Annotated in this window: 41 protein-coding genes, 1 tRNA gene and 1 pseudogene (2 of these 43 running past the window's edge); 24 read left to right on the forward strand and 19 right to left on the reverse strand. The window is 60.2% G+C overall.

All coding sequences use genetic code 11. From position 1 onward, the window contains the following. A protein-coding gene (hisC, locus tag ACWUI2_RS07330) for a histidinol-phosphate transaminase (protein ID WP_486982204.1) crosses the window boundary here: on the forward strand, positions 1-817 show its 3' portion. The gene continues 278 nt to the left of window position 1, outside the view; the window shows 817 of its 1095 coding nt (coding positions 279-1095); its start codon lies off the left edge, out of view; it ends in the stop codon at positions 815-817. Next, complete coding sequence (gene hisB / locus ACWUI2_RS07335) at positions 799-1395, forward strand: imidazoleglycerol-phosphate dehydratase HisB (protein ID WP_486982205.1); 597 nt, start codon at positions 799-801, stop codon at positions 1393-1395. The genes hisC and hisB overlap by 19 nt, the downstream gene beginning before the upstream one ends. 188 nt (positions 1396-1583) lie before the next feature. Here hisB and ACWUI2_RS07340 read toward each other — a convergent pair whose 3' ends face one another. Then, the gene (locus ACWUI2_RS07340) at positions 1584-2876 is read right to left on the reverse strand and encodes an alkaline phosphatase family protein (RefSeq protein WP_486982206.1); all 1293 of its coding nucleotides are present in this window, start codon (positions 2874-2876) and stop codon (positions 1584-1586) included. Between the two features lie 625 nt (positions 2877-3501). Here ACWUI2_RS07340 and ACWUI2_RS07345 point away from each other — a divergent pair. From ACWUI2_RS07345 to ACWUI2_RS07355, 3 genes are all read left to right on the forward strand, one after another. Further along, positions 3502-4353 (forward strand): helix-turn-helix transcriptional regulator, encoded by an 852-nt coding sequence (locus ACWUI2_RS07345; protein WP_486982207.1) that lies wholly within the window; start codon positions 3502-3504, stop codon positions 4351-4353. Between the two features lie 401 nt (positions 4354-4754). After that, complete coding sequence (locus ACWUI2_RS07350) at positions 4755-10307, forward strand: delta-60 repeat domain-containing protein (protein WP_486982208.1); 5553 nt, start codon at positions 4755-4757, stop codon at positions 10305-10307. 77 nt (positions 10308-10384) lie between these two features. After that, positions 10385-14896 (forward strand): Kelch repeat-containing protein, encoded by a 4512-nt coding sequence (locus ACWUI2_RS07355; RefSeq protein ID WP_486982209.1) that lies wholly within the window; start codon positions 10385-10387, stop codon positions 14894-14896. Positions 14897-14996: 100 nt separating this feature from the next. On the opposite strand, the pseudogene ACWUI2_RS07360 reads toward ACWUI2_RS07355, so the two are convergent. From ACWUI2_RS07360 to ACWUI2_RS07375, 4 genes and pseudogenes are all read right to left on the reverse strand, one after another. After that, positions 14997-16964, reverse strand: a pseudogene (locus ACWUI2_RS07360) (DNA gyrase/topoisomerase IV subunit A); the annotation flags it as partial. Positions 16965-17013: 49 nt separating this feature from the next. After that, positions 17014-18948 (reverse strand): DNA topoisomerase IV subunit B, encoded by a 1935-nt coding sequence (locus tag ACWUI2_RS07365; protein ID WP_486982210.1) that lies wholly within the window; start codon positions 18946-18948, stop codon positions 17014-17016. Positions 18949-19258: 310 nt separating this feature from the next. Then, entirely contained in the window at positions 19259-19936 is a 678-nt protein-coding gene (gene rpe / locus ACWUI2_RS07370) for a ribulose-phosphate 3-epimerase (RefSeq protein WP_486982211.1), read from the reverse strand. Between the two features lie 76 nt (positions 19937-20012). Next, a tRNA-Gly gene (locus ACWUI2_RS07375) sits at positions 20013-20086 on the reverse strand. 147 nt (positions 20087-20233) lie between these two features. On the opposite strand from ACWUI2_RS07375, the gene ACWUI2_RS07380 reads away from it, so the two are divergent. The 4 genes from ACWUI2_RS07380 to purU all read left to right on the forward strand — a co-directional run bounded on the left by ACWUI2_RS07380 (position 20234) and on the right by purU (position 26939). Next, entirely contained in the window at positions 20234-21391 is a 1158-nt protein-coding gene (locus ACWUI2_RS07380) for a type II secretion system F family protein (protein ID WP_486982212.1), read from the forward strand. Positions 21392-21479: 88 nt separating this feature from the next. Next, positions 21480-22754 (forward strand): sigma-54-dependent transcriptional regulator, encoded by a 1275-nt coding sequence (locus tag ACWUI2_RS07385; protein WP_486982213.1) that lies wholly within the window; start codon positions 21480-21482, stop codon positions 22752-22754. A gap of 85 nt (positions 22755-22839) precedes the next feature. After that, on the forward strand, positions 22840-26082 hold the full coding sequence (gene carB / locus ACWUI2_RS07390) for a carbamoyl-phosphate synthase large subunit (protein ID WP_486982214.1): 3243 nt from the start codon (positions 22840-22842) through the stop codon (positions 26080-26082). After that, entirely contained in the window at positions 26079-26939 is an 861-nt protein-coding gene (gene purU, locus ACWUI2_RS07395; protein WP_486982215.1) for a formyltetrahydrofolate deformylase, read from the forward strand. Before carB ends, purU begins: the two co-directional genes overlap by 4 nt. A gap of 21 nt (positions 26940-26960) precedes the next feature. Here the strand turns inward: purU and ACWUI2_RS07400 are convergent, their stop codons facing one another. Continuing rightward, entirely contained in the window at positions 26961-27155 is a 195-nt protein-coding gene (locus ACWUI2_RS07400; protein ID WP_486982216.1) for a hypothetical protein, read from the reverse strand. Positions 27156-27364: 209 nt separating this feature from the next. On the opposite strand from ACWUI2_RS07400, the gene ACWUI2_RS07405 reads away from it, so the two are divergent. The 4 genes from ACWUI2_RS07405 to ACWUI2_RS07420 all read left to right on the forward strand — a co-directional run bounded on the left by ACWUI2_RS07405 (position 27365) and on the right by ACWUI2_RS07420 (position 32532). Then, entirely contained in the window at positions 27365-28051 is a 687-nt protein-coding gene (locus ACWUI2_RS07405) for a tetratricopeptide repeat protein (protein WP_486982217.1), read from the forward strand. Positions 28052-28146: 95 nt separating this feature from the next. Continuing rightward, positions 28147-29604, forward strand: a complete 1458-nt coding sequence (locus ACWUI2_RS07410) for a mechanosensitive ion channel family protein (protein ID WP_486982218.1) — start codon at positions 28147-28149, stop codon at positions 29602-29604. Between the two features lie 179 nt (positions 29605-29783). Further along, positions 29784-32255, forward strand: coding sequence for a PAS domain-containing hybrid sensor histidine kinase/response regulator (locus ACWUI2_RS07415; RefSeq protein WP_486982219.1), 2472 nt, complete (start codon positions 29784-29786; stop codon positions 32253-32255). Positions 32256-32268: 13 nt separating this feature from the next. Beyond that, a complete protein-coding gene (locus ACWUI2_RS07420) occupies positions 32269-32532 on the forward strand; it encodes a hypothetical protein (protein WP_486982220.1) in 264 nt (87 codons plus the stop codon). 10 nt (positions 32533-32542) lie between these two features. Here ACWUI2_RS07420 and ACWUI2_RS07425 read toward each other — a convergent pair whose 3' ends face one another. The 3 genes from ACWUI2_RS07425 to ACWUI2_RS07435 are packed head-to-tail and all read right to left on the reverse strand — an operon-like array spanning position 32543 to position 34084. Further along, positions 32543-33019: a hypothetical protein gene (locus ACWUI2_RS07425; protein ID WP_486982221.1), complete on the reverse strand. Its 477-nt coding sequence runs from the start codon at positions 33017-33019 to the stop codon at positions 32543-32545. Beyond that, positions 33016-33471, reverse strand: a complete 456-nt coding sequence (gene nrdR, locus ACWUI2_RS07430) for a transcriptional regulator NrdR (RefSeq protein ID WP_486982222.1) — start codon at positions 33469-33471, stop codon at positions 33016-33018. Before nrdR ends, ACWUI2_RS07425 begins: the two co-directional genes overlap by 4 nt. A gap of 49 nt (positions 33472-33520) precedes the next feature. Continuing rightward, complete coding sequence (locus tag ACWUI2_RS07435; protein ID WP_486982223.1) at positions 33521-34084, reverse strand: anthranilate synthase component II; 564 nt, start codon at positions 34082-34084, stop codon at positions 33521-33523. Between the two features lie 133 nt (positions 34085-34217). Between ACWUI2_RS07435 and tgt the strand changes: the two genes are divergently transcribed. After that, on the forward strand, positions 34218-35366 hold the full coding sequence (gene tgt, locus ACWUI2_RS07440; protein WP_486982224.1) for a tRNA guanosine(34) transglycosylase Tgt: 1149 nt from the start codon (positions 34218-34220) through the stop codon (positions 35364-35366). Positions 35367-35408: 42 nt separating this feature from the next. Then, the gene (locus ACWUI2_RS07445) at positions 35409-36902 is read left to right on the forward strand and encodes a carboxypeptidase M32 (RefSeq protein ID WP_486982225.1); all 1494 of its coding nucleotides are present in this window, start codon (positions 35409-35411) and stop codon (positions 36900-36902) included. Between the two features lie 342 nt (positions 36903-37244). Here the strand turns inward: ACWUI2_RS07445 and ACWUI2_RS07450 are convergent, their stop codons facing one another. The 6 genes from ACWUI2_RS07450 to bioA are packed head-to-tail and all read right to left on the reverse strand — an operon-like array spanning position 37245 to position 42872. Beyond that, on the reverse strand, positions 37245-37952 hold the full coding sequence (locus tag ACWUI2_RS07450; protein ID WP_486982226.1) for a methyltransferase domain-containing protein: 708 nt from the start codon (positions 37950-37952) through the stop codon (positions 37245-37247). Then, positions 37949-38554: a hypothetical protein gene (locus tag ACWUI2_RS07455; RefSeq protein ID WP_486982227.1), complete on the reverse strand. Its 606-nt coding sequence runs from the start codon at positions 38552-38554 to the stop codon at positions 37949-37951. Before ACWUI2_RS07455 ends, ACWUI2_RS07450 begins: the two co-directional genes overlap by 4 nt. Then, the gene (locus tag ACWUI2_RS07460; RefSeq protein ID WP_486982228.1) at positions 38551-39702 is read right to left on the reverse strand and encodes an aminotransferase class I/II-fold pyridoxal phosphate-dependent enzyme; all 1152 of its coding nucleotides are present in this window, start codon (positions 39700-39702) and stop codon (positions 38551-38553) included. The genes ACWUI2_RS07455 and ACWUI2_RS07460 overlap by 4 nt, the downstream gene beginning before the upstream one ends. A gap of 41 nt (positions 39703-39743) precedes the next feature. Beyond that, the gene (bioD, locus tag ACWUI2_RS07465) at positions 39744-40388 is read right to left on the reverse strand and encodes an ATP-dependent dethiobiotin synthetase BioD (protein WP_486982229.1); all 645 of its coding nucleotides are present in this window, start codon (positions 40386-40388) and stop codon (positions 39744-39746) included. Between the two features lie 48 nt (positions 40389-40436). Beyond that, on the reverse strand, positions 40437-41444 hold the full coding sequence (gene bioB, locus ACWUI2_RS07470) for a biotin synthase BioB (protein WP_486982230.1): 1008 nt from the start codon (positions 41442-41444) through the stop codon (positions 40437-40439). Positions 41445-41471: 27 nt separating this feature from the next. Then, the gene (gene bioA, locus ACWUI2_RS07475; protein ID WP_486982231.1) at positions 41472-42872 is read right to left on the reverse strand and encodes an adenosylmethionine--8-amino-7-oxononanoate transaminase; all 1401 of its coding nucleotides are present in this window, start codon (positions 42870-42872) and stop codon (positions 41472-41474) included. Between the two features lie 155 nt (positions 42873-43027). On the opposite strand from bioA, the gene ACWUI2_RS07480 reads away from it, so the two are divergent. From ACWUI2_RS07480 to ACWUI2_RS07490, 3 genes are all read left to right on the forward strand, one after another. Then, positions 43028-43333 (forward strand): gamma-butyrobetaine hydroxylase-like domain-containing protein, encoded by a 306-nt coding sequence (locus ACWUI2_RS07480; protein ID WP_486982232.1) that lies wholly within the window; start codon positions 43028-43030, stop codon positions 43331-43333. Between the two features lie 333 nt (positions 43334-43666). Further along, positions 43667-45085, forward strand: a complete 1419-nt coding sequence (gene glnA / locus ACWUI2_RS07485; protein WP_486982233.1) for a type I glutamate--ammonia ligase — start codon at positions 43667-43669, stop codon at positions 45083-45085. A 6-nt stretch (positions 45086-45091) separates the two neighbouring features. Next, positions 45092-46030 (forward strand): UDP-glucuronic acid decarboxylase family protein, encoded by a 939-nt coding sequence (locus ACWUI2_RS07490; protein ID WP_486982234.1) that lies wholly within the window; start codon positions 45092-45094, stop codon positions 46028-46030. A 416-nt stretch (positions 46031-46446) separates the two neighbouring features. On the opposite strand, the gene ACWUI2_RS07495 is transcribed toward ACWUI2_RS07490, so the two are convergent. Next, positions 46447-47325, reverse strand: coding sequence for a PP2C family protein-serine/threonine phosphatase (locus tag ACWUI2_RS07495; RefSeq protein WP_486982235.1), 879 nt, complete (start codon positions 47323-47325; stop codon positions 46447-46449). After that, on the reverse strand, positions 47312-47743 hold the full coding sequence (locus ACWUI2_RS07500) for a BUD32 family EKC/KEOPS complex subunit (protein ID WP_486982236.1): 432 nt from the start codon (positions 47741-47743) through the stop codon (positions 47312-47314). Before ACWUI2_RS07500 ends, ACWUI2_RS07495 begins: the two co-directional genes overlap by 14 nt. Positions 47744-47933: 190 nt before the next feature. Here ACWUI2_RS07500 and ACWUI2_RS07505 point away from each other — a divergent pair, with 190 nt between their 5' ends. Continuing rightward, complete coding sequence (locus ACWUI2_RS07505) at positions 47934-48950, forward strand: glutamine synthetase beta-grasp domain-containing protein (RefSeq protein WP_486982237.1); 1017 nt, start codon at positions 47934-47936, stop codon at positions 48948-48950. Positions 48951-49079: 129 nt separating this feature from the next. Next, positions 49080-49475, forward strand: coding sequence for a gamma-glutamylcyclotransferase family protein (locus ACWUI2_RS07510; protein ID WP_486982238.1), 396 nt, complete (start codon positions 49080-49082; stop codon positions 49473-49475). A 30-nt stretch (positions 49476-49505) separates the two neighbouring features. On the opposite strand, the gene ACWUI2_RS07515 is transcribed toward ACWUI2_RS07510, so the two are convergent. Together ACWUI2_RS07515 and ACWUI2_RS07520 are read right to left on the reverse strand one after the other, a co-directional pair. Beyond that, positions 49506-49928 carry a YlbF/YmcA family competence regulator gene (locus ACWUI2_RS07515; protein ID WP_486982239.1) on the reverse strand — a complete coding sequence of 141 codons (423 nt, stop codon included), beginning with the start codon at positions 49926-49928 and terminating at the stop codon, positions 49506-49508. A gap of 140 nt (positions 49929-50068) precedes the next feature. Continuing rightward, entirely contained in the window at positions 50069-52072 is a 2004-nt protein-coding gene (locus ACWUI2_RS07520) for a thioredoxin domain-containing protein (protein WP_486982240.1), read from the reverse strand. Positions 52073-52533: 461 nt separating this feature from the next. On the opposite strand from ACWUI2_RS07520, the gene mgtE reads away from it, so the two are divergent. The 4 genes from mgtE to ACWUI2_RS07540 form a co-directional block, all read left to right on the forward strand. Then, a complete protein-coding gene (mgtE, locus tag ACWUI2_RS07525) occupies positions 52534-53883 on the forward strand; it encodes a magnesium transporter (RefSeq protein WP_486982241.1) in 1350 nt (449 codons plus the stop codon). Positions 53884-53908: 25 nt separating this feature from the next. Continuing rightward, positions 53909-54673, forward strand: coding sequence for a transporter (locus ACWUI2_RS07530; RefSeq protein ID WP_486982242.1), 765 nt, complete (start codon positions 53909-53911; stop codon positions 54671-54673). A 112-nt stretch (positions 54674-54785) separates the two neighbouring features. Further along, entirely contained in the window at positions 54786-55649 is an 864-nt protein-coding gene (locus ACWUI2_RS07535; RefSeq protein ID WP_486982243.1) for an undecaprenyl-diphosphate phosphatase, read from the forward strand. 290 nt (positions 55650-55939) lie between these two features. Then, on the forward strand, positions 55940-57671 hold the 5' portion of the coding sequence (locus ACWUI2_RS07540) for a PKD domain-containing protein (protein ID WP_486982244.1). 719 nt of this gene lie beyond the right edge of the window; only the first 1732 of its 2451 coding nucleotides appear in the window; its start codon is at positions 55940-55942; its stop codon lies beyond the right edge, outside the window.

Consider the following 57671-nt stretch of genomic DNA (forward strand, 5'->3'; position numbering starts at 1 on the left):
TTTGCTCAACCTGTTGACCCGGGCCTTTTGCAGCCGGGAGAAAGCGGCGGCGTTCGCTTTTCCGAGCTATTCGCTCTATCCGGTGTTGGTGGCGATCCAGGACGGGCGGGCGGTCGAGGTTCCGTTCGACCGGAGCATGCGGCTCGATGTCGAAAAGCTCGCCGCGACCGGGGCCAACATCCTCTTTTTCACCTCGCCGAACGCTCCCACCGGGGTCGGTTTCGAGAACGAAGAAATCGAGCGGCTGTTGCAGGCGTTTTCCGGGTTGGTGGTGGTCGATGAAGCTTACGGCGATTTCGCGGAGGAGAACGCGGTGGAGTTGTTGGGGCGGTATCCGAATTTGTGTGTCACCCGGACCTTTTCGAAATCGTATGGGTTGGCGGGGTTGCGGGTCGGTTATCTGCTCGGCGATCCCGGCTTGATCGGGGTGGTCGACCGGATGCGGGACAGTTATAATGTCAACCGTCTGTCGCAGGCGGGGGCGTTGGCGGCGTTGCAGGACCAGGAGTATTTCCGGGCGGTGGTCGGGAAGATCAAATGGATCCGCGATTTTTATCGGAAGGAGCTCGAGGGGCGGGGATGGTTCACGTATCCGAGCCAGGCCAACTTTCTGTTCACCGAGCCGCGGGACCGCGATGGGAAAGCGGGGAAAGAAGTGGCGGACTCGCTCTATCGGTTTTTGGTGGAGCGGCGGGTGTTGGTGCGTTACTTCCCGAGTCATGACTTGACCTCCGGGTTCCTGCGAATCAGTGTGGGCAGCGAGCCGGAGATGTCGATCCTGGCCGAAACAATCGAGCAATGGCAGAAGGACGCATAGCAGAAACGCGGCGGGAAACCGCCGAAACCAAGATCGGGATGCGGTTGAATCTGGATGGCCGCGGGGAGGCGAATATCGCCACCGGCATTCCGTTTTTCGATCACATGCTGGTGTTGTTCGCGAAGCATGGCCTGTTCGATCTTGAGGTCGAGGCCGACGGGGACATCGAGGTCGATTATCATCACACGGTGGAGGACGTCGGCCTGGTTTTGGGACAGTTGTTCCGGGAAGCGGTCGGCGACAAAAAAGGGATCCGCCGATACGGATTTTTCATTTTGCCGATGGACGAATGTCTGTCGCGGATCGCCCTCGATTTCAGCAACCGTCCGGTGCTGGTCTATGACGTGGAAGCGCCGAATTTTCTGGTACGTGATTTCAATCTCCTGTTGGTGAAAGAGTTTTTCCGGGCCTTCACCAACGCGGCCGGGGTGAATTTGCATGTGAAACTTGAATACGGGGAGGAACCGCACCACATCGCGGAATGCCTCTTTAAGTGTTTCGCCAAGGCGTTGGACGTCGCCACCCAGTTCGAACCGCGCGCGGCGGATTTGTTGCCGTCGAGCAAAGGGGCGTTGTAGGTTTCGGGGTTCTCTTCGAGGGGGGAGGGGAACGGGAACACACCCCACCGCTCTGGCGAGCGGTCCCCCCCTCTCTAGAGGGGATCAGCGTACCCAAAGTTCCCCTCTTGAGAGGGGGGGACCGTGCGCGAGCATGGTGGGGTGTGTCGGCTCGTTCCGGGGAGGGAGGGAGGCAAATGGACGAGTTGTCAAAGAGCCGGGGTGGCTTGCCAAGTGGGGATCGGATCCGGACGCGCGGCGGGGGCGGGGGTGATTCCGAGGATTTCGCTGATGGTGGCGTGGAGTTGCAAGGCGTCGGCGGGGCCGAGGTCGTGGGGGGCGGTTGGTTCCGGGTGGCTGTAAATGAAGAGGGGGGTGAGCATCTCGGGATTTTCGTCCGGGTCGTAGCCGTGCATGCCAAGGGGGCCGCCGGATTCTTCGGGCGACTGTTCGATGCCGGAGGGACGGCGGGAGAAGGTGTGGCCGGTGTCGAGGACGAGGAGGAGGTCGCCGGTGCGGTGGGGGTGGCGGAGGCCCCATCTTTCGGGGATCTCTTCGCGGCGGTAGGCGGAGACGTAGTCGAATTCGGAAAGACGGGCCAAGGTCTGGTTGATGATCCGGTTGCGTTCGCGTGGGGTGCGGATTCGGTTGAGGTGGATGTGGGCGACGTTGGCGGTGGTCATGATCAGCACGTTTTCGCGCCCCTCGAGTCCGGTGAGATGGCCGGGGTGGACGAGGGTGTGGACGCGGCTCATGCCGTGGTCGGAGGAGAGGATGAGGAAAAGGCGGTCGTCCGGGGCGGGATTTTGCTTTTGCCAGATGGTTTCGGCGCGGGCGAAAGCGGAGGCGAGGATGCGGTCGGCCCGTTCGACGGCGGCGATTGTCTCGGGGGCGTCGGGGCCGTGGCGGTGGCCTGCGCTGTCGGGGGAGACGATGTATCCAAGAATGAATTGCAGTGGTTCGGGGTGGTCGTCGTTTTCCCAGAGGTCGAGGAGCCGGTTGAGCCGTTGTTCGTCGGAAATGCCGCGCTCGTAGTGGGGACCGAAATAGGCGGTGGTGACGGAGCCTTGTTGGTTGTGAGCGAGCGGCCAGTCGAGGACGGCGGTGCGGATTCCCTGGCGGGCGGCGGTGATCCAGATTGGTTCGGCTTCGAGGAGGGCGGAGTCGCCGGGGTAGCGGTGGAAACTTTCGTCGCGGTTGTCGTAGAAAGCGTTGCCGAGGATTCCGTGTTCTTCGGGTTTCACGCCGGTTGCTTTGGAGACGTGGGTGGTAAAGGTGACCGAGGGGAAGACTGGTTTAATCGCGTCGGAGAAGGCGCCGCCGGCGCGGAGCCGGTCAAAGAACGGGGTGTCGGCGCGGTCGAGGTAATCGGGGCGCAGGCCATCGACGCTGATCCAGAAGACGGTGTGTGCGGGCGGCCGGTCGGCCGCATAGGCGATAGCCGATAGACAATAGACGAGGGAGAGATAGACGACAGCGGAGAGGCGATAGACGAGGGGCATGGGGAGAGGTTTAGTTGATCGTTCTAGAAGGAGGATAGGAGGAAAAGAGGAAAACCGGCAAACCGATTTTTCGAAATTCGGTTTGCCGGGGGAATAGTTGGCCGACCAACAAGTGATTCCGCACCGGACCATCCAGAGCGGACCGGACTGAGCCGATCCCCACCCTATAGCCATCGCTTCTTGGAGGGATGACCTCCGAGTCGCCCCGTCACTTTCATGGGGGAAACATTATATTGACATGTAAATGGCGTCATCCATAAGCAATTTTGACTGCGGGTTCACCAGATCGGAAAAATCCTGTATCAGCATGAGTCGGGCGAGAAAGTATCTGTCAAGCGAGTCGCCGGTGAATTCAGGGAATGGGCGAATTAGGACTCCTGCTTTTGTTTCAACTTCTGGGTTCTCATCGCAGGCATTGCACGGAGCTGTTAATCCCGGGGAACTTTGGCAAGCGATTCAGTCGCTTTTGAATCTCGGCCCCTCCGACGCCTGCTGCCTGCTGCTTAATTTTGTCGGAGGACGACCGCTTTCCATTCATCGAACAGAAGGATTGTCGAGTGGGGAGGGAATGCGGATCGCGAAAAGCAGTCGCTCTCTTTTCGCGGGAATTGGGTCCCCGGAGATCATGTCGTTTGACTGTGTCAAAAACCGGTTTCCCAGTGCCGCGCTCGACGGGTTGATCCGGGAGGTGATGGAGCCGCGAGGTTGGAGGCGCATGTTGGCGGTCCGTTTCATGTGTAGTCGCCGGACCATAGGCTCTGTGATTGTTTTTCGGGAGGCGGGCGACGGGCCATTTACCGGTGCGGAAGTGAGACGGATCGAGCAGGCGAGGCCGTTTGTCGAAGCCGCCATTGGCCGGGTCACTGCCGCGCAAACGCAGCAGGCGGTTCAGTTGTTTTTGATCCAAATGTTTCGCGAGCTCTTGTTGCCGGGCGTGATTCTGAACTGGAACCTTCAGCCGCTTTATTGGAATGAAGCCGCTCAGAGATTCGCGGTTTTGTGGGAGGATCCGAACGCGGGAATGTTGAAGAAGAAACGGAGGGGGTTTCTACTTCCCGCTTCTGTCGCTGACGCGGTTAAGCGATTGCGGGGCGAGATTTTGGTGCGATTGCGCGATTACGAAGAGTTAAAGAACGGGCCGTTAATCGAGGTGAGGCATCCGCGAAACGAGATGCTCTTGGCTATTATTCGTCCTCTGCACCAGACAATAGCGGCAGCAATGCCATTGTTTTTCGTTCGCTTTGAAGAGGTAAGAAGTCCGGCGGCGGTCGTGCCGGCAGGGTGGGTGGTGATAACGGCCGGTCTCTCGCCTGCAGAAAAGGAGCTTGCGCTTTTGCTGGGCGACGGGCTCAGCAACCGGGAACTGGCGGCCCGCACGGGGAAAAGCCCGGAGACGGTCAAACGACAGCTCTCGTCAATTTACAAGAAAACCGGCGCGGCCGGTCGGGCTCGCCTTCTGGCACTGCTTCGCGCATGAACTGGCCGGGCCTGTTTTCCGCTGGTGTCCCACGTTCTCTGGATGATCCCGGAGATCGACGATTTTCATCTTGGTTGGAGCGACGACCGGTTTCGTGACCTGATGAAAAACGAGGAGGCGGCGCTTACAGCCTTCGGCTGCTTCCACTCCCGCCCAACGCGACCCAGACCCTTTTTTTATAAAAACGGCCCATTTTACACCCTTCGGGTCATAGACGGGGTGGTGGCTTCCTGCTATCATCGCGCCTGCTGGTTTACTTTTAATTTACACAAGGAGCCGCAGTGGGTGCTCTTACGCTCTCGTTATTCTTAAGGTCAAACACGGCAAGTGCCCTTCGATTCCATCCGCGCTCGCCGATGTAATATGACTCCCGGAATTCGCGTCGATCGGTTTGCAACCTCATGAAACCTCACCTTCCTCAACTCATCCAACAGTTCTCCTTTATCTGGCTTTTCACCGCCGTGTTTTTCTTCATCACGGTGCCGTGCCGGGGCGCCACGCTCGACGATTTCCGGATGGATGCGAACGGGTCGGTTTTCGCCCTCGTGGAGACCGATGACAACGGTGAGCGTTCATGGATCGTAGCCGGATCCTTTACGCTTCTCGGGGGGCATACACGCGAGCGCGTGGCGCGCCTCCGCGAGGATTTCAGCGTGGATCCGGATTTCAATTTCGCCGTGACCGGAGGATCCGTGTGGTGCGTCGCGACGGATGCCGCGGGCCGCATCCTCATCGGCGGCACTTTCACGCAGGTGGACGGGGTGACGCGCAATCGCCTGGCTCGGTTTGTGCGCAGCGGGAGCGAATGGTTGCTTGATGAATTCAACCCGGACTTCAGCGGCCCGGTGCGCGCGATCGTCATCGCACCCGACGGCACGCTCTACGTCTGTGGCAGCTTCATGGGCGTCGGTGGCGCGGCGCAGACACGTATCGCCAAACTCGATCCCATTACCGGAATGCACGATCCCGCTTTTGATCCGCGCCCATCGGCCGAGATCTATGCCATGGCCCTCCAACCCGACGGCAGGCTGGTCATCGCCGGAGAATTCACCAGCCTGCAACCGGGCGGGCCGGGTAATACTTCCTTTAACCGCAATCGGGTCGCTCGTCTGGAACCGGACGGCTCCGTCGATTCCGGATTCGACCCGAATGCCAGTAGCTGGGTTTCCAACGTGCTGGTGCAACCCGATGGGCGCATTCTCCTTGGCGGAGCCTTTACCTCTCTGCGCCCGAACGGTGCACTTGTACCCACAGCCCGGAGGCGCATTGCGCGGGTGCAGGCGAGCGGATTGATTGACTCGAGTTTCAATCCGGAAACGACCCTCAATAACGGAAATGTCGATACAATCGCGCTGGCCGCGAACGGCCACCTTTTGGTCGGGGGTAACTTTACGATTGCGGGAGGCTCGGCCCGCGACCGACTTGTCCTGTTGAACGGTTCAGGCGGGATTGTGGGCGATTTCAATCACAATCCAAACAGCACGGTTCGGACACTGCATTTCGCGGTGTCTCCGGAGGATGGCGCGGCGCGGGCCTGGGCAGGCGGGGAATTCACCGGGATCGACGGGACCAGTCGCAACCGCATCGCCCGGTTCGCCGATCTTGGCGGGGCGTTCAACACCGATATCGATCGAGTCCGCGTCGATGCGACTGATCCGCACAGCTTGATTTGGGAGCGCGGTGGATACGCTCCGGCCTTTACCACCGCGACCCTCGAACGATTCAATAACGCCGGTTGGGAACCGCCCGTTCATGGACTCCTCAACGGCGCCAACTGGCATTTTCCGAATCTCCCCGGAGGCAGTCTTGTGCGGCTGACCGGGCGCCCGGCCGGCGGCTTTCACAGTGCGAGTCCGGGACTGCACCGGCGCGTGACCCCATTCTATCTGAATGAGGGATTTGGTTATCCGGTTGGATCGGACCTTGCGAGTGGCGGGCACTGGCGCGAGGCCAGCGGGATGGGGCAGGGCGGTCGAACTGCCGTTTTGCTCGATACTGGATCGCTTGATTATCCGGCACTGCGGCAGGGAACCGGGAATCGCGTGCAACTGGCCACGCCTAATTCGGAGCAGGCCTTCGGCTCTTACGAACATCCCATTACCCCGTTCCTCATCAGCGACGGTCGCGAGGCCTGGTTGTCCTTCCTCCTCCGCGTCGAGGGCGCGCTCCCCGCGGATTCGCCAGCCCGTCAGATACTCGCCGTCGGTCCCAATACGGGGGGAGATTTCGATAAATCACGCTGTTATCTTACACGGACGGGGGCAGCCGCCGGGAATTTCAAGTTGGCCTTCACCCGAGGGGGTGACAGCAAAGATTTGGTGAGTTCACCGGATATAGCGGCTGGCGAAACCCATTTTGTTGCTATCCGCTTCGACCGCACGGACACGGCCGATCGCTCAATCTCCATTTGGATCAACCCGAGCCCGGCATCGCTCGGGCAGGGGACCGCCCCAGCAACCGAGCCCTCGCTGACACTTACCGGCGCGGCGGTGATCGATCAAATCGAGACCGTGGTCCTGAACTCGGTTGATTCGTATGCGTCGGTTCTGCTCGACGGGCTGCGCCTCGGCCCGTCGTGGGCTTCGGTTTCTCCTTCCGCCCCCGTCAACACGCTCGCCGCGTGGATTCTCTCCCGGGACCTTGATCCCGCGACCCCTCCGCCTCTTGGCAATCTGGCGGGCGACGGTCTGACGCTGTCCCAGAAGTATGCCTTCAATCTCCCTCCCGTCGCCTTCACCCGTAGTCCAATCACCGAAGCGATGCGCAATCCCGCGATTCCGGTGAATGCCCTGGCGGGGCTTCCCGTGGCCGAGCCCGACAACGGTCATCTCTATATCCATTACTTGAGGCCCGCACCGGGCACCTCCGATTTGGATGTGCGCGCGGAGTTTCATGCCGATCTTGGCGGGACCGCCTCTCCATGGTTGCCCGCCGGCTTCGAACAGGTGGAGCGTTCGGTCGATGGTTATGATCTTGTCAGGGCCGTGGATCCCTTCGGATCCGACGAAGAGAAGCAGCGTCTTTTTGGGCGGGTGCGTGTGACTCAACTGCCGCCACCCGATCCCGCGTCACTGCCCCTCCGTTGGAGAGATGCCTTTTCCGGGACGAACATGCCGGATAACGGAGGCGTCGAACTGGAATACCGTCCGCCTCCTGGCTGGGACGGTCATCTCGTTGTCTCCATTTCATTCGATGGTGAAATTTGGACTGCGATTGATCCGGGGGAAGTTTATATGGAACCGGCGGAAACGGACAGCGATTACTGGCGAATCGTCATGCGGCGTCTGCCGGCCGGTCAGAGTTATCATTTTCGGGTTTCTCATACCGAAAACGAAACGTCCATCGAATCCAATGTGCTGGGGCCGGTTTTCGTGCCGGAGGAAGTTCCACTTCCCTCCATCCATCTTGTTTCCGAATGGATGTTGAACGACCGGTTCCTTGTCGTTGACCATCCCCGCAAAGCGGTATTCGATATCACCCACCCGGACGGAATCGACCTGGTCCAACTTGAAATCCGGCAGGAAGGGTCGCCGCAATGGGCGGCCCTCGGCACGATGGATCCCCTGACCGAGGGATACACCCGGGGGTTCGTCGTGACCAAGGAAGGGGTTTACTACTTGCGGGCACGGGTTGCCTACGGGCCGGGCACGAAGAAAAGGATCGAGGCTTCAGCCATCTACGGGCCAATATTTGCCGGTTCGGCGGGTGTGGCCGAGGTCGGGCCGGTCATCGGCGATCTGGTCGCAAACCCGCCGCTGCTCGACAATTTCTATGAGGCCGGGACAAAGATCGAGTTTCAAGCGGAAGTGACAGAAGGGAACGTGGGCCAAGAGAAATCGGGTGCCGTAAAAGAAGTTTACGTTTACGCGGGCGCTGCGCGGGGTGTGAAATCGAATCCACAGCCTGCCGGATTTCCCGTCCGCTTGGGACGCCCCGGCGACCGGGACCGTGAGGAAAATGAAAGCATTGATCCCGAAGATATCGGCGTCCACGGAGTCTTTACCACCGGCAACCTCTACACTGGATCGGTCACGCTGCCCGCCCTTTCCGTCGAAGAACTCGTCATCCTTCATTTTATAGTGGAGGCAACAGACTTCGATGGCGATACGAGCACCCGCGACGAAGCTCCCTGGAGATTGCGGGTGCGCCCCCTCAGCCCGCTGGGACTTGGAATAAGCCGCACTCCCCAACCGCAGCTCCAGCTGGAGCCCGGTACCGCAACGCTTCTCGAGCCGGGCTCCTACACCACCTTTCCGGTGACCGACGAGTTCATCGATATGACCCCGGTCGCAACCGATACCGGAAGGATCCGCGTCACTTACAGCGACCTTGTCGAAGGCGAGCGGATCGAGATCGTCCGGGTCGCCGACGGGCGCGTCGTCGATCAATTCGTGGTCCCGGCGAAAAACGGAACGGTTGAGTTCCTCTGTCCTCCATTCTACTTCCGCAATGAGGACTACCAACCGACCCTTCTTACCGTCCCCGCGGAACGGCGCATTCGCATGGGCGGGCCCCTCAAACAAACATTTCGCAACGCTTACTTCCTCCGCCTGACGGATACCGTTGGGCAGTCCGTGAACGTCGGTCCGTCAACCGGACGACGGGATTTCCGCGTCGGTCAGCCCGCCTTTCACTGGCAGAACTTCACTGAGTTGGACTACGGATTCTATTGGTACAAGGATATGTATCACGGCCTCAAGGCCGATCAAAGTCCGAACCGGTACCAAAACACCGATTACTTCGACCCGGCCCGGCCTACTGTCATCTACATCCATGGCTGGGCACCGGAATCCTCCCTTGCGGGTTATCGCGAAAACTTTCACTTCCGGCATGCCGGCGGATTCCGGATCACCAATGGCTTTGCTCAGACAGATATCCAGAACCCCGAATCGTGCGTGGGACATGCCTGCACCGGTCCCTGGAACCTTTTGAAATATTGGAAGCAAGCGGGCTACAATGTAGGTGTTTTCTATTGGAACCAGTTTGCTGATGAGATCGCGGAAATGTGGCCGAAGGAGAAACCCTATCGCGCTGAGGCCAAACTCTGGACTTCGACGGGACCCAAGTATTTCATGCTGCCAGCGCCGGAACACGAAGGCATGCGCTTCCGCGCGCGCGTCCCCAATAATCTCGGCGCTTCCAACCCCGGGATGGAGTTCCGCGATCCCTACTGGGATGCTCACGCCTACTACCCCATTCCGGCGGGGATGAATGTCTCCGACTTGTTTCGCCAGGAATACGCCATTGCTTTCAACGGCATCGCGGACACCGCCCCGGACAAGTCCGTTCACCTCGTCGGGCACTCCACCGGTGCGGGCCTTGTCATAACCGGGGCGTTCGCCGTCCACCGTTATCTCATTCACAATCCGGGACGCGTCCTCCCACGCCCGAACCGTTTGACCCTTCTCGACGCGTTTCTGTCCGAGAACTTGTTGCTGATCGAGGGCAGACCCCGCTACCCCACGCACCGCGCCCAGTCGATGTTCCGGCAGATGACCGGCGAGGAGAACCCACAGGCCGGAGCATTTGATCGTGGAATCGCCCTCGAGTATGTCGAATCCAGCTACATCATTTCCCACGGTGCCAGCCATGACGCGGACTACCTGTGGAACCTGGCTGCCCACATCATCCTCAAGCCTGATTGGATCGGCCTTTATGGGGCGGTGTTGAACCCCTTTTACGATCAGGAGGCCGCCATCCACATGGAAGCGATCCGCTGGTATTTCATGTCCAAGGGATTCCACTCGTCCCGCCCGCGCTCCGGCGAGCGGGGCTGGTTCATGTGGGAACCTTTGAAGTTTCACGATTACCCCTCTCCATCCGCCAGTATTTCGCGCACCGGAATCCTCCTCTACATGCCGGGAAACGACCGCGGAAGAACCAAATACGAAATGACCGGCGGCAACTTCACCTTCCGCAGCACCGACGACGAATTCCAAAGCCGTTCCCGTTAGGCCGTGCCTGACAATCTGGCAAACAATAAGTGAGCGCCTCTTTCCGATCGTATTCGATAACTCCATACGAACCCACTATGATCACTCCAGTCAAACAGATCGTTCCGTCGGATTCCGTAAAACCGAATCAACCGTCACGCCTTTGGCGTTATTTTTTAGGCCGCCGCCGATACCGCGGCCTTCTCGCCGCCTTGTTGGTCTTACCGTTGACCGCCTCGGCCGATTTGGTTTTGCACGAAGCGTTCGATTATCCGGTAGATCAGATTCTGCAGGAATCGCCTCCGTGGTCTTTGGGCAATCTGTCTGGAGGCGGCGGAGTGGACATAACGTTTGAGCAGGGCTCACTTTCCATCGCCGGACTGGCCGGTGGGACCGGCAACCGGGTGCAAATCGCCCAACCCAACGACGTCAATGCGCTCAGTTCCGCCGACCGGCCGATCCCGGAGGTGGCGCTGAACATTAACGGCGAGGAATTCTGGCTCTCGTTCATCATCCGCGTGGAGGATATGGGCACCCATACGTTCCAGGACCTGCTCAGTTTTGGAAAATCGAATGGCTATGCAACGGTCCGCCTGAACAATGGAAATCAGTCGGGGAACTTTCGCATGAGTATTTTGAAAGGCTCGACCAGCGGTGGCGGCGTGACGTTTACAAATGACCTGCCGTTGAACACCGATCATTTCGTGGTGCTCAGACTGGTGCGGAATAACCTCTCGTCCCAAACGCTTTCGATGTGGGTGAACCCCGCTCCGGCGAGTTTTGGCAATGGATCCGTCCCGACCGGAGCCACGGCCATCCACAACTCCGACGGCGGCTCCACGCTCGTTTTCGACTGGCTCCGGCTGGTCTCCACATGGAGAGCCAACTCCGTGTATGTAGACGAAATCCGAGCGGGCCGAACCTGGGCTGCGGTTTCCCCGCCAGCCCCGATTCCCGTGTCGCCCGCACTCGCGCTTGAAAAAGGCGAGGCAATCCTCGCTTCCGGCAATTCTGTCGATTTTGGGGTTGTTCCCATCGGCGAAACCGGGGTATCTGAAACCTTCACCATCCGCAACAACGGGAGTGGGGATCTCAACATTTCCGCAATCGGAATTTCCAGCGATGGGGCCCCGTCCTCGCAATTCCTCCTGGATGATTTGGCCATGCTCCTAACCGTCCCGCCGGGAGGATCGACCGCTTTCGCGGTAAGCTTCGCGCCAGCTCATCTTGGCGAGGCCTCGGGGGAACTGACCGTGCAGAGCGACGATCCGGAGACCCCGGACTTCACACTCCACTTCACGGGACGCGACCTCTACGGGGAGTGGGCGCTTTCCCATGGCCTGACCGGTGAAGATGCCCTTCCCGGCGCGGATTCGGATGGCGATGGTTTTACCAACGAGGAAGAATGGCTGGCCGGAACCGACCCGGGGGATATCGCTTCTTTCCCGGCCGATCCCGCCACCAGATTCACCCACACCGGCTCCATGGCCATCGGGCGCAGTGGTCACACCGCGACACTGCTGCCCAACGGCAAGGTACTGGTCGCAGGTGGGGGTTCGAACTCCGCGGAAATCTACGACCCGGATACTGGCGCCTGGAGCGGCACCGGTTCCATGGTCACCGCGCGCTCGAATCACACCGCTACCCTTTTGCCCAACGGTAAAGTGCTCGTCGCGGGCGGAGCGGCTACAACGACTGCCGAAATCTATGACCCGGCCACCGGCATCTGGAGCAGCGGAGGCGGGTTGATTGGAGCCCGCTCCTACCACACCGCCGTGCTGCTGCCCAACGGTAAGGTGCTTGTGGCGGGGGGGTGGGTCGCCGACACCTCCCTGCTTGGCATCACTTTGACAACTGCGGAACTCTACGATCCCGAAACGGACACATGGACTGGCACGGGTAACTTGGTGGAGGCCAGGCAACAACATACCGCCACGCTTTTACCCGATGGGAAACTCCTCGTTGCAGGAGGCTTTCGGATAACAACATTCATACCTTCCAACCGCTCTTCCACGGAGATCTATGATCCGGACACAGGTACTTGGAGTTTGGCCGCAAACTTCGGGCAAAATCATTCAGACCACACCGCCACGTTATTGCCCGACGGCAGGGTGCTGGTCGCAGGAAGTCGATTTTTTGGTGGCTCATCGTCCAGCATCGCGAAAATTTATGATCCGGCCACCAATGATTGGAGCGCCACCGGCAATCTTGTCGTGGCACGAGGAGCGCACACCGCCACGTTACTACCAAGCGGCAAGGTGCTCGTCACGGGCGGGTCGGAGTCGAACACAGTGGAACTCTACGATCCGGCCGCCGGGGAGTGGAGTGCCTTCGGATCCATGGCGTTCGCACGCTCCAACCACACCGCCACGCTGCTGGCCGACGGCAGGGTGCTGCTTGTTGGGGGCGGGGGGGCGGGGGCGAACACCGCGGAACTCTTCGAACCAGCCGTTCCCGCGTGGGAAACCACGGGCAATCTCGTCACGGCTCGTCGCTTTCATACCGCCACGCTTCTGTTAGACGGCAAAGTCCTCGCTGCCGGGGGCAATAACAGCGGAGGCGCTCTCGCCAGCACAGAACTTTACGATCCCGCCACAGACTTGTGGCATGCGAGCGGCAACCTTTCCGTGGCGCGTGAAGCCTTCACCGCCACGCTGTTACCGGACGGCCAGGTGCTCGCCGCGGGCGGCGTCAATGCCAGCGGCGTCTCTCTCGCCACGACAGAACTCTACGATCCGGCCGCCGGGACCTGGAGCCCGACCGGGAACCTTGGCACCACCCGGAATGGCCACACCGCCACGCTGCTGCCCGACGGCAAAATTCTCGTTGCCGGGGGGCGCAGCACCATCGTCTATCTCGCGACTGCGGAACTCTACGACCCGGAAACAGGCATCTGGAGCGCCACGGGTGACCTCGCTACCGCGCGGAATGGTCACACCGCCACGCTGTTGCCCGACGGCAAGGTTCTCGTTGCGGGAGGATTTCAATTCAACGGGACTTCGCTCTATCTCGCCAGCGCGGAGCTCTACGATCCGGTCACAGGTACCTGGAGCCCCACCGGCGATCTCGAAAACGCCCGGCATAACCACACAGCCACACTTCTGCCCGATGGCAGAGTTCTGATTGCGGGAGGTTTTCAATTCAACGAGTCGGTTGTCTATCTTGGCAGCGTGGAGCTTTACGATCCGGTCACAGGGACCTGGAGTGCCACCGGCCACCTCGCAAGCCCGCGTCAACTTCATACCGCCACCCTGCTGCCCGGTGGCAAAGTTCTCGTTGCCGGGGGGAACAATAGCGGCGGTTTCAATACCAGGGTGGAACTCTACGATCCTGCAACAGGCACTTGGAGTCCATCGCCGGATCTTGCAAGCGGGCCTTTGCGTCACACCGCCACCTTGCTCCCAAGTGGCAATGTCCTCATCGCCGGGGGCAGCAATAGCGGGAATATTCTATCCAGCGCGGAACGCTACGATGCGGGCTTGGGCTTCTCCCAAGCTTGGCGACCGCGGATCACAACCGCTTCCTTCGACACGACCGGAAGACTCATTCTCACCGGGTCCGGATTCCGGGGGATTTCAGGGGCCACCGGCGGCAACGGCTCGCAGAATTCCTCCACCAATTATCCGCTGGCGAAGGTTCGCCGGCTCGATAACGGGCACAGCGTTTTTCTACTGCCCGACGCAAACGAAAGGTTTTCCGACACGGAATTCACCTCGGTGCCGATTACGATTTCGCCGGGGCCTGCCCTGGTCACGGTCTTCACCAACGGTATTCCCAGCGAAGCCATCGCCTTGATAACTCCGGGGATTGCCAATATCATCGTGGAAGAACCGGTCGGGAGCGCATTGACGTCCGGGGACGTCAGGGACTTCGGGGTGATCTTCATGGGCTTGGATCCGGTGATGGTGTTTGCGATCCGAAACACCGGTAATGTCATGCTAACCGTGGCGGACATCACGTTGGAGGGTGGCGATGCGGGCGAGTTCGACGTCGTCGTCAGCCCCGCCGCGGAAGTCGCGCCAGGCGTCACCACTACCTTCACCGTCCAGTTCGCTCCCCGGAACAGCGGAGTCAAGACGGCGCTGCTGCGAATCGCCAGCAACGACCCGGATGACGGGCCCTTTGACATCACGCTAACGGGCCGGTCGCTCTCTTTCGCCGAGGACAGCGATGGAGACGGTCTCAACGATGCCGCAGAGTTCCAATTGGCCGCCTTGGGTTTCGACTGGGAGGTAAGCCAACCCGAGCTCGTGAACATTCTTTTCGACCATGCCAACGGCGCGGGTCTCTACCATCAGGCTCAGTATGATGGTAGCCTCAATACTGGCATCGACACGGTGCTCAATGCGCCCAACGCCTATGGTCTCTATTCGCTCCTGCAGATCCAAGCCTTGCATGTGGGCACGCCCCTGCTGGCCAGGGATTCCGAGGGCCGGTTCACGCTCACGATCACCGTGAAAAAATCAACGGATCTGGTGAATTTCGATCCGTTCCCGATGGACGCGCCCGGCACGAGCGCAACTCTCAACGAGCAAGGCGATCTGGAGTTCCTCTTCACCGTGCCGGACGAAGCGGCATTCTTCCGGCTGGAATCACGCGGCCACGAATGAGGCGGAATCTTAAACTTAAACGCATCTTCGCGACAGCTTCGCGTTAGTCCAAGGCGAGTTCGGGATCGGCGGCGGGGGGAGTTTGGTCCTTGGCCCGGGTGATCTTTTGGACCGGGTGTTGGGTGACGCGGTTGCCCTGGGCGCCGCGGCCCTTGATCGCGAGGGTGCGGAGGTCGAAGTCGAAGACCTTTTTGCGGGCGGGGGCGTTGTTCCGCAGGGTCACCGTGACGTTTTCGGTGGATTCGTCGGGGGACGGCTTGAAGTAAAGGACCTTCGAGCCCGGGGTCCCTTTGGTGAGCGGATAGATCTTGTCGCGGGTGATGCCGCCGACCCGGAAGCGCTTGGCCATAGTGGGACCGTTTTTGCCGTCGCGGTAGATCAGGTTGTAAACGGTCTGGTCGTCCTTTTTTAGGATCGCGACATGGAGCGGGTCCTTGCCGATGAACGACTTTTCCGCCACCCGTTGGACGGTCATGGTGCCGTCGGGGAGGAACACGATGATGTCGTCGAGGACGGAGCATTTGTCGAGGGCCTCGTCCTTTTTCATTCCGTAACCGGCGAAACCGTCGGCGCGGTTGACGTAGAGGGTCTCGTTGGCGAGGACCACTTCGGAGGCGACGATCCGTTCGAAGGAGGAAATCACGGTTTTGCGTTCGCGACCCTTGCCGTAGACATCCTTGAGGCGCTGGTAATAGTCGACCGCGTAGTCGGTGAGGTGGCGGAGGTTTTTGCGGACCGCCTTCATTTCGCTTTCGAGCTTCTTGATCGCCTCGTTGGCTTTGAACGAGTCGTATTTGGAGATCCGTTTGATTTTGATCTCGGTGAGGGCGACGATGTCTTCGTCGGTGACGATCCGTTTGAGCGGTTCGACGAACGGCTGGAGTCCGATGCGGATCTCGCTGATGACATCCTCGAACGTCGTGCATTCCTCGATACGCCGGTAGATCCGGTTTTCGATGAAGATTTTCTCCAGGGAGAAGAAGTGCCATTTCTCCTCCAGTTCGCCCAAGGCGATTTCGAGTTCGCGTTTAAGGAGACCCTTGGTGTTGGCGGTGGCGCGGCGGAGGAGGTCGTTGACGCTGAGGAAGCGGGGTTTGTTGCCGTCGATGACGCAGGAATTCGGGGAAATCGAAACCTCGCAATCGGTGAAGGCGTAGAGGGCCTCGATGGTTTGGTCGGGGTCGCTGCCGGACGGGAGGTGGACGATGATCTCGACGAATTCGGCGGTGTTGTCCTCCACCTTTTGCACCTTGATCTTCCCCTTGTCGTTGGCGGCGAGGATCGAATCGATCAGGCTGGAGGTGGTGGTGCCGAACGGGACGGCGGTGATCGCGAGGACCAGTTTAGACCGTTTTTCGATGTCGGCGCGGACCTTGACCTTGCCGCCGCGGAGGCCGCCGTTGTAGTTGGAGAAGTCGGCGGAGCCACCGGTCGGGAAATCGGGAAGAAGGTCGAACTCCTGGTCGCGGAGGCAGGCGATCGAGGCGTCAATCAACTCGATGAAGTTGTGCGGCAGGATCTTGCAGGCCAAACCGACCGCGATCCCCTCGACCCCTTGGGCGAGGAGCAACGGGAACTTCATCGGGAGGGTGATCGGCTCCTTGTTGCGGCCGTCGTAGGAAAGTTGCCAGGCGGTGGTCTTCGGGTTGAAGGCGACCTCGAGGGCGAACTTGGAAAGGCGGGCCTCAATGTAACGGGCGGCGGCGGCGGAGTCGCCGGTGAGGAGGTTGCCCCAGTTCCCCTGGGTGTCGATCAGGAGATCGCGTTGGCCGAGCTGGACCAAGGCGTCGCCGATCGAGGCGTCGCCGTGGGGGTGGTAGCTCATGGTGTAACCGATGATGTTGGCGGCCTTGTTGTAACGCCCGTCGTCGAGCTGGCGCATGCTGTGGAGGATGCGCCGCTGGACCGGCTTCAAGCCGTCGTCGATGTGGGGGACGGCGCGCTCGAGGATGACGTAGCTGGCGTAGTCGAGGAACCATTCGCTGAACATGCCGGAGATATGGCCGGCGTTTGGAGCGAGGGAGCCGCTGAGGTTGCTGGATTTTCCGTTGGATTCGGAACCGTTCATCGGTAAATTTTGGATTTTGGATTTCGGATTTTGGATTGCCGGGGACGGCTCAGGTCAGGGCGGGGGCGAGTTCCTCTTCGCGCTCCTTTGACTTCGGCATCGCTTTGGCCTCGCCGGCGGTCGGGGCGGGATCCTTCGGGTCCTTCGGATCTTCGATCACGTCGAGTTCGACCTTGAGATTGTCGATGATGAAGTCCTGCCGGTAGGGCGTGTTTTTGCCCATGTAGAAGGTGAGCAACTCCTGGATCGAGGAATGTTTGTCGATCAGGACCGGGTCGAGACGGATGTCGCGGGAAATGAAGTGTTTGAACTCGTCCGGGGAAATTTCGCCGAGACCCTTGAATCGGGTGATTTCCGGATTGGGGCCGAGCTTGGCGATCGCCTGTTGCCGTTCCGTCTCGGAGTAGCAGTAGCGGGTTTCCTTTTTGTTGCGAACCCGGAACAACGGGGTTTGCAGGATGAAAAGGTGTCCCTGTTTGATCAGATCCGGGAAGAACTGGAGGAAGAACGTGATCAACAGCAGGCGGATGTGCATCCCGTCGACGTCGGCGTCGGTGGCGAGGACCACCTGGTTGTAGCGGAGGTTTTCGAGGTCGTCCTCGATGTTGAGGCAATTTTGCAGCAGGTTAAACTCCTCGTTCTCGTAAACGATCTTCTTGGTGAGGCCGAAGCAATTGAGCGGTTTTCCCTTGAGGCTGAAAACGGCCTGGGTCTCGACGTCGCGCGCCTTGGTGATCGATCCGCTGGCGGAGTCGCCCTCGGTGATGAACAACGTCGATTCCGTGGCCCGTTTGTCCTTGGAAGTGAAATGGACCCGGCAATCGCGCAGTTTGCGGTTGTGGATCTTGGCCTTTTTGGCGCGTTCGCGGGCCAGTTTTTGGATGCCGCTCAGCTCCTTCCGTTCCCGTTCGGAACGGATGATTTTCTCCTGGAGCGCCTTGGCGGCGTCGGGATCGCGGTGGAGGTGGTTGTCGAGGGCCTGGGCGACGAAGTTGCCGATGAAGGTGCGGAGGGTCGGGCCGTCGGGGGCGATGGTTTGGGAGCCGAGTTTGGTCTTGGTCTGGGATTCGAAAACCGGTTCCTGGACCTTGACGGAGATGGCGGCGACGATCGAGCTGCGGATGTCGGCGGCCTCGAAGTTCTTTTTGTAGAAATCGCGGACGGTTTTGACGACGGCCTCGCGGAAGGCGGCGAGGTGGGTGCCGCCCTGGGTGGTGTGTTGGCCGTTGACGAAGGAGTAGTATTCCTCGCCGTATTGTTCGCCGTGGGTGAGGGCGATCTCGATGTCGTCGCCCTTGAGGTGGATGATCGGGTAAAGCGGTTCGCAGTTGAGATTCTCGGTCAGGAGGTCGAGCAAACCGTTCTTGGAGCTGAACTCCTCGCCGTTGAAGACCAGAGTGAGGCCGGTGTTCAGGTAGGCGTAGTTCCAGAGCATGTTCCGGATGTATTCCGCGCGGAACTCGAAGGCCCCGAAAATGGAGTCGTCGGGGGTGAATTGGAGCAACGTGCCGTTGCGGCCGGGGCCGGATTCGATGTCGCTGTCCTGGAGGAGTTCGCCCTTGGAAAATTCGAGACGGCGGGTTTCCTTCTCGCGGAACGCCTGGATGTAAAAGGAGGAGGAAAGGGCGTTGACCGCCTTGATCCCGACCCCGTTCAGTCCGACCGATTTTTTAAATGCTTCGGAGTCGTATTTGGCGCCGGTGTTGATCTGGGCGGCGCATTCGAACAATTTGCCCAGCGGGATGCCGCGGCCGTAGTCGCGGACGGAGATGGTTTTGTCGTCGAGGCTGATCTCGATCCGTTTGCCGAAACCCATGACGAATTCGTCGATGCAGTTGTCGATGGTTTCCTTCAGAAGGACGTAGATCCCGTCGTCGGCCGCCGCGCCGTCGCCGAGTTTGCCGATATACATGCCCGGGCGGAGGCGGATGTGCTGCTTCCAGTCGAGAGAACGGATGTTTGCTTCGGTATAATCGTTGGACATGAAAAACTTGCGATGAAATTGGATGGCAGGCCGATCCCGGAAGGACAACGCCGGGGGCCTCGTTGCGTGCTCGTAATCAATGAGGCGCGCGCCCGGAAGGGAAGAAAAAATTTTGAAAGAAGGACCCGGAGGGCGAAATCGGACGGCCCCCGTCGGGCGTTGATCGGGGGAATATGCGAGGAGTTTCCGAAATCTCAAACGGGAAATTCGCGGAGTGGCGGCTACCTGCAGCTCACCTGGGAATGGGGGTCTTTGTGAAACAGGCATTCCTGCCTGTTTTTTTCACAGAAAGGAATGTCTGTGTCACGGGTTATTTGGTTGGGAGGGGGGTCTCGGGGAAGGCTTGGAGGAAGGCTTCTTTGTCGGAGGCGGCGAAGAAGGCGGTGCCGGCGACGAAGGTGTCGGCTCCGGCTTCGCGGCAGCGGGCGCCGGTCGCTTCGTTGACGCCGCCGTCGACTTCGAGACGGAAGCGGAGGCCGCGTTCCTGACGCCACTTGGCGACTTGGGCGATCTTGTCGAGGGTGTCTTCGCGGAAGCTCTGTCCGCCGAAACCGGGGACCACGGTCATGATCAGGACGAGATCGACGGCGTCGAGGTGGGGAAGGACGGCTTCGGCGGGGGTGTCGGGGTTGATGGCGAGGCCGGCGAAACGTTCGAGGTGGCGGATTTTGGCCAAGGTGTCGGCGACGGGATAGTCGGGCTCGGCATGGATGGTGATGAGGTCGGCTCCCGCTTCGGCGAACGGTTCGACGAATTTGTGGGGGTTGTCGAGCATCAGGTGGACGTCGAGGAAGAGGGAGGTTTGCTGGTCGAGGGCGGCGACGACTCCGGGGCCGAAGGTGAGATTCGGGACGAAATGCCCATCCATGATGTCGACATGCAGCCAGCGCAGGGAGAAGCTTTCCACCAGTCGGGCGCTTTCGATCAGGTTCCCGTGGTTGCCGGCGAGGAGCGATGGAGCGAGGATATTCGGATGCACATGAGCCATGGAGAGAAATTCGCGAAGAAGCGAATCCGAGGCAACGGCATTTCGGAGAAAAATGGGGATTTCCGGGGGAGGGGGATGGTGCGGGTGGACAGAATCGAACTGACGTAGCCAGCTTGGAAGGCTGGAGTTTTACCACTAAACTACACCCGCGACAAAAAAATCCTCGTTGCTCCGGGAGACCGGCGCAATCGGAAATAAAACATGAAACCGGACCGGGGCGGTTTTCAATCTTTTTTTAAAGAAATCGCTCAGTATGGAGTTGCCGGGGCCGGTCGCTCCACTGTTTGATGGTTTTCAATGGCTCTTCTTACAACCGCAGCTCAGCCGGCGACCACCCGTGCCGGAAGAAAAAAAACGGGTTTCTGGGAGTCCCAGGCCTTGGCGAAACAAAAGGCTTATGAGAAAAAGGCCCACAAATATAAGGTCAGTCTCGCCGACCTGACCGTTTTCACCCAGCAGCTCGGCTCGATGCTCGAGGCCGGTTTGCCGTTGGTTTCGGCTCTCGACGCCCTTCGCGAACAGACCGAGAATCCGTATTTCCGGATCATCATCCGGGAGGTGCGCAACGACATCGCCGGGGGAACCTCCTTTTCCGAAGCGGTCCGCAAGTTTCCCAACGCCTTCAACAACCTTTTCACTTCGATGGTCGAGGCGGGGGAGGCGAGCGGTGGTTTGCCGCAGATCCTGGGGAAAGTGGCGGTTTATTTCGAGGCGAGCTTGAAGTTGATCAAGAAGGTCAAGTCGGCCTTGACCTATCCGATCGCGGTCATCGCGCTCGCGGTCGTCCTGGTCAACGTCCTGTTGATCTTCGTGATCCCGGTCTTCTCCGAGATGTTCGAGGGTTTCGGCGCGGCGTTGCCGACCCCGACCCAAATGATGATCGATTTCAGCGCCTTTCTCCGGAGTTACATTATTTACATCATCATCATGGCGTTCGGGTTGTATAAACTCGTGATGAAGCTTCTGGCGACGCCCAATGGCCGGAAAATTCGCGACCGAACCCTGCTCCGATTGCCGGTCGTGGGGGATTTGAAGCGGAAGATTTCGTTGGCCCGGTTTTGCCGGACCTATGCGATTCTGATGAAGAGCGGGGTGCCGATTCTTCGGACCCTCGAAATCGTTTCGACCGCCAGTGACAATACCTACATTGAAGGGGCCTGCGTCGACATCAGCAAGCACATCGCGCAGGGGGGACAGGTGTCGGAAGTCCTGGCGGAGAACCCGTATTTCCCGCCGATGATGAAGCACATGACCAAGGCGGGGGAACAGACCGGCAACGTCGACGGCATGATGAACAAAATCGCCGAATTCTATGAAACCGAGACCGATTCGATCGTCGCCGCATTGACCTCCCTGATGGAGCCGGCGTTGATCGTTTTCCTTGGGGTGGTTGTCGGCGGGATCGTCATGTGTATGTTTCTTCCTATCTTCCAGCTTTCTTCGGTCATCAACTGATCCGGGAAGAGGGGGAGGAACCGGTCCCGTTAATTCCGGCGCACTTATCCTTGCTTCGGACCGGCGGGTCGGGCAATAATCCGCTTTTATGCCTTCAGTTCTCATAGTTGACGACCTGTCCGCCATTCACGAGATGTTGGCCGCCGTCATTCAACCCACCGGCTACGCCATGTCGTTCGCGACCGATGGCGGGGAGGCCTTGGGCAAATACAAGGCGGATCCTCCCGATATCGTCCTGGCCGACATATCGATGCAGCCGATGGATGGCATCACGTTGCTGCAGGAATTGAAGGCTTACGATCCCGAGTGCGTGGTGATCATGATGACCGGTTACGCGAGCACGGAGACCGCGGTGAAGGCGCTGAAATTCGGCGCGTTCGACTATATTCAGAAGCCGTTTAAGATCGACGAGTTGATTCAGACCCTGAAGCGGGCGGTCGCGTTCCGCCTTCGTAACCGGGGGAAACGGGTCGAAAAGGAGGAAGAGGGTCAGGCCGAGATCGATCTGAACAGCCATTTGGTCGGTCACAGCCGGAAGATCCAACGCCTGCGCCAGCAGGTCACGAAGTTGCTTTCGGCCCATGCGCCGTTGTTGATCCACGGGGAACGGGGGACCGGTAAGAAAATGGTCGCCCAATTGATCCATGAGGGAGGATCGTCGGGGAAAGGCCCGTTCATCGTGGTCGATTGTGGACGCAGGGAGGAAGAATTGTTCCAAGGCGGATTGATCGGGAAGGAAGGCCACGGAGGGGATTGGGTCACCCGCGCGAAGGGAGGGACGCTGTTTCTCCAGCAGATCGAATTGCTCCCCCTCGATCTCCAACAGGCCTTGGTTGGAGTGATCAAGAGCACCATCAACGAAACCCGGATTATTTGCGCCACCGCGGTCGATCTCGAACCGTTGGTCGACGAAGGGGCATTCGACGACGAACTTTTTTACCGCATCGCCGCCTTGCCGGTGCACATTCCCCCCTTGCGCGAACACCTGGAAGACGTTCCGATGCTGGCGAAGCTTTTCGTCAAGCAGGCGAAGAACCCGGCGTTCGAACCGTCGCAAATCGAGTTTACCCGCGACGCCATCGAGGCGCTCTCCGGTTATTACTGGCCGGGGAACGTCATGGAGTTGGCCCAGACCATCACCAGCGTGGCCACCCAGACCGAAGAGCGGTTGGTGACCGCCAAGCAGCTCCCCGCGAAGATCAGCGGCCTCGATAGTTGGCCCAGCCTGCGGGAGTTTCTCGCCGACCAGGAGGCTTTGTATATTCGCCGGGTGTTGGCCGTTTGCGGCGGCGACAGGCAAAAGGCGGCGGCGGTGCTCGGTTGCGAGGTCGAGCGGGTCGCCCAAACCGGCGCTTCGGTGTGATGCGCCCCCGGAGGCTTCGGCCAAAGGGATTTAGCGCTTGCACGTTCCCTCATCCTTTTTAGAACAAGCCCGGAGACTTCTCCCTATGCCTAAACGTACCGACATCAACAGCATTCTCATCATCGGGTCCGGTCCAATCGTGATTGGGCAGGCCGCCGAGTTCGACTATAGTGGCACCCAAGCCTGCAAGGCCCTTCGAGAAGAAGGTTTCCGGGTGGTCCTGGTGAACAGCAATCCCGCGACGATCATGACCGATCCCGATTTCGCGGACGTCACCTACATCGAGCCGTTGAGCCATGAGGTGCTGGAGAAAATCATCGAGAAGGAGCGTCCGGACGCGCTGCTCCCGACCCTCGGGGGCCAAACCGCCCTGAATCTTTCGCTGGAACTTGCCGCGAGCGGGGTATTGGAAAAATACGGGGTCGAAATGATCGGCGCCAAGACCGAGGCGATCCAGAAAGGGGAGGACCGCCAGCTCTTCAAGGACGCGATGACCAAGATCGGTCTCGACGTCGCCAAGTCGGCCACGGTGAAGACGATGGTCGCCGCCAAGGAGGCCGCCCAGGAGATCGGGACGTATCCGTTGATCATCCGTCCGAGCTACACCATGGGTGGTTCCGGCGGGGGCATCGCCTACAACGTTGAGGAATTCGAGGAAATCGTCGCCCACGGACTCGATCTTTCGCCGGTGCACGAAGTCCTGATCGAGGAGTGCCTCGTCGGCTGGAAGGAATACGAGATGGAGGTGATGCGCGACCACAAGGACCAGTGCGTCGTCATTTGTTCGATCGAAAACTTCGACCCGATGGGGGTTCATACCGGCGATTCGATCACCATCGCCCCGGCGATGACGTTGACCGACAAGGAATACCAGTTGATGCGGGACGCCTCCTTCGCGGTGATCCGCGAAATCGGGGTCGAGACCGGCGGGAGCAACATCCAGTTTTCGGTCAACCCGGAAAACGGCCGGATGGTCGTCATCGAAATGAACCCCCGGGTGTCGCGCAGTTCCGCGCTCGCCTCGAAGGCTACCGGTTTCCCGATCGCCAAGATCGCCGCCAAGCTGGCGGTCGGTTACTCGCTCGACGAGATCCAGAACGACATCACCCGTCTGACCCCGGCCAGTTTCGAGCCGACCATCGACTACGTCGTCACCAAGATCCCCCGTTTCGCCTTCGAGAAATTCCCGGGGGCCGACACCACGCTCACCTCTTCGATGAAAAGCGTCGGCGAAGCGATGGCGATCGGACGGACCTTCAAGGAGTCGTTCCAAAAGGCGATCCGTTCGCTCGAAATCGGCGCCCGCGGCTTCGGCGGCGGTGGCAAATTCGGCGGCGACGAGCTGCCCGAAACCTCCTTGCTCAACGCCCGCCTCGCGCGGCCGAACACCGAGCGGATCTTCTACATCCGCTACGCGTTCAAGGCCGGCTACAGCATCAAGCAGATCCAGGAGTTGACCTACATCGACCCATGGTTCCTGCACCAATTGCACGAGCTGCACCTGATGGAGGAGGAGCTCAAGAAACAGACCCTCGACACCATTTCGGACCTTGAGCTTCGACGGGCGAAGCGATTCGGTTTCAGCGATTTGCAACTAAGTCATCTGCTTGGATGCGCCCCCGAGGAAGTCCGGACGAAGCGGGAGGACGCCGGGATCAAGACCAGCTTCCGTTTGGTCGACACCTGCGCGGCCGAATTCGAGGCGTTTACCCCGTATTTCTATTCGAGCTTCGGCAGCGAAAACGAGTTGGTGCCGTCGGACCGCAAGAAGATCATGATCCTTGGCGGCGGTCCCAATCGGATCGGGCAAGGGATCGAGTTCGACTACTGCTGCGTCCATGCCTCCTTCTCCTTGCGCGAGGCCGGTTTTGAAACGGTGATGGTCAACTCCAATCCGGAAACCGTCTCGACCGACTACGACACCTCCGACCGCCTCTATTTCGAACCGCTCACCTTGGAGAGCGTGTTGGAAATCTACCGTCAGGAAAAGTGTTTCGGGGCGATCGTCCAATACGGCGGGCAGACCCCGCTTAACCTCGCCACCGAGTTGAAGGCGAACGGGGTCAACATCATCGGTACGTCGCCGGAGAGCATTGACACCGCCGAAGACCGGAAGCTTTTCGCGGCGGTCTTGCAGAAGATCGGTTTGAAACAGCCGGACAACGGCACGGCGATGACCGAGGAGGAAGCTTACCGGATCGCCGAACAGATCGGATTTCCGGTGCTGCTTCGTCCCTCGTTCGTCCTGGGCGGCCGCGGGATGTTCACTGTCTATCGAATGGACGAACTCAAAGCGGTGGTCCGGCAGGCGTTCGACGCCTCGCCCGACAAACCGGTTTTGATCGACAAGTTCCTGGAGGACGCCATCGAGCTCGACGTCGACTGCATTTCCGACGGGGAAACGACCGTGGTCGGAGGGATGCTCGAACACATCGAGTTCGCCGGGGTCCACAGTGGCGACGCCGCCATGGTGATGCCTCCGCACACCCTCCAGCAACCGATGCTCGACCGGGTCCGCGAGGCCAGCAAGGCCCTCGCCCGCGAGTTGAAGGTGATCGGCCTGATGAACATCCAGTTCGCCATCAAGGATGACGAACTCTACATCCTCGAAGTTAACCCGCGCGCCTCCCGCACCGTCCCGTTCGTCAGCAAGGCGATCGGCGTTCCGTTGGCCAAGCTCGCCGCCCGCGTCATGGCCGGCAGCACCTTGAAGGAACTCGGTTTCACCGAGGAAATCATCCCGAAGCATTGGTCGGTGAAAGAATCCGTCTTCCCGTTCGCCCGTTTCCCGGGCGCCTCCGTCGCCCTCGGACCGGAAATGCGGTCGACCGGCGAGGTGATGGGAATGGACGAAGACCTCGGGATCGCCTTCGCCAAGATGCAGATGGCCGCCGCCCCGGCATTGCCGAAGAAAGGTAACATCTTCCTCAGCGTGAAGGATCGGGACAAGGAGCGGGCGGTCGATCTCGGCCGTCAATTGACCGAACTCGGCTTCAAGCTCTATTCCACCAGCGGCACCGCCGAAGTTCTTGCGAAGAACGGCGTTCCGGTCAATCGCCTCTTCAAGCTCGACGAAGGCCGTCCGAACGTGGTCGACATGATCAAGAACGGTGAAATCCAGATGATCATCAACACTCCCTCCGGGATGTTGCCGTTGCGCGATGAAAACAAGATCCGGACGGTCGCCGTGGCCCATCATCGTTGCATCATGACCTCGATCACCGCTTCTTACGCCGCCCTGCGCGGGATCCAGGCGTTGCGGGAGAAAGGTTTGTCGGTGAAATCGATGCAGGAATACCACGCGAAGGCGGAACCTGTCACGTCATGACCTCCGACGGCCGGGAGACCTTGGTTGCGTTGATATCCGGACCGGATCATCCCGGCATCGTGGCGAAGATCTCCGGTTGGATCTTCGACCGCGGCGGCAACATCATTCACGCCGACCAGCATCGCGACCAGGAGGAAGAGATTTTCTTCCAACGGATCGAATGGAGCCCGGAGAAACGGGACCTCGAAGACGAAGGACCCGTCTTCGAGGAATTCGCCCGCTCGCTCGGGATGCAAGCCAAGCTCGCTTATTCGAGCCGACGGCCGAAGTTCGCGTTGATGGTGTCGAAATTCGACCATTGTTTCCATGATCTGATCCTCCGCTGGAAAGCCGGGGATCTGCGCGGCGACATCGTTTGCGTGGTGTCGAACCACCGGCAACTCGCCGAGGAGGCGGAGCATTACGGCCTGCCGTTTTACCATGTCCCGGTGACGCCCCGTCAGAAGCGGGAAGCCGAGTTGCAACAGCTGGAAATCTTCCGTCGCCACGGGGTGGAGTTGGTGGTGATGGCCCGTTACATGCAAATTCTCTCCGGGTGGTTTTTGGAGGAGTTGAAGTGCCCGGTGATCAACATCCACCATTCCTTCCTCCCCGCTTTCGCCGGCGGCAAACCGTATCACCAAGCCCATGCCCGCGGGGTGAAACTGATCGGCGCGACCGCGCACTATGCCACCGAAGTCCTCGACGACGGTCCGATCATCCAGCAGGACGTGGTCCGGGTGACCCATCGCCACGACGTCCCCGACTTGGTCCGGAAAGGCCGCGACTTGGAAAAGATGGTCTTGTCACAAGCCGTGATGTGGCATTTGGAAAACCGCATCCTCGTTTACGGCCGGAAGACGGTGGTCTTCGATTGAGGAGATTGGGGAAAATTTCTCTCACCGTCGTTTACGCGCTTGGAAACTGGTTTTGTCCAATTTCGGCCATCCCCGGTCGGCGAAACCGTAATTGATTCCCATCAGGTAGTGAAAGACCTGCCCCCGTTTTTCCGAGGGAAGCTTGGCGTAGTCCCGTTGGTGGTTGCTCGCGGAGGCCATGCTTTGCCGCGTGAAGGTCGACTTATCGAGGCGCATGACGAAAGATTCCGGGTAATGTGTTGGGTGTCAATGGCGGCAAGGGCCGGTATCGCGGTTTCGCCATCCGGGGATACGGTGATTTTCAATCGGTAACTTGGAGTTGACTATTGCCGCTTATTTCCAATGTATGTTCGGTTTTATCCGGTAAACGCGGTCCGGAGAGAATCTTCCGGGTGCCGCGGCCGAAGTCAGTTTCAATTCATTCCATGAGCAACAAACCTCAACCTCGACCACCCGAGAATCAGACCAAAGGCGACGACCGCAACATCGTGGCGCTCGATTCCGCCTATGAGGGCGCCAGTTTCGAAGACAAACTCTATCTCTTCTGGAACGATTACCAACGGGTGATCCTCGGTTTGGTGGCGCTCGCCATCATCGTGTTGGCCGGGTGGGGGATCATCACCCTGGTCCAGGACCGTCGCGAGGCGCGGATCGCTTCGGAATTCCAAGCGGCCGCCACCATCGACGAGAAATTCGCTTTCGCCGAGCGTCACGCTTCGCATCCTGCGGCGGGCGCGGCCTTCTTGGAAGTGGCCGACCATCAGTTCGGGGAAGGGGATTACGCGGAGGCGGCGGCCAACTACCGCCGGGCCGCCGAAAGTCTGAATGATTTGCCCAACGCCGGCCGGGCCAGGATCGGCCATGGGGTCGCGTTGGCCTTGGCTGGTCAGCCGGCCGAAGCGATGGCCGCTCTTGAACAGGTGGCGCGCAACACCGGAAATTACGACATCATTCGGGCGGAAGCCCATTATCACGCCGCCACCTTGGCGATCGAATTGGGCGAGTATGAGACCGCCCGGTCGCATATCGACAGCGTGTTGGAAGTCGACCGTTCCCAGATGTGGGCCAGTCGGGCGATGGGCTTGAGCCAGATGCTCCCCGAGCGGAGTTAAGGCGGTCTTGGATGATACCGGCATTCCTGCCGGTGGTTTGGGGGACAGACAAGAATGTCTGTTTCACGGAAGGATAATTTTGTATCCTCGCGGCCATGTCGATAGAAGAAGGAGCCGTTTTTTCGTTTCCTCGGCAATGGCAGGGCCGTTGGGAGGAGACGTTTCCGTGGATGGGAACCGAGATCATCGGCGGTCTCGTCTGGTGGAATGTCGTCGCGTTTCTGTTGGTTGCCGTCCTGGCGGCTGCCGTCCATTTGGCGTTGGTTTGGGTGATTCGGCGAAAATTGACGCGCGATGCGGTGGTCACTCGGGAGGAGCCCGAACACCAGACCGACGCGCGGCGATGGTACGATATGTTGCTCGACGCCGGCCTCAATCCGTTGGCGGCCTTGGTCTGGATCTACGGATTGTATCTCGCCTTCAGCCTGCTGTTTCTCACTCTGCGGGAATTGGAGCCGCAACCAATGGTCCTCGCCTTTCTCGACTGGATCCGGGACTTCGGGTTTTTCGTCATCCTGATTTGGTTCCTGTTTCGGGTCATCGACGAGGTGGACGCCCGGTTGAGCCAACGGGCGAAACAGACCGGCAACAAGTGGGATCGGATCCTGTCGCCGTTGGTCGGCCGGACGCTCAGGCTGGTTCTTCCCTTGGTGGCGATCATCGCGGGATTGCCGTTGTTTCCGATCACCGCGGAAGCGGTCGGGTTGGCCCGGACCGGACTGAGCGTCCTGGTGATCCTTTTTGTGGTGGCGATCCTGTTTCAGACGGTCCGGGCCCTGGAGGAAGGTTTGCTGGCGAATTTCCCGGTCGACGTGGCCGACAACCTCGCCGCGCGGAAAATCCACACCCAGGTGACGGTCTTGAAGAAGGTGGCGTTGGTCACCATCGGGGTGTTGGCGCTGGCGGCGATCTTGATGGTGTTCGAGCCTCTTCGACGGTTTGGCACCAGCATCCTGGCCTCGGCGGGTATCGCCGGGATCATTCTCGGCCTGGCGGCGCAACGGAGCCTCGGGACTTTGCTGGCCGGGTTTCAGATCGCCATCACCCAGCCGATCCGCCTCGATGATGTGGTCATTGTCGAAGGCGAATGGGGAAGGATCGAAGAGATCACTCTTACTTACGTGGTGGTGAGGATTTGGGATCTTCGGCGCCTGGTCCTGCCGATCGATTATTTCATCACCCAGCCGTTCCAGAATTGGACCCGGACTTCCGCCAACATTCTCGGATCGGTCTTCCTGCATGTCGATTACACGGTCCCGGTTCCGGCTTTGCGGGAACATTTGGACCGGGTTTTGGAGAACGATTCGGGATGGGATAAAAAAGTAAAGGTGCTGCAAGTCACCGATTCGTTGGAGAGAACGCTGCAACTGCGGATTTTGGTGAGCGCCGCGGACGCCGGGACCGCTTGGGATCTGCGATGCCGGGTGCGGGAGGCGATGGTGGAATTCATCCGCGAGCGTTTCCCGGAGGCGCTGCCGAGGTTTCGGGCGGAATTGGCGGCCCCTCCGACGGCCGGGGCCGCCGGATTTCTGCCGGGCGGGGGAGAGAAATGAGGTCCGACTAAGGTTGCTAAAACGAAAAAACTCTTTAAGAAAGACGAGAATGGAAATACCGCCGGCGGAGCGGGTCGTTCCGAACAAAATGAAACCGGAAAATCAGGCGGGGACCGAGGTGCGGGGGATGGGCTTCACGCGCGGGTCCGGTTGTTTACGGGTCCGGTAATATGGCTCCTTTGAAATCAGAATCCGGTTCGTCGGACAAATTGGCGGAGTTGGGGGAGCATCTGGCGGTAGCGGAGGCCGCCGTGCAAGCTTTGCGGGAATCACCGTTTTCCTCCGAGGATGGCCGTTCGCGGGGCCTTGGGGAGCCGGAACAGCTGCTTCGGCAAGCCCGGGAAGCTTTGCAGCGGAGCAAGACGGACTGGAAGGAGGCGTTGCGGACGCAAGCGGCCATTCTTGACGCTTTGCCAGCCCATGTCGCTCTGATCGACTCCGAGGGCCTTATTTTGACGGTGAACGAGCCTTGGTGCCGCTTTGCCGTGGAGAACGGGGCTTCTCCCCAAGCGGTCGGACCGGGGTCAAATTATTTTGCCGCCTGTGACGTCGCCGCCGGAGCGAATGTCGACGGGGCCGCTGCGGCGGCCGGTGGGATCCGGCGGGTTTTGTCGGGGGAGCTTCCCAAATTCGTCTCGATTTACCCGTGCCATTCGGATTGGGAAGAGCGCTGGTTCCGGATTCACGTAACACCTTTTGCCCTGGGGGATCGCCTGGGGGCGGTGGTGGCCCATTGGGACGTCACGACTCAAATCAGTGCGGAATTCGCCAATTTGCGTTTGTCGAAGCGGTTGACCCTGACCCTTGAGCGACTCACGGACGCATTCTTCATGGTCGATTCGGAATGGAGGATCACCTTCGCCAACAACCAGGCGGAGCGATTGGCGAAGCGGTTGCGGTCGGAAGTGATGGGGCAGGTCCTTTGGGAGGCTTTTCCCGAGCTGCGGGGAACGGAGTTCGAGCGCCATTACCGTTCGGCCATGGAGGCGCGGCGGTCAGTGGAGTTCGAATGCTTTTACTCTCCGTTGGGAATGTGGATCGAGGTCCGGGCCTATCCGGCGGAAGATGGGTTGGCGATCTATTATCACGATGTCAGCGATCGGAAGAAAGCCGCCGAGCGGTTGCGGGAGAGCGAGGAGCGCTATCGGCGGTTGGTGGAGAATTCCCAGGACCTCATTTGGGAAGCGGATGCGACGGGAAAATTCACGTTCATGAACGTCGCCACCCGGAGAATTTACGGAATGGAGCCCGAAGAGATTATCGGACGACCATTTACCGATTTCGCGGCGCCGGGGCAATTGGAAGCCGATCTCGAACTGTTGAAGAGGATTTTGACCTCGAGTGAGAACGAGCATCATTACGAGCGGCGGGTCCTGCGGAAAGATGGGGGCGTGGTGACTCTCAGCTCCCGGATCACGGTGATACGGAATTCAGCCGGGGAAGTGATCGGCGCCAGCGGAGTTTGCACGGATATCACCGAAAAGAAGAACCTCGAGCAACAATTCCTCCGGTCCCAGCGGATGGAAAGCGTCGGGACATTGGCCGGAGGGATCGCCCACGATTTGAACAACGTGCTCGCTCCGATATTGATGGCGGTGGGTCTCTTGAAAGAGACGGTGACGGACGAACAGACCCGCAGCATGCTTTCCACCATTGAATCGAGCGCGGAACGGGGGGCCGACATGGTGAACCAAGTCCTGTTGTTCGCTCGGGGAATCGAAGGTCGTCGCCTGGAAATCGCTCCGAAGGAATTGATCGGAGACATTCTAAAAATCGTTCGGGAAACCTTTCCCAAGAATATCGAGTTCCGCGAGGAAACCGCCTCGAATCTGCTCCCGGTGCTGGGTGATTCCACTCAACTTCACCAAGTCTTGTTGAATCTCTGCGTCAATTCACGGGATGCGATGCCGGAAGGGGGGCGTTTGACCATCCGGGCGGAAAACGTCTCGGCGGCGGCGGCGCGGTCGATCGATCGCGAGGCGCGAGCCGTCCCCCATGTCATGATCACGGTGGAAGACACCGGATCGGGGATCGCACCCGAGATCATGGATAAAATCTTCGATCCGTTCTTCACCACCAAACGAATCGGGCAAGGAACCGGCTTCGGATTGTCCACCTCCCAGGCGATCGCCAAGGGCCACAAAGGCTTTTTCCGAGTGCAGAGCGAAAGCGGGAAGGGGGCCCGTTTTGACCTTTTCCTGCCGGCGGAGACCGCCTCCGCGCCAAGTCCGGCGAAGCCCGCCCAGCCGGTCGTTCCCCGGGGGGAGGGCGAGGTGATTCTGGTGGTCGACGACGAACTTCCGATCCAGCGGGTCGTCCAGCGGATTTTGGAGAATTACGGTTATCAGGTCTTGCTCGCGAGCGACGGGCGGGCCGCCTTGGCGTTGTTCGATTCCGGGAAAGTGGAGATCGCGGTCGCGCTGGTGGATATGATGATGCCCATCATGGACGGAACCGCCACGATCCGAGAATTCCTCACGCGGGAAAATCCCCCGACTATCATCGCGGCCAGCGGTTACACCACTCAGGATAAGATGGATGAGGTGACCGGAATGGGGGTCGCTCACTTCTTGGCCAAGCCGTATACGACCCAGGTATTATTGCGGACGGTGAAGCAGGCAATGATTGACCGGCGCGCATCCCTTCCCTAAAACTTTTTTCATCATGGGAATCACTCAAGGAGAAAGAAATTGCGCCCGTGAATTCTGCTTTCTGCTTCTGGCGGGAGCCGTGATTCTGGCGGGCATCATTGGACTGTGGGGCCAAGCCTTCGTCGAAGGGGGCAATTGGTGGTGGGTTTTTCTGGGTGCTTTTGCCGTCAGCCTGTATCTCGGCGAACGAATCAAGCGCCGGATGGAGGCGGTCCTGAAAATGTCCCGGGAGGCCCGGGGCGCGGGTGCTGTGCGGGAACCGACCGTGGATGCCTGAGATTTGGCGATCAGAAAAACAGTAGCGTGATGTTCGCCCGCCGGGTGCTCCAGGTGCGGGCGAGTTCCTGGATGAAGGCGACGGCGTCCGCGTAATCCTGCTGTTGGCGAGGAGTTTTCCGTTTTCCGGGCGGGCAGATCGAGGCGCGCAAATTGGTCACCAGGACGGTCGCTTTCGGGTAAGGCGCCAGCTTCTTGAAAATTGCGATCAATTCCTGGCGGGCCCAGAGCGGATTGAACCCCTGTCCGCCGGTCGCACAATCCCAATGGGCGAAACCGTGGCGCGGTTTTTGACGGAAATGCTTTTCGAGAAGGCGGACCGCCGCCTGGGTGAATTGTTCGCTGCGGAGTTGCGGCGGAATGTCGTCCAGGGCGCAGTCGATCGCCGCTTTCACCTGGCGGGCGAGGTAGAGATCGTCGCCGGTGAGGTCGGCGAAGAGGGAATGGATGAAGTGAAGTTTGGCGGCTTCGGTCCCTGCGGCGGTCATTTGAACGTGTCGAGCCGGGTGAGTTCTTCCATGAATTCGTTCACGTCGCGGAAGTCCTTGTAAACGCTGGCGAAACGGACGTAGGCGATCTTGTCGATCTTGCGCAGTTTCTCCATCAGCAGTTCGCCGATCGCCTCGCTCGGGATTTCGTCGTCGAATTTTTCCTGCAAGGCGTTGGTCACGTCGGTCGCGATCATGTTGATCTGCTCGATGTCGATCGGACGCTTTTCGCAGGCCCGGCGCAGACCGGCCAACATCTTCGCGCGGTCGAAGTCCTCCCGCTGGCCATTGCGTTTCACCACCAGCAGGCCGTCGCGGAGGATTTCCTCGGTCGTGGTGAACCGTTGACCGCAAGCCAGACATTCGCGGCGGCGGCGGATCGAGGTGCCGTCTTTATTGATCCGCGAATCGATCACTTTGTCCTCAAGGGACGAACATTTCAGGCAGCGCATGGGATCGAAAATGGGTTCGGCAAAATGGCGTGGATTCCGGGGAGGACCATCAGAGTTTCAGAAAATTCTCCAGGAGGCGGATGCCGTGTTCCGTGGCGTAGGATTCCGGATGGAACTGCACCCCCCAGACCGGCAACTCCTTGTGGCGCATCGCCATGATCTCGCCTTCCTCGGTTTCGGCGGTGATTTCGAGACAATCGGGCAGGCTCGCCCGTTCCACGATCAGGGAATGGTAACGGGTGGCCGGAAATGGGTTGTCCAACCCGGCGAAAAGTTCGCGGTTGTCGTGCCGGATCGGTGAGGTTTTCCCATGCATCAGGCGCTCGGCCCGCACCACTTTGCCCCCGAAATACTGGCCGATGCATTGGTGGCCGAGACAAACGCCGAGCAACGGCTTCTTGCCGGCGAAGGCGGCGATGATGTCGAGACTGACCCCCGCTTCGTTCGGCGAGCAAGGGCCGGGGGAGACCATGACGCGGTCGGGATTCAACGCCACCGCCTCTTCGGCGGTGATCTCGTTGTTGCGGAAAATGCGTTGCTCCACCCCGAGCTGGCCGAAGTACTGGACCAGATTGTAGGTGAAGGAGTCGAAATTATCGAGAACCAGGAGCATTCGTCGTTGATTGGTTTGTCATTTTCCGTTCGCCGTGGTGAAATCATCCTTTTGACCGTTGACGGCTTGCGGTGTTCATTCTTTTTCGCCCGCCAGCGAACCGGAAATGGGAGATAGTTACGATATTTAACGCGTGGAACAAATCAAAACGTCATTACATTTTCACCTAAAGGCCCGCGATGAAGGGACTTCGGCCCGCCGGGGCACCCTGCGCACCCGCCACGGCACGGTCGAAACCCCGATTTTTATGCCGGTCGGCACCCAGGGAACGGTCAAGGGAGTGACCCCGGTCCAACTGGAGGAACTCGGCGCCCAAATCATCCTCGGCAACACCTACCATCTCCACCTCCGCCCGACCGACGAACGGGTCCGGCAACTCGGCGGGTTGCACCGGTTTATGGGCTGGGAGAAGCCGATCCTCACCGACAGCGGCGGTTTTCAGGTTTTTAGCCTGGCGAAACTGCGTCAGATCAGCGAGGAGGGGATCGCCTTCCAGTCCCATCTCGACGGCAAAAACATCTTTCTCGGTCCGCGCGAAGCAATGCGGATCCAGCAAAACCTCGGCTCCGACATTGCCATGGTGTTGGACGAATGCCCGCCTTATCCGTGCGACCGCGACGCCTGCCGGGCCGCCGTCGAACGGAGCATCCGCTGGGCCGGGCAATGCCTCGAAATCTGCAGCGAGAGCGGATTTCTCGACGCGGGACATCACTTGTTCGCGATCATCCAGGGCTCGAATTACGAAGACCTCCGCCGCGAGTGCGCCGAAGCTCTCCGGGCGATGCCCTTTCCCGGATACGCGGTCGGCGGGGTCAGCGTCGGCGAGCCGGAGCCGGAAATGCTTTTCCAAGTGGAGGCGAGCACCCGGCATATGCCGGAGGAGAAACCGCGCTACGCGATGGGACTCGGCACCCCGGCCCAGATGTTAAAAATGATCGCGATGGGGATCGATATGTTCGATTGCGTGATGCCGACCCGCGTCGCGCGCCACGGCACCGGTTTCACCCCGGACGGACCGTTCAATCTCCGCAACGAGCGGTTCCGCGACGACCCGGAGCCGCTGGTCGACGGCTGCGCCTGCTACGCCTGCCGCACCTTCAGCCGCGCCTATCTCCGCCATCTGGTGATCGCCGGCGAGATCCTCGGCTCGACCTTGCTCACCATCCACAACCTCCATTTTTTCCTCGATCTGATGACCCAGGCCCGCGCCCGGATCGAAGCCAACGAATACGCCCGCTGGCACTTGTCGTGGATCGACCGATACGAGGCGAACCAAGGCTGACTTCGACCCGTATTTTCAACCAAACCCGCAACCGGAAATCGAATGGCTCACAAAACCTACACCAACCTTCTCCAAGCCCTGCAGGACACCTATTGGCTGCGCTCGACCCTCGGATTGCTCGGTTGGGACGAGCAGGTCAACCTTCCCCCGGGAAGCGCCGAGCACCGCGCCGCCCAGAGCTCCTACTTGGCCGACCTCCATCACCGGCAGTTCACCCGGCCGGAGATCGGCGAATGGCTCGGCGAATTGGAAGCGGTTGATGCCGAACTGAATGACGACGAACGGACCGTGGTTCGGTGGACCCGGCGCGATTACGACCGGGCTGTCAAGTTGCCCTCCCGTTTCGTCATGGAGAAAACCCAACACCGCTCACGGGCCTACCATGCCTGGGCGGCGGCCCGAAAGGCAAACGACTTTCCCGCCTATGCGCCGGTCCTGGAGAAAACCATCGAGCTCGCCCGCGAGGAAGCCCGCTTGCTCGGATGGGAGGCGAACGCCTACGATTATTTCGTCGATCGTCACGATCCCGGACTGACCGCCTCCCGGATCGCGGACCTTTTCGGCCAACTCCGGGAACCGTTGAAGGAGTTGGTCGGCGAAATCCTGGCCTCGCCGCGGAAAGCGGACCTGACGGTCTTCAAAGGCTTCGACGTCGGCCGCCAGGAGTTGTTCATCCGCAGCGTCGTCGAACGCCTCGGCTTCGATTTCAGCCGCGGTCGTCTCGACCGGTCGATCCATCCGTTTTGCGGCGGCGACGGCGCCGACACCCGCATGACGACGCGGTTTGATCCGGACAACCCGCTCGACGCCATCTTCAGTTCGATCCACGAGACCGGGCACGGCTTGTACTCACAAGGCCTGCCGCTCGAGTCGCGGAGCAATCCGCTCGGTTCGGCGGTCGGGATGGCGGTGCACGAATCGCAAAGCCGCCTGTGGGAAAACCAAGTCGGACGGAGCCGCCCCTTCTGGGCCTACTTTGAACCGTTGCTCCGCCAGGCGTTTTGCTCGGAACTCTCGGCGGTCTCGTCGGACGACCTCTATTTGGCGATCAACGCGGTGCAGCTGAATCCGATCCGGGTCGATTCCGACGAAGTGACCTACAACCTCCACATCATGCTCCGTTTTGAATTGGAGCGGGCGCTCTTCGCGGGCGACCTCGCGGTCCGCGATCTCCCGGCGGAGTGGACCCGATTGTCGCAGGAATTGATCGGCCTCACTCCGAAAAACGACGCGGAAGGGGTTTTGCAAGACATCCATTGGTCCGGCGGATCGTTCGGATATTTCCCGAGTTATTGCCTCGGAAACATGATGGCCGCCCAACTCTGGGACACCGTCCGGGAGGAGATCCCCGGCTTGGAGAAAACCTTCGCCCAAGGCGAATTCCAGCCCCTCCTCCACTGGCTCCGCGAAAAGATTCATTGCCACGGCCGCCGTTTCGACACCGACGCCATGGTGGTGCATTCCACCGGCAAAACCCTAGCCCCCGACGCGTTGATCCGGTATTTGAAAGATCGATACTCGCCGCTGTATCGATAGACGGTCTTGGTCCCCCCCTCTCAAGAGCGAAAATCCGGGCTGCGCCTGGGGAACAACATGGAATGAAACTTCCTCGCCACTGGGAGGGATGGCATCCTGCCGTCCGTCGTCGGCGTCGCTTTCAGGATAAGGTCGGCTGGAAGCCAACCCTCCGATTTGGCCCTCCAACCCCATAAGCAATGAAGTTTCATAAGGGGGAAACACACCCCACCATGCTTGCGCATGGTCCCCCCCTCTCAAGAGGGGATCGGCGTGAAAAAGTTCCCCTCTGGAGAGGGGGGGACCGCTCGCCAGAGTGGTGGGGTGTGTCATCTGCGAATTCGGCGAGCGCCAAGCTATCGTCTATCCTTCCGCCTCCAGGCGAAAGAACGTCCACGTGGAGCGGATTCCGTCGCGACCGGTGTATCGTTCGTCGTAGGCGCGGAGGGTGCGGCGTAAAATCGCCGGCGGAAAACGACGGGCGGGGGCGGCGCCGATGCGGTGGAGAGTGCGGAGAAGATGGAGGGCGTTTGGGAAAGTGAATACGCGCTCGACCGCTTCGGAACGCAGGAGACGGAAGCCCGACCGGGCCAGAGCCGCTTCCCAGGCGGCGGGGAGACGCCATTCCAGCGGGGAAGCGCCGGGAAGAACGTTTTCGAGCTCAGCCAACGTCGGGGCGACGAAAAATCCGGCGAGGATCCGGCCGTTGGGATTCAGATGGCTCTTCCAGTGCTCGAACATCCGGACGGGATCATCGGCCCACTGCAGGAAGCTTGAAGAGAAAATCCAATCAACGGATACATCAGGAAGAGAGTCGGCAGAAGCCGTCTGCCATTCGACTTTCGGGAGGGCGGTCCGGCCGTGCTCCACCATCGCCGGGGCGGCGTCGGTGGCGAGGAACGGGCCTTGCCAAGGGAGGAGATGCCGGGTGAAAAGTCCCGTGCCGGAGGCGACCTCCAAGGCGGCTCCGATTGTTTGTTTCGGCTTCCATTCGGCCAGCCAGGCAGCCATCTCCCGCTGGATGAACCCGAACGATTCGTAGGTTTGGGCGGCCCGGTCGAAACTTTTCATGGGACGGAAGCGGCTTTCAAGAGCGGTTCCGGAGCGTGTCCGACCCCGGGGACGATGCGGAGGCGTGGGGCAAGTTCATGGAGGATATTCGAATCCACCACCGGGTCGGCGTCGCCGACGAATCCGTCCCAGGGATCCGGGAGTCCGGGAGATGCGATCCGGTCGTCGGCGAGTTGGTCGAGACCGTCGAGCAACGCGTCGAGCGAATAAGGAAGTGTATCCGGTTTCCCCAGATCGAGCCCGGCGCGCCGGTAGAAATCTTCGAGGGCCGGGAGTGGATCCCGTTTTATCCAGCGGATGAGGTAACGAACCTGGGTGCGGGTGAATCGTCCCCCGAGTCCGGCCTCCGATGGAAAAGCGAAGAACGGGGCGACGAGCAGGACCGGGAGCGGAATCGTCTCCGCCGCCTTCAATAACTGGAACGCCCCGAGGGAATATCCGCCGATGCGGTCGTAATGGCTCCAGTCGAGGTCGGCGACGTTTCCCGGGACCGGCGGCAGGACGGTGTGTTCCGCGGATGGATACACGTGTTTCACCTGGTCGTAAAACCAACCGGGCGGCAATCCCCAGCCGCCAATCCAAAGCCAGCGTTCCGATTTCATGGATGTTGCGCGCGCCATTGGCGGAGGAGGCCTTCGACGCGGGCGCCGGTTTCGGGGGTGAAGCCCCGTTTCAGGGAAACGCGGAGACGTCCGGTGCCGGCCGGAACGGTCGGGGGACGGATCGCTCCGACGTGAACCCGGTTTTCGCGGAGGAAGGTCGCGAGGGCGAGCGTCCGGTCGCTTTCGCCGACGATGACTGGAACGATCGGGGAATCTCCTTCGGGGACTTCCCATCCTGCCTTCCGCAGGCGTTGCCGGAAAATCCGGGAGGCCTTCCGCCAAACCGGCTGGTCGGCCGAAAGCTGCCGGGTTCGTTCGACTGCGGCAGTTGCCGCGGCGGTGGCGATCGGGCTGAGATAGGTCGAATAAATGAATTCGCCGGCGTGGTTGATCAGGTGGTCCCGGAAACAGGATTCGTGAAACAATGTATAGGCGCCCTGCGAGCCGAGCGCTTTACCGAGGGTGCCGACAAGGACGTCGACTGCTTGGATGCACCCGGTTTCCGCCGCGAGGCCGGCGCCTTTCGGGCCGTACCAGCCGAGGGCATGGGCCTCGTCGACGATGAAGCAAAACGGATGGGTCTCCTTCAGCGCGGCGATCGCGGTGAGGTCGGGTGCGTCGCCGTCCATGCTGAAAATCGATTCGGTGACGACGAAACGAACCCCCTCGGGGCGGGGATGCTTCTTAAGTAATTCCCGGAGGTGATCGACGTCATTGTGACGGTAGCGGACGAGCCGGGCGCCGCTGTGGAGGATCCCGGCGATCATGCTGTTGTGGATCAGGCGGTCGGCGAAAACAAGGTCGCCGGGCTGGGGCAGAAGACTGAGCACGGCATGATTCGCGGCGTATCCACTGTTCCAGACAATCCCGTGAGGGAAACCGTGCCATTCGCAGAGCATCGTTTCCAAACGCTGGTGTGGTGTCCGGTAACCCGCGACCAACGGCGAGGCAGAAGCGGAACATCCGAAGCGGTCGGCGGCATCCCGGGCGGCGGCGACCACCGCCGGATCGCGGGCGAGCTCGAGATAATCGTTGTCGGAGAGTTCCAACCAATCAGAGCCAGCCTCCCGTATCGCCAGGGAGCGAAGAAGCCCCGTCTCGCGACGTGATTCCAAGCCGTCCGCGAGGCGCTTTCGCAGTGTCTCCATTAGTGTGAATTAGTTGTTTATTAGTAGTTGAAATCCCATCTTTAGAAGCGACTGCGGGCGCCGTCCGGGTCCTCCGGGAGGGGGGCGTCGAAACGCTGGCGGGCCCAGACCGGGAGGGTGGCAAGGCCGCGTCGGTTGCTATCGCGGATTTCGGCGGATTGCGGTTCGGTTTCGTTGAGCCAGAGTCCGGCCGGCAGGCGGTGTTGGGCCGCGTAGGCGGCGGCGAGCCGTCCCTGGTTGATCGCCCCGAGGCGGTCGGGGATGACCAAAACGACCCGGTCGGCGGCGATGGCCCGGGCGAAGTCGGTCCAGTCATGGCCGTCGGCGTCGAGCGGGACGGCGATTCCGCCGGCTCCTTCGACGATGCGGAGTTCGGCCGGAGGGAGGGCGCGCCATTTTTCAAGCATTCCTTCGATGGAAAGCGGCGGAGCCCCTGCCGCTTCGGCCGCCGCGACCGGCGCGAGGGGGAGCGGGAAACGGATCAAGGTGAAGGCCGTGGCGCCGGCGACTCCGCTGCGGTGGAGGGCGTCGTCGGCGTCGCCGGGTTCGCCGGGAGCGCGCCCGGTCTCGACTGGTTTAATAAATTGGATACGCAGGCCCGGGCGGCCGAGGAGACGGCCGATGGCGGCCGTCACCCGGGTTTTGCCGATGCCGGTGTCGGAGCCGGTGACAAAGATGACGCGCACCTGGAGGAAGGATTTAGAATAAATGAAGCCGAGGTCCGAAGGCCCCGGTCAGGCGTGCGCTTCCTCCGGTTCCGCGGCGGCGCAGGCGGACTTCTCGCCGTTGCGGTGGTATTCGCGGGCGGCTTGCGGATCGAGCGGATGGAGGCCGAGTCGTTCGAGGAGGCGGAGGTCTTCCGAGCGTTCCGGATTGGGCGTGGTCAGAAGCTTTTCGCCGAGGAAAATGCTGTTGGCTCCGGCGAGGAAGCAGAGGGCTTGGGTTTCCTCACTCATGGCGGTGCGTCCGGCGGAAAGGCGGACGATGCTCTTCGGCATGATGATCCGGGCGGTGGCGATGATGCGGACGAATTCGAACGGATCGACCGGTTGCTGCTCGTCGAGCGGGGTGCCTTCGACCGGGACCAATGCGTTGATCGGCACCGAGTCGGGTTGCGGGTCGAGCGAGGCGAGTTCGGCCAGCAGTTTCAGTCGGTCGTCGATCGTTTCCCCCATGCCGAGGATGCCGCCGCTGCAAACTTCCAAGCCCGCCTGGCGGACGTTCGAGAGGGTTTGGAGGCGGTCGTCGTAGGTGCGGGTGGTGATGATCTCCGGGTAAAATTCGCGGGACGTATCCAAGTTGTGGTTATAGACCGCGCAGCCGGCCTCCTTGAGGCGGGCCGCCTGGTCTTCGCGCAGCATCCCGAGGGTGCAGCAGACTTCTAGGCCGAGGTCGGCGACGCCGCGGACGGTGTCGATGACCGAGTCGAACTGACGTCCGTCGCGAACGTCGCGCCAGGCCGCCCCCATGCAGAAGCGGGAAGCTCCCCCGGCCTTGGCTTCCTTGGCCTTTTCGATCAATGCCGTCGTGTCCATCAGCGGTTCCGGCTCCAACTCGGTATGGTAATGGGCGGACTGCGGACAATATTTGCAGTTTTCCGGGCAGGCGCCGGTCTTGATCGACTGGAGGGTCGAAAGTTGCACCCCGGCCGGATCCTGGTAGCGATGATGCACCTGTTGGGCGCGGAAGATCAAGGTGGTGAAGGGGAGATGATAGATCTCACGGATTTGTTCGAGTGTCATAGAATTTTGGATTTTAGATTTTGGATTTTAAATTTCGGAATTCGGATTTTGAAATTCGGACTTTGCCAGGGTTTGGTTGAGGGCGGCGAGTGTTCGGTCGACGAGGAGAGTGATTTCTTCGGGGGAGATGCAGATCGGCGGGACCAGGAGAAGGGTGTCGCCGAGCGGGCGGAGGAGGAGACCGTGTTCGCGGGCCTGGAGGCAGACTTGGAGGCCGGCGCGGACCGGGATGGGAAACGGATCGGGGCGGTTGCGGTGGGGGGCGAGTTCGACGGCTGCGGTGAGGCCGCGTTGGCGGACCTGGCGGACGTGCGGGTGGTCGGCGAAGGCGGATTCAAGGGCGGCGCCGAAGGCGACGATGGCGCGGGCCACCTGGCCGGATGTGATCATCGGCTCCAGTTTTTCGATGTTGGCGAGGGAAACGGCGGCGGCGAGGGGGTTGCCGGTGAAGGTGTGGCCGTGGAAAAAGGCCCGGTAGCTTTCGTAGGGACCGAGGAAGGCCTCGTAGATCGGTTCGCGGACGACGGTGGCAGCGAGCGGAAGGTAGCCGGCGGTCAGTCCTTTGGCCAGACAGAGAAAGTCGGGGGTGACCCCTTCCTCGGCGCAGACGAGGAGGGAGCCGAGGCGGCCGAAGCCGACGAAAACCTCGTCGAGGATCAGGTGAATTCCGTGGCGGCGGCAGAGGTCCGCGACAGCCCGGACGAAGCCGGGCGGTTGCTGGAGCATGCCGCCGGCGCCCTGGACGGACGGTTCGAGGATCAGGCAGGCGGTCTCGGCGCCTTGGGACGCGAGAAGTTCTTCAAGGTTACGGAGGCTTGCGGCGGGGTCGGCGGCGACGGTGCGGCCGTTGAGCTCGTGGCAAAGCGGGGCGGGAAATTTGTCGGTCGGGAAAAACCACGGGCTGAAGCGGTCGTGGAAAAGGCCGGAGTCGCCGACGGCCATGGTCCCGAAGGTATCGCCGTGGTAACTGTGGCGCATCGAGACGACCTTGCGGCGGGCTGGTTCGCCGCGGAGTTGCCAGTATTGGAACGACATTTTCAGGGCGATTTCGACCGCGTTGGAGCCGTTGTCGCTGAAAAAGGAGCGGTTGAGATCGCCCGGGGTGATCTCGGCGAGTTTGCGGGCGAGCTTTGAACCGGCGGGGTGGGTTAGGCCGAGCATCGTGGAGTGGGCGACGCGGTCGAGTTGGTCGCGGAGGGCGCGATTGAGGTCGGGGTCGTTGTGGCCGTGGACGTTGGTCCAGATCGAGGCCGTGCCGTCGAGGTAGCGGCGGCCCGCGGTATCGGTCAGCCAGACGCCTTCGCCGGAATCGATATGGATTGGTGGGACCGCGGAATACTCCCGCATCTGGGCGAACGGATGCCAGGAGTGGGTGAAATCCCACTCGCGCAATTCGGTTTCACTGGCTGGCGCGCATTCCCGGATCATCGATGAGTCGATTAACAAAACACAGGTTCGGGGGAATTGTTAAGGGCAAAGTGCGTTTTGGTTAACATTTGGAGAGAATGATGAATTAGGAATGATGCATTATGAATGGGGAAGGGGGCTTGAGTTTGGGAAGGGAAGGGGGGAGAGTGGGCGGGATGGAAAGACCTCGTGATATCCAGCTCATTGGCAAGGAAGTGGCCATTCTTTGGGAGGGTGGCGGTGAAAGTTTCATTCCGATGGAACTGCTCCGGGAGCGCTCGCCGAGCGCGGAGACCCGGGGGGAAGTCGACGTATTGGGCAACCGTTACGGGGGCGACGGCCCGAAGAAATTCCCGGGGGTCACGGTGAAGGGGTGGCAGGTGGTCGGGACTTACGCGGTCCGGTTCGACTTCAGCGACGGCCATTCCAGCGGGCTTTACAGTTTCCAGTTGCTTCGCGAGCTGGGGGACGAGGCGGCCTGATTCTGTAGCGGGCATTCGAAAAAGCCGGTAAGCAGGTTTTCGCGCGAAGCGCTTTGGAGTGCTGGTGCGTCCCCGCACCGCTTTCGGAATGGTCGGAGGTAGCCGCGCGCTCGACAGTCATTCGACGGCCGGAGCTATTCCGCGCGCACGAAAGCTCCGCGGGGACGCGGAGCACTCCAAAGAGGCTTCGCCTCGAAAACCAAGTTGTCGTCGTGCGGTTTCGTTGAGCGACTTTTCTGAGCGGGGGGCGTTTTTGCCGAATTCCTTTCTTTTCAGGGAATTGGATTTAGTGTGAAGTGGGAGGCAATTCCCTTCCAATCATCAGGAACCACTATGACGCAGAGAACACCGAAAGAAGTTATCGAGTTCGCCAAGAGCAAGGACGTGAAGATCGTCGATTTCAAGTTTTGCGACATTCATGGTTCCTGGCAGCATTTCTCCGTGCCGTTGTCCGAACTGAAAGAGGAGGTTTTCGAGGAGGGGCTCGGATTCGACGGGTCGAGCGTGCGGGGTTGGCGGACGATCGAGGCCTCCGACATGTTGGTGAAACCGGATCCGAACACCGCCTTCATCGATCCGTTTTCGGCGTTCACCACATTGAGCCTCGCTTGCGATGTGGTCGATCCGGTGACCATGGAGGTTTACGAACGCGATCCGCGCGGGGTGGCGATCAAGGCGGAGGCGTATTTGAAATCGACCGGGATCGCCGACACCGCCTTTTTCGGACCGGAGGCGGAGTTCTTCGTTTTCGATGATGTCCGCTATGGGACGACCGCCAACTCCTCGTTTTATTCGGTCGATTCCGAGGAGGCGATTTGGAATTCCGGCAAGGAGGAGTTTCCGAACCTCGGCTACAAGATCCGTCACAAGGAAGGATACCTGCCGGTTTCGCCCGCCGACAAACAGGTCGATTTGCGCAACGAGATGATTCTGACCATGATCGAGCTCGGCATCCGGATCGAGCGGGAGCATCACGAAGTGGCGACGGGCGGTCAGGCCGAAATCGACGTCGTTTTCGATAGTCTGCTCCGGATGGGTGATACCATGTGCCTCTACAAATACGTGGTCAAAAACGTCGCCCACAAACACGGCAAGGCGGCGACTTTCATGCCGAAGCCGCTGTTCGGCGACAACGGTTCCGGGATGCACGTCCATTCTTCGCTGTGGAAAGGGGGCAAACCGCTTTTCGCCGGCGACGGTTACGCCGGGATGAGCGAACTGGCGCTGAATTACATCGGCGGAATCCTCAAGCACGCGCCCGCGTTGTGCGCCCTCTGCAATCCGACCAACAACAGTTACAAGCGGTTGATCCCCGGGTTCGAGGCGCCGGTCAACCTCGCCTACTCGGCCCGCAACCGCTCGGCGGCGATCCGGATTCCGACCTATAGCATCAGTCCGAAATCGAAACGGATCGAATACCGCACCCCCGATCCGTCGGCCAATCCGTATCTCGCCTTCTCGGCGATCCTGATGGCCGGGCTCGACGGCGTGCAAAACAAGATCGATCCGGGCGAGGCGATCGACAAGAACCTCTACGATTTGTCGCCCGAGGAAATCGCCTTGGTGCCGACGGTGCCCGACTCGTTGCGCGGCGCGGTGGAGGCGTTGCGGGCCGACCACGAGTTCTTGATGAAAGGGGATGTCTTCACCCAGGATTTCATCGACAACTTCATTCGGATGAAGACCAACGAATACGATGCGGTCCGGGTGCGCCCCCATCCGCACGAGTTCCACATGTATTTCGATATCTGATACGCCATGCGAATTCTAGTGACGGGGGGAGCCGGCTTTCTCGGAAGCCATTTGTGTGAACGTTTGTTGAAAGACGGGCATGAGGTGATCTGCATGGACAACCTTTTCACCGGCCGGAAGCAGAACATCTTTCACCTGATGGAGAACCCGTTGTTCGAATTCGCCCGGCACGATGTTACCGATCCGTTCAAAGTCGAAGTCGACCAAATCTACAACCTCGCCTGCCCGGCCTCGCCGGTTCATTACCAATACAATCCGATCAAGACGGTAAAAACCTCCGTGATGGGGTCGATCAATTGCCTCGGGTTGGCGAAGCGAGTCAAGGCCCGGGTGTTCCAAGCCTCGACCTCGGAAGTCTATGGCGACCCGGAGGTCCATCCGCAGGAGGAAGGATACCGGGGGAACGTGAATCCGATCGGTCCGCGGGCTTGTTACGATGAAGGTAAGCGCTGCGCTGAAACGCTCTTTTTCGATTACCATCGGGAGAACAAAGTTGATATCCGGGTGGTCCGGATCTTCAACACCTACGGTCCCCGGATGCTGCCGAATGACGGGCGAGTCGTATCGAATTTCATCGTACAGGCGCTTCGCGGCAACGACATTACGATATATGGCAAAGGCGAGCAGACCCGGTCCTTTTGTTATGTGGACGACTTGATCGACGGGTTTGTCCGGTTCATGGAGCAGACCGAAACGGTCGGTCCGTTGAACTTGGGAAACCCGGAAGAGTTCACTATTTTGGAGCTGGCGGAAAAAGTGATCGAGTTGACCGGCAGCCAGTCGAAGATCCGTTTTCAGCCGTTGCCGAAAGACGATCCCGTCCGGCGGAAACCGGACATCACCCTGGCCCGCAAACACCTCGGCGGATGGGAGCCGACGTATCCGTTGGAAAAAGGCTTACTGAAGACGATCGAATACTTCGCGAAGCACGGAGACGTGGCCTGAGTTTTGGCGTGGTCGGGTTGGCTCCGCCGCCCGACAGCTGCGGCTGGGGCGGCCGGGGGGAAATGGCGTCCGGCGTCGCTGGCGGGAGGGACAGGTATCCCCGGAGGATTTCGACCGCATCGGTCGACGGGGCGGCAAAGCCAACCCCGCTACATTGTTGGGCGGGAACACCTCGATGGGCGACGTGCCCCATGGAGATGGCTTAACGGCAAAAATTTCGTTCCCGGCATTGGCGTGGTCGGGTTGGCTCCGCCGCCCGACAGCAGCGGCTGGGGCGACCGGGGGAAATTGATGTCCGGCGTCGCTGCCGGGAGGGACAGGTATCCCCGGAGGATTTCGACCGCATCGGTCGACGGGGCGGCGGAGCCAACCCCGCGACATGGGGCGACGCGGGCGAGTTTGGTGCGGCGGAGGGCCTACTCGGTCGATTCCGGCGGGAGGACTTCGACGACGATGGCGGTGCAGTTGTCGCGGCCGGAGGCGCGGACGGCGTCGTCGACGATCCGTTGGGCGGGCGGGACGTTCGCTTCGCGGGGAGTGGGGTGGCGGATTTGTTCCTCCAGTCCGGCCGGGCCGGAACTGTCGAGGATGCCGTCGGTGCAGAGGAGGAGGCGGTCGCCCGGCTCGTATTTGATCGTGCCGAGTTGCGGTTCGGCGTTTCGGAAGCTGGCTCCGAGGGCTTTATTCAATTGATTTTTCCGGGGATGGACCCGGGCTTCGGCCGGGGTGATCCGGCCGGTTTCGACGAGCCAGGCGACGTGAGTGTGGTCTTTGGAGACCTGGTGGATTCCACCCTCGGCGGGCAGGTGGTAGATCCGGCTGTCGCCGATATGACCGAAGATGGCGGCTTCGGGGGTGAACCAGCAGAGGCTCAAAGTCGCCCCCATCCCGCGGCATTCCTCGTAGAAGAAGCCCATTCCCTCGATCGAGTCGTGGGTGCGGGAGAAGATTTCGCCGAGGAGTTCGTGGTTGCCGGAGGAAAGCCCCATGGCGGAAAGTTTGAAACTCCGCGGAAGGAGTTCGCTGATTTTGTCGACCGCGATTTTGCTGGCGAATTCCCCGGCGTTGGCTCCGCCCATGCCGTCGCTGACCGCGAACACGAAGTCGCCCATTTCGAGCGATGCCTCACCGACCTTGCCGAGATAGTGGGCGGCAAGGTGGTCGAAGGTGAGCGCGAGAAAGGCGTCCTCGTTGGTCTTGCGGACCCGGCCGACGTGGGTGCAGCCGGACCAGCGCAGGCGGGTGGCGAGGCCGGTGGGGGCGGCGGAGGCGTTGGAAACGTTACTTGAGTTCATGGCGGTTTTTGAAACCGGGATGGTCGAGCGTGAGGGTTTCGCCCGTTTCGAGGATGGTGGCGAATTCAAAATCGATCAGGCAGAAGCGGCCGAGGCGGGCGTTGTAGGTGACGTTACGGGCGAAGGCGTCCTCGTGGCGGACGCCGTATGATTCGAGTTCCGCGAACAACTCCTTCAGTTTGTCGTCGCTGATCCGGGAGACGATGTGGCCGCAGTTGGTGGTGACGATCCGCAGTTTCTCTTCATCGGCTTCCAGAAGGCGGGGAACGAACGGGCACCCCTTCTTTTCCAGGTAACGGAGGACCCGCGACTCGTTTTCGAACCGTTCTTTGGCCATCGTCCCGTTGTAGGTTTTGTGGACTCGGCCATCGAAGCCGATGTGGACGGTGGCCTGATGGGTGTCTTTGATCTCCTGCATACTGGTTAAAATTGATCGGATTACGGGGTGATCCCTGATTTACTGTCAAAAATGATACAGAATCAAGGCTCTTTTCCAAGTTGGCCCGCAATCTGCTTAAGTGATTGGCAAGTCTGGTAGCCGCCGCTGCTGTGAAAGGAAAGCGGGCTTCCCTTCCGTCAATCTCGACCAACGACAATCTTAAATCAATATGGCTAAATACAAGCTCGAATACATTTGGCTCGACGGCTACACGCCGGTGCCGAATCTCCGTGGAAAAACGCGCATCGCGTCCTCAGCTCCGAAGTCGGTCGATGACTGCCCGATGTGGGGTTTCGACGGCAGTTCGACGAAGCAGGCCGAAGGCAAGAGCTCCGATTGCATGCTCAAGCCGGTGGCCCTGTATCCGGACGCCGGACGCAAGAACGGTTTTATCGTGATGTGTGAGGTGATGATGCCGGATGGTGTCACGCCGCATCCGAGCAACCATCGCGCGACGATCGAAGATGATGCGGACGCCTGGTTCGGCCTCGAACAGGAATACTTTTTGTTCAGAAACCGCCGTCCGCTCGGCTGGCCGACCGATTTTGGTTTCCCGAGTCCGCAGGGTGAATATTACACCGGCGTCGGCTACACCAACGTCGGCAGTATCGCTCGTCAGATCGTCGAGGAGCACCTCGAACTCTGTTTGGAAGCCGGCATCAACCACGAAGGGATCAACGCCGAGGTGGCCAAAGGCCAGTGGGAATTCCAGATCTTCGACAAAGGTTCCCGCGCCTGCGCCGACGACATGTGGGTTGCCCGTTATCTGCTGCTCCGTCTTTGCGAGCGTTACGAAGTCGACGTGGAGTGGCACTGCAAGCCGTTCCTCGGCGACTGGAATGGTTCTGGAATGCACTGCAACTTCTCGACCAAGCATATGCGCGAAGTCGGGGGTAAGGAGTATTTCCTGAAGTTGATGGAAGCCTTCGAGAAGTTCAAGGACGAGCACATCGCGGCGTATGGCCCGGACAACGAAAAACGGTTGACCGGTTTCCACGAAACGCAGTCGATCGACAAGTTCTCCTGGGGCATCGCCGACCGGGGCGCTTCGATCCGCGTGCCGCACAGTTTCGTCAACAACGGTTACAAAGGTTATTTGGAAGACCGCCGTCCGAATTCGCAGGCCGATCCATATCAGATCTGCGCCCGCGTTCTCCGGACCATCAACACGGTCCCGACCGAGTAAGTGGGTCGATTATGTTTTGTGTTTCGTGTGTGTGTTGAAACCTCAAGCGGCGCCCCTTTGCGGGGGCGCCGCTTTTTTTTCTGAACCGCGGATGATTTTTATAACCGCAGATTTCGCGGATGGGCGCAGATGAAGAGTGATTTTTGTTTTGTGTATGGGACGTTGTTGCGGGGGTTCGGGAACCATTGGATCTTGCTGAAATTGGGCGGGGAATTTCAAGGGGAGGCTACGACGGTGGAGCGGTATCCGTTGGTGGTGACCGATCTGCCGTATCTGTTGGATCGGCCGGGGGAGGGGTATCGGGTCGAGGGGGAGATTTTCCGGATCCCGTCCGCGGGCTGGGAGGCTCTCGACCGTTTGGAAGGCCATCCGCACTTTTATCGGCGGCGGATCGAGCAGTTCTCGATGGGGGAGGAGATGGTTTGGGCGTGGACCTATTTTCTCGCGCTCGAAGCCCCCGGGCTGTGCCGGAGGCCCCGATTGCGGAAATTCAGTGAGGCGGGCAAGGTGCGGGATATCACCTGACGCCGGCCTCGGACAACAAACTGGAGCGGATCAACCGCAGCCGCAGCCCCCGCTTTCTCCGCCACCGCCGCAGCAGCCGCCCCCTTGCTGGGGTTTGGCGTTGGCCGCGAAATCGATGCCGAGATTGATGGTGAGCGCGGCGTTGGCTTGTCCGAGGACGCCGAGCATCGCGTCGGCGGCCTGTTCGCGTTGTTGGAACAACGGGTTCTGTTGGATCCGAATCTGGAGTTGCTCCAGCTGGCGCATGTCGCCGGAGGTGTCGAGCCCTTGTGAATGGGCGCCTTGGACCTGGGCGACCAACTGACGGTATTCGCCGAGCAGGCCGGAAACAGTCGGATCCTTTTCGAAGGATTCGTTGACGGATTGGAAGCTCTTCCACTCGGAAGATTCCTTAATGGCTTCGGCCAACTGGTTGGCGGCCGCTTCAACAGAGATCGATTCAGTAACGGACATAGCGGGTTATACTCTCACGTTTTTCCCAGATTACAAGAACGAGGGAGGCAAATTTCGAATGCCGAATTTAGAGTGGCGAAATGGAAGTAGCGACGTTGACCGTTGAACCTTGAACCTTGAACCTTGAACCAACTCGCTGGTTAGAACTGCAGTTGCGATTGGAGGTCGGAGAGATCGGTGACCGGTTTCAGGCAGTGGGGGCCGATACAGAGGAGATATCCGTCGGGGAGATCGGCGGAATCGCTTCGGAGGACGAAGATCCGGCGCCAGATTTCCTGGCGGAGCATTTCGGCCAGCGGCTTCCAGTCGGCGACGTTTTTCACTTTCAATACCGCGATGCCGTGATGCTCGGCGGTCAGGGCGCTCATCGCGTGGCCGACAGCGCTCGGAGCGCGGCGGGAATAGGCGGAGTAGGCGGCCTGCAAGCGGCTGAACTGGGTCAGGTAATCGGGTTCGCCGGTGATCGCGTGCAACGCGGAAAAGACGTGGAGGAGGGAGGAGTTCCCCGCCGGGATCGCCTTGTCGAGCCATTCCTTGCGGCGGCTCACCAGTTCCTCGTGGTCGGACGAGGTGAAAAAGAAACCGGGTTGCTCGGGGTCGGCGAACCAGGTCAGGATGCTTTGGGTGATCCGCCGGGCCCGCTCGATGAGGGTGGCGGAGAGTCCCGGTTCGAAGAAATCCGCCCGGGAGGCGAGGGCGAGCAGGGCTTCGGCGTAAAAGGCGTAGTCATCGAGATAACCGTTGAGGCGCGGCTTCTCATCGAAGATCGCATGTAAACGGTCGTCACCGAACCGGAGGTTGTCCCAAATGAAATCGGCCGCCTGCCGGGCGCGGGCGAAACAGTCGGGGCGGTCCAAGCCGAAGGCGGCCTCCGCCAACCCCCGGATAAAGAGACTGTTCCAGGACACCAGCTGCTTTTCGTCGCGGGCCGGACCGGGACGCCGGTTGCGGGCTTCGAGAAGTTTCTTCCGGGCCGGGGCGAGGCGTTCCCGTTCCTCCGGTTCGCCGACGACCAGGGCGGGGTTCGATTTGCCGTGTTCGAAATTCCCCTCCTCGGTAATGTTGTAGGCGGCGCAGAATGCTTCCCCTTCCTCGTCGCCGAGGACGGCCTTGATCTCGGACGGAGTCCAGACGGCGAATTTCCCTTCCTCCCCTTCGCTATCGGCGTCGAGCGACGAATAATAAAGCCCGTGGGGCGCCCGCATCTCCCGCTCGGCCCATTCGATCGTCTCCTCGGCGACGTTGCGGAAAAGCGGATGGCGGAATCGGTGCCAGCCCTTGACGTAGATATCGAGCAGGAGACCGTTGTCGTAGAGCATCTTTTCGAAGTGGGGGATGAGCCAAAAACGATCGACGCTGTAGCGGGCGAAACCGCCGGCGATCTGGTCGAAAATCCCACCGTGGCCCATCGCCGACAAGGTGCTTCCGACGGCCCGGTCGAAGCGGGAAGTCCGTTGGGGGTGTTCCTCCGGTTGGATTCCCCGGCGAAGTTCGAGGAGGAAGTCGAGGGTCATCGACGGCGGGAACTTCGGGGCTTCGCCGAAACCGCCGAAATCCTTGTCGTGGGTTTGGCAAATCGCGTCGCCCGCCGCGAGAAGCGCCGCGTGATTCGGTTTTCCTTCGCCGGAATCAAACGGCTCGTTCATCGCCCGGAGGTTGTGGACGATGTTGGCGGCGTTCTCCTCCAGTTGGTTTCGTTCCCGCTGGTAGAAGTCGGCGACCCGCATCAACAGTTGGGGCCATGGGACGACCCCCTGCCCCCGGTCCTCGGGCGGAAAATAGGTGCCCCCGAAAAACGGGCGGCCGTCGGGGAGGCAGAAAACATTGAGCGGCCAACCTCCGTGCCGGGTGATCATCTGGACCGCGTCCATGTAGATCTGGTCGAGGTCGGGACGTTCCTCGCGGTCGATTTTGACGCAGATGAAATGTTTGTTCATCAACCCCGCGATGTATTCGTTTTCGAATGACTCGTGGGCCATGACATGGCACCAATGGCAGGAGGAATAACCGACCGAGACCAGCAGCGGCTTGTCTTCCGCCTTCGCCTTCGCCAAGGCCTCGGGACCCCACGGATACCAATCCACGGGATTCTCCGCGTGTTGTTTCAAATATAGACTCGGTTCCTCGGCGAGACGGTTTGGCATATCGGTTGCGGTTCGGACGGATGTTGCAGAAAATTGGTTTAAACGTGACCATCTACCATACTCGGATTTGCCAAGGCAAACGAGACCGGAATTAGAATTCACTTCAATCACTTGGTTGGAGTTCCGCCTGTAGGCGGTCACCTCATCAAAGACCGGCTGAAGCCGCCGAGCGTGGGTAACATCGTCGGACAAAAAGCACTACGCGGGGGTTGACAAGATCCGTGGCTTCGGCATTTCTTTCTCCTGCAATGAAAACCCGGAAAGGAAAGGAGAACGAGACGATGGACGACGACCCTGGAAGTAGTCGTAAGGCGTTGCGCTGTCTCCGCCGGAGTTTTCTCCCGGTGGACGGTTCTCGCGGGTTTCGCGGCCGTCGCAAGGCTTAGCCTTGTTTGTCTCGGTTTTTTCCTCGTTTCCCGCTAGAGTCGTTCTGCGGGCTAAAAAGCAGGAATGACCGAAACATGAATAGAGCAATACTGGAAGAAAAGATTCACCGTTTTCTGGATGGCCGGAATGCAGATGAACTCAAACTGCTGGTCGAGGAACTACACCCCTCGGTGACCGCCGAGGCATTGGAGGCGTTCACCTCTGCCGATGCCGGATTCGTCCTCGGGCTTCTCACTCCGCGGAAACGGGCCGAGCTGTTCGGGTTCTTTTCGCCGGAGCGTCAGATCGAGCTCATGGCGGAAATGGATGAGAAGGCGGCGACCGAGGTAATTACTTATTTGTCGCACGACGAACGGGTCGACCTTCTGGGAGAGTTGGCCGAAGACCGTCGCGACGCTTTGGTGAAGAGGCTGGCTCAGAAGGAGCGCGAAGACGTCCTTCGCCTGGAGTCGTATGAGGAAGGAGAAATCGGGGCGATCATGACTTCCGATTATGTCGCTCTGAACGCCGACATGACGGCCGGGCAGGCCTTGGACAAGATCCGTCGCGAGGCGCCCGACGCGGAGACCATTTATTATGGATACGTCGTCGATGCGGAGCGTCACTTGGTCGGTGTCCTTTCCTTGAAACATCTCATTCTGGCCAAGCCGGACGCGCGGGTGGAGGAGATCATGCGGCGAGGGGTGATTACGCTCCACACCCGGGCTCCGGTCGAAGAGGCGGTCCGGGAATTGCGCAAAGCCGATTTGATCGCGTTGCCGGTTCTCGACCGCCAGGGAAAAATGGTCGGCATCGTCACCCATGACGACGTCCATGACGTTCAGGAAGAAGAAGCGACCGACGACTTCCACCGGATGGCCGCCGCGCCGGGCTTGACGACGATGAGCATGCGGAGCGCGACCGTGGTCCAAATGATCCAGAAACGGTTGCCATGGCTCTTGGTCCTCGTCTTCGTCAACATCTTCTCCGGAGCCGGGATCGCTTTCTTCGAAGACACCATCGAAGCGGTGGTGGCGCTTGTATTCTTCCTTCCACTACTGATCGACAGCGGAGGCAACGCCGGATCGCAGTCGGCCACTTTGATGGTCCGCGCCTTGGCGGTCGGCGATGTTCGGATGCGCGATTGGTTTTACTTCTTGCGGCGGGAAGTCGGAATCGCTCTAACGATGGGCTTGGTGATGGGGTTGGCGGTATCGGCGGTGGCGATGGTGCGCGCTCCGGAAGTGGCGGTCGTCGTCGCTTTGACGATGGTCTGCACGATCATGGTTGGAAGTCTGATCGGCATGGTTTTGCCGTTCATCCTGACCCGGTTCAAAATGGATCCGGCGACGGCCAGTGCGCCGTTGATCACCTCCCTGGCCGATATCTCCGGGGTCATCATTTATTTCAGCATTGCCACTTGGTATCTGGGGTTGGCAGTTTGATTCGCTTGAAAAGGAGAAACCAGAAATGACATTGCCTAAATTCTCTCTCTATCCCGTAGCCGCGACCGGCTTCTTCGCCGCCGCCGTGTCGGCGCATGCTGCGTATCCATTATTGGTGGACGACGCCGCCATCGTCGGGCCGGGTGAAACCGAGGTCGTGACCTTTTACGAAGGAAGCTTTGCGTCGGGTGAACGCCTGCACGCTTTCCCGGTGGAAATTACCCATGGGTTCCATCCTCGGTTCGAAGCCGGGATCGGCTTCGGTTTCCAAATCCTCGACGACCGGGATGCCGGCGAGCGGGAAAGCGGATTGCTCGATACGATTCTCGCGGTCAAAGCGATGTTGGCCGAGCAAGGGGCTAACCGTCCGTTCGCCTTGGCGGTGGAAGGGGCGGTCAGTCTGCCGACCGCTTCGGAAAGCCGGGGACTCGGCGACGGCAATGTCGATTTCGGGATCAATTTCGCGGCGACGCGCGAATGGGATCGGACGGCGCTCGACGTGAATCTCGGTTATCTTTTCGCGGAACACTTCCGCGGTCGACGTTCGGACGGAGACGAATGGTTCATTGGCACGGCGGTTCGTCACATGACGACGGATACGGTCGAAGTGTTCGGTGAGGCGTTTGTGGAGATTCCCTCGGGGTCGACTAGCGGGACGGTGGCCACGGCCCGTTTCGGTGCCAACTGGGAGACTCCGGCCGGATGGATGCTCGGGGGCGGGGTCGGGCCTTCGTTCGGAACCGACTCCCCGGATTTCATCGTTACCGCCGGAGCGACCTGGATGTTTTGAGACCGCGGATCGCCAGCGATCGATCCGTCGGTGAGGCCGGGCGACCCGGTTGGGAAACCGGCGGGGCCGGGAGTCTTTTTTCGGTTCCGCCGGTTGCCCGGCCTTTGGCGGTATGACCTTTTGGGAAGCGGTCTTATTGGGGATCGTGCAGGGCGTCTTCATGTTCGTGCCGGTCAGTTCGACGGCGCATCTGGTGCTCGCCCAGCATCTCCTGATCCTGATGGGCTCAGACATTCCGCCCCCGGAAAGCGCCGAAATGGTCCTGTTCGACTTGGTGGTCCATCTTGGCACCCTGGTCTCGATCGTCATTGTTTTTCGACGCAGCCTGACGATCTTTCTCCTGCGGATGATGGAGGAGACGCGCGACTGGATCCGGGGACGGCGGTGCGCGATTCCCGACGGTTTGTATGCCCGGTTGTTCGCCTTGGGACTGCTGACCACGTTCGTGACCGGCACGGTCGGGCTTGTTTTGAAGGTGTTCTTCGAGACCGGATTCGCCAATCCCGCTTGGTTGGGGGCGACGTTCACCATCACCGGTGGCCTGCTCTGGTGGACGGATAAGTTGAAACCGCGTCGGGTCGGCTTGCGTCAGATTGGAGTGAAAGTCGCGGTGGTCATCGGATTGGCCCAGGCGGCGGCGCTGATGCCGGGGTTGAGTCGAAGTGGAATGACGATCGTTTTCGCGCTGTTGATGGGGCTCCGCCGGAGATGGGCCGCCGAATACAGTTTCTTCGTCGCGTTTCCGACGATCATCGCGGCGAGTTTGGTGCAAAGTCTCCTGGTGATGCGCGACCGGGGAGTGGAAGGATTCGATTTGGTTCCTTTACTGACCGGCTTCGTGGTGGCGGGGATCGTCGGCGCGGGGGCTTTGAAGCTGGTGGTCGCGCTTTTGCACCGGGCGCAATTGAAGTGGTTTTCGCTGTATTTGTGGGCGTTGGCGATCCTGGTGCTTTTCGGATTCTTCGAGCGGTTTTGACCACGCGGGCGCGGCGACCCGGGCGAGCGTCGGGTTTCGCGGAAAAAGCGGATTGGGATATCTGCGGAGCAAGGGTGTCCGTGCCGGGAGGATTCCGGCCTCGGGCGAAACCCGGGGGGCAGCGGATCCGGGCGGAGCGGCCTTCGTGTATCCGCCGGTTAGCCAAGTGGATAGGGAACGTGGCGCACGGAACCGGCTCGCCGGATGCTGGAGTATAGGCGCGGGTGCGGGCAAGCCGGGCGCCGGATCAACCTTGTTGGAGGTGGGGCGGAGCTCTATCCTTGTGGCTTATGCGATCAAGAAATTTCTCCCTGAATCGTCTTGGGATATTCCTCGGGCTCTGGATCTTCCAAACCCTCTTGTTTTCCGTCGGCTCGGCGGCCGAGGAGGAGAAGGGCCTCGTCTACTACGTGGTCGACCGGTCGGGAGCGGTGATTACCCATCAGTTGACGGAGTCGGTTCGCCATGCGATTACCGGTCATGCTTCCCAGCTTCCGGAAGAGACTGAAGTCCGGTTGGTTTTTTTCTCGCGTCAAGGCACGGAAGTGGCGGTTTGGCCACGGATGAATCGCGGCGCCAAACGCGAGTTCGCGGAATATTTCCGGCAGAATTTCGTTCCGGCCACGATTTCGCAACCTCGGTCGGCGACGGCCCGGGGGAGTCTGCGGCAGTTGCCGGGTGGCCCGAAGCGTCTCTATGACACGGTTTACGAAGCGATGGAGGATTTGCAGGCTTCACGTGACCGCTATCAATATGTGAACGTCTTGGTGTTTTCCGATGGCGAAGACAATTGGTCGAATCGATTTCGGAGTTGGCATGATATCGAGCCGGCTTATCGGCAATTGGCCTCTCGCCATGAAAACAGTTTCGTGTACTGGATCACCTTGGAATTCGACCCGGCCGATCCACCGCCTTCATGGGTGCGGCATCGTTCCCACCCTCCGGGAAAAGCCGAAATCGCGATTCCTGAGCCTCCTCCTCAAGCGAATTTCGTTTCCAATCGGCGCCAAGTGCGAGCCGGTGAACCAGTTCGGTTCAGGCACGTTGCCCGGGGTGGAGCGGTGGAGCGGTTCGAGTGGGATTTTGGAGACGGCCGGGGATCCACCGAGCAAAATCCGGAACACCGGTTCGAGCGGGAAGGGCTTTACTCGGTTTCTTTGCGGGTCATCGGTTCCGGCGGTGAAGCCGAAGAAGTGCGAAAGGACTTCATTCAGGTGGCCGCGGTGGTTCCGCTGACCGCCCGCATGGGCCCACTGCCGGAGCGGATTCAAGTGGGCGAGACCTTGCGTTTGGAAGATTATTCCGAAGGAGAGCCGGAGTCATGGCAATGGTTGGTAGACGGGGAGCCGCTTTCGAGCGAGCCGCGTGCCGAGTTGCCGTTGGAAGAGGCGGGTGAATTCGAGATCGCCTTGCGGGTGGGCAAGCAGGACGAAGAGGATATCGCCACCACCCGTCTGACGGTTCTGCCGCCTCCACCGATCGCGGATTTCGAGGTTCGGCCGGAAGAGTCGACGTTCGGGGAAACGGTCGTGTTTGCCGCCGGGGAGACTCAGGATGACTGGGAGCACCGCTGGACCATCGACGGGGAAGTGACTCTCACGGGATCCCAGGTGGAATGGACTTCCGACCGGTATGGGTTGTTGCGGGTGGTCCACGTCGTCGAAGGCCCCGGTGGGCTCTCCAGGGAAACCGATGGTTTTTTCGTGCATGAGCCGCCGGAGATTCTGCCTTCGGCCCAATTTGCCATGACCTCCCGTTTTTTCCATCAAGGGGAGACGATCACCTTCCGGGCCGAAGAGACAGGTGACGGATGGAACCACCATTGGGTGGTCGACGGAGAAGTGTTGGGCGAAGGTCCGGAGTGGTCGTGGGAAGCGGATCGGACCGGTCAGATAGTGATCATTCATCGTATAGAAACTCCGGATACGTCCGGGTATTTTGAGGAAAAGCGCGAGTTGGTCGGGCAGGACCATGGGTTGGTGCAGGTGGCGTTTTCGACCTCGCGCGAGTCGGGAGTCTTTC

It is taken from the genome of Verruconatronum alginivorum (assembly GCF_056590205.1).

Excerpts from the sequence above, each read along its gene's own strand:
- hisB (WP_486982205.1), top strand. The coding sequence starts at position 799 with ATGGCAGAAGGACGCATAGCAGAAACGCGGCGGGAAACCGCCGAAACC.
- ACWUI2_RS07340 (WP_486982206.1), bottom strand. The coding sequence starts at position 2,876 with ATGCCCCTCGTCTATCGCCTCTCCGCTGTCGTCTATCTCTCCCTCGTC.
- ACWUI2_RS07345 (WP_486982207.1), top strand. The coding sequence starts at position 3,502 with ATGTCGTTTGACTGTGTCAAAAACCGGTTTCCCAGTGCCGCGCTCGAC.
- ACWUI2_RS07350 (WP_486982208.1), top strand. The coding sequence starts at position 4,755 with ATGAAACCTCACCTTCCTCAACTCATCCAACAGTTCTCCTTTATCTGG.
- ACWUI2_RS07355 (WP_486982209.1), top strand. The coding sequence starts at position 10,385 with ATGATCACTCCAGTCAAACAGATCGTTCCGTCGGATTCCGTAAAACCG.
- ACWUI2_RS07365 (WP_486982210.1), bottom strand. The coding sequence starts at position 18,948 with ATGTCCAACGATTATACCGAAGCAAACATCCGTTCTCTCGACTGGAAG.
- rpe (WP_486982211.1), bottom strand. The coding sequence starts at position 19,936 with ATGGCTCATGTGCATCCGAATATCCTCGCTCCATCGCTCCTCGCCGGC.
- ACWUI2_RS07380 (WP_486982212.1), top strand. The coding sequence starts at position 20,234 with ATGGCTCTTCTTACAACCGCAGCTCAGCCGGCGACCACCCGTGCCGGA.
- ACWUI2_RS07385 (WP_486982213.1), top strand. The coding sequence starts at position 21,480 with ATGCCTTCAGTTCTCATAGTTGACGACCTGTCCGCCATTCACGAGATG.
- carB (WP_486982214.1), top strand. The coding sequence starts at position 22,840 with ATGCCTAAACGTACCGACATCAACAGCATTCTCATCATCGGGTCCGGT.
- purU (WP_486982215.1), top strand. The coding sequence starts at position 26,079 with ATGACCTCCGACGGCCGGGAGACCTTGGTTGCGTTGATATCCGGACCG.
- ACWUI2_RS07400 (WP_486982216.1), bottom strand. The coding sequence starts at position 27,155 with ATGCGCCTCGATAAGTCGACCTTCACGCGGCAAAGCATGGCCTCCGCG.
- ACWUI2_RS07405 (WP_486982217.1), top strand. The coding sequence starts at position 27,365 with ATGAGCAACAAACCTCAACCTCGACCACCCGAGAATCAGACCAAAGGC.
- ACWUI2_RS07410 (WP_486982218.1), top strand. The coding sequence starts at position 28,147 with ATGTCGATAGAAGAAGGAGCCGTTTTTTCGTTTCCTCGGCAATGGCAG.
- ACWUI2_RS07420 (WP_486982220.1), top strand. The coding sequence starts at position 32,269 with ATGGGAATCACTCAAGGAGAAAGAAATTGCGCCCGTGAATTCTGCTTT.
- ACWUI2_RS07425 (WP_486982221.1), bottom strand. The coding sequence starts at position 33,019 with ATGACCGCCGCAGGGACCGAAGCCGCCAAACTTCACTTCATCCATTCC.
- nrdR (WP_486982222.1), bottom strand. The coding sequence starts at position 33,471 with ATGCGCTGCCTGAAATGTTCGTCCCTTGAGGACAAAGTGATCGATTCG.
- ACWUI2_RS07435 (WP_486982223.1), bottom strand. The coding sequence starts at position 34,084 with ATGCTCCTGGTTCTCGATAATTTCGACTCCTTCACCTACAATCTGGTC.
- ACWUI2_RS07445 (WP_486982225.1), top strand. The coding sequence starts at position 35,409 with ATGGCTCACAAAACCTACACCAACCTTCTCCAAGCCCTGCAGGACACC.
- ACWUI2_RS07450 (WP_486982226.1), bottom strand. The coding sequence starts at position 37,952 with ATGAAAAGTTTCGACCGGGCCGCCCAAACCTACGAATCGTTCGGGTTC.
- ACWUI2_RS07455 (WP_486982227.1), bottom strand. The coding sequence starts at position 38,554 with ATGAAATCGGAACGCTGGCTTTGGATTGGCGGCTGGGGATTGCCGCCC.
- ACWUI2_RS07460 (WP_486982228.1), bottom strand. The coding sequence starts at position 39,702 with ATGGAGACACTGCGAAAGCGCCTCGCGGACGGCTTGGAATCACGTCGC.
- bioB (WP_486982230.1), bottom strand. The coding sequence starts at position 41,444 with ATGACACTCGAACAAATCCGTGAGATCTATCATCTCCCCTTCACCACC.
- bioA (WP_486982231.1), bottom strand. The coding sequence starts at position 42,872 with ATGATCCGGGAATGCGCGCCAGCCAGTGAAACCGAATTGCGCGAGTGG.
- ACWUI2_RS07480 (WP_486982232.1), top strand. The coding sequence starts at position 43,028 with ATGGAAAGACCTCGTGATATCCAGCTCATTGGCAAGGAAGTGGCCATT.
- glnA (WP_486982233.1), top strand. The coding sequence starts at position 43,667 with ATGACGCAGAGAACACCGAAAGAAGTTATCGAGTTCGCCAAGAGCAAG.
- ACWUI2_RS07490 (WP_486982234.1), top strand. The coding sequence starts at position 45,092 with ATGCGAATTCTAGTGACGGGGGGAGCCGGCTTTCTCGGAAGCCATTTG.
- ACWUI2_RS07495 (WP_486982235.1), bottom strand. The coding sequence starts at position 47,325 with ATGAACTCAAGTAACGTTTCCAACGCCTCCGCCGCCCCCACCGGCCTC.
- ACWUI2_RS07500 (WP_486982236.1), bottom strand. The coding sequence starts at position 47,743 with ATGCAGGAGATCAAAGACACCCATCAGGCCACCGTCCACATCGGCTTC.
- ACWUI2_RS07505 (WP_486982237.1), top strand. The coding sequence starts at position 47,934 with ATGGCTAAATACAAGCTCGAATACATTTGGCTCGACGGCTACACGCCG.
- ACWUI2_RS07510 (WP_486982238.1), top strand. The coding sequence starts at position 49,080 with ATGAAGAGTGATTTTTGTTTTGTGTATGGGACGTTGTTGCGGGGGTTC.
- ACWUI2_RS07515 (WP_486982239.1), bottom strand. The coding sequence starts at position 49,928 with ATGTCCGTTACTGAATCGATCTCTGTTGAAGCGGCCGCCAACCAGTTG.
- ACWUI2_RS07520 (WP_486982240.1), bottom strand. The coding sequence starts at position 52,072 with ATGCCAAACCGTCTCGCCGAGGAACCGAGTCTATATTTGAAACAACAC.
- mgtE (WP_486982241.1), top strand. The coding sequence starts at position 52,534 with ATGAATAGAGCAATACTGGAAGAAAAGATTCACCGTTTTCTGGATGGC.
- ACWUI2_RS07530 (WP_486982242.1), top strand. The coding sequence starts at position 53,909 with ATGACATTGCCTAAATTCTCTCTCTATCCCGTAGCCGCGACCGGCTTC.
- ACWUI2_RS07535 (WP_486982243.1), top strand. The coding sequence starts at position 54,786 with ATGACCTTTTGGGAAGCGGTCTTATTGGGGATCGTGCAGGGCGTCTTC.